52 protein-coding genes and 2 pseudogenes (1 of these 54 running past the window's edge) are annotated in these 56,723 nt (G+C 61.7%); 27 read left to right on the top strand and 27 right to left on the bottom strand.

Annotated elements, in window-relative coordinates; all coding sequences use genetic code 11:
* From DCM79_RS00265 to DCM79_RS31800, 5 genes are all read left to right on the top strand, one after another.
* Nucleotides 1–96: the end of an oligosaccharide flippase family protein gene (locus tag DCM79_RS00265; protein WP_257177987.1), read on the top strand. It extends 1,251 nt beyond the left edge of the window; 96 of the gene's 1,347 nt are visible here — the last part of the coding sequence; its start codon lies off the left edge, out of view; it ends in the stop codon at nt 94–96.
* Nucleotides 97–364: 268 nt separating this feature from the next.
* Nucleotides 365–1,303: a glycosyltransferase gene (locus tag DCM79_RS00260; RefSeq protein ID WP_257177986.1), complete on the top strand. Its 939-nt coding sequence runs from the start codon at nt 365–367 to the stop codon at nt 1,301–1,303.
* A gap of 3 nt (nt 1,304–1,306) precedes the next feature.
* Complete coding sequence (locus DCM79_RS00255) at nt 1,307–3,265, top strand: acyltransferase family protein (RefSeq protein ID WP_257177985.1); 1,959 nt, start codon at nt 1,307–1,309, stop codon at nt 3,263–3,265.
* A gap of 158 nt (nt 3,266–3,423) precedes the next feature.
* The gene (tnpB, locus tag DCM79_RS31805) at nt 3,424–3,603 is read left to right on the top strand and encodes an IS66 family insertion sequence element accessory protein TnpB (RefSeq protein ID WP_373568094.1); all 180 of its coding nucleotides are present in this window, start codon (nt 3,424–3,426) and stop codon (nt 3,601–3,603) included.
* Entirely contained in the window at nt 3,584–3,682 is a 99-nt protein-coding gene (locus tag DCM79_RS31800; RefSeq protein ID WP_373568093.1) for a hypothetical protein, read from the top strand. Before tnpB ends, DCM79_RS31800 begins: the two co-directional genes overlap by 20 nt.
* Before the next feature lie 590 nt (nt 3,683–4,272).
* On the opposite strand, the pseudogene DCM79_RS00245 reads toward DCM79_RS31800, so the two are convergent.
* From DCM79_RS00245 to DCM79_RS00225, 5 genes and pseudogenes are all read right to left on the bottom strand, one after another.
* A pseudogene (locus tag DCM79_RS00245) lies at nt 4,273–5,213 on the bottom strand (GDP-L-fucose synthase family protein).
* Nucleotides 5,194–5,440, bottom strand: a pseudogene (locus DCM79_RS00240) (GDP-mannose 4,6-dehydratase); the annotation flags it as partial. The pseudogenes DCM79_RS00240 and DCM79_RS00245, both read right to left, overlap by 20 nt.
* 13 nt (nt 5,441–5,453) lie before the next feature.
* Nucleotides 5,454–6,074 carry a hypothetical protein gene (locus DCM79_RS00235; RefSeq protein ID WP_257177984.1) on the bottom strand — a complete coding sequence of 207 codons (621 nt, stop codon included), beginning with the start codon at nt 6,072–6,074 and terminating at the stop codon, nt 5,454–5,456.
* Nucleotides 6,071–7,252 (bottom strand): ERF family protein, encoded by a 1,182-nt coding sequence (locus tag DCM79_RS00230; protein ID WP_257177983.1) that lies wholly within the window; start codon nt 7,250–7,252, stop codon nt 6,071–6,073. The genes DCM79_RS00235 and DCM79_RS00230 overlap by 4 nt, the downstream gene beginning before the upstream one ends.
* Nucleotides 7,236–8,072: a YqaJ viral recombinase family protein gene (locus DCM79_RS00225; RefSeq protein ID WP_373568141.1), complete on the bottom strand. Its 837-nt coding sequence runs from the start codon at nt 8,070–8,072 to the stop codon at nt 7,236–7,238. The genes DCM79_RS00230 and DCM79_RS00225 overlap by 17 nt, the downstream gene beginning before the upstream one ends.
* Nucleotides 8,073–8,800: 728 nt before the next feature.
* On the opposite strand from DCM79_RS00225, the gene DCM79_RS00220 reads away from it, so the two are divergent.
* Nucleotides 8,801–9,211, top strand: a complete 411-nt coding sequence (locus DCM79_RS00220) for a hypothetical protein (protein ID WP_257177981.1) — start codon at nt 8,801–8,803, stop codon at nt 9,209–9,211.
* Here DCM79_RS00220 and DCM79_RS00215 read toward each other — a convergent pair.
* From DCM79_RS00215 to DCM79_RS00200, 4 genes are all read right to left on the bottom strand, one after another.
* Nucleotides 9,185–9,502 (bottom strand): hypothetical protein, encoded by a 318-nt coding sequence (locus DCM79_RS00215; RefSeq protein ID WP_257177980.1) that lies wholly within the window; start codon nt 9,500–9,502, stop codon nt 9,185–9,187. The two genes, DCM79_RS00220 and DCM79_RS00215, sit on opposite strands and share 27 nt — an antisense overlap.
* 1,040 nt (nt 9,503–10,542) lie before the next feature.
* Complete coding sequence (locus DCM79_RS00210) at nt 10,543–11,379, bottom strand: IS5 family transposase (protein ID WP_257177979.1); 837 nt, start codon at nt 11,377–11,379, stop codon at nt 10,543–10,545.
* Between the two features lie 83 nt (nt 11,380–11,462).
* Complete coding sequence (locus tag DCM79_RS00205) at nt 11,463–12,152, bottom strand: hypothetical protein (protein ID WP_257177978.1); 690 nt, start codon at nt 12,150–12,152, stop codon at nt 11,463–11,465.
* 172 nt (nt 12,153–12,324) lie between these two features.
* Complete coding sequence (locus DCM79_RS00200) at nt 12,325–12,570, bottom strand: helix-turn-helix domain-containing protein (RefSeq protein WP_257177977.1); 246 nt, start codon at nt 12,568–12,570, stop codon at nt 12,325–12,327.
* A gap of 182 nt (nt 12,571–12,752) precedes the next feature.
* On the opposite strand from DCM79_RS00200, the gene DCM79_RS00195 reads away from it, so the two are divergent.
* From DCM79_RS00195 to DCM79_RS00145, 11 genes are all read left to right on the top strand, one after another.
* Nucleotides 12,753–13,268: a hypothetical protein gene (locus DCM79_RS00195; RefSeq protein WP_257177976.1), complete on the top strand. Its 516-nt coding sequence runs from the start codon at nt 12,753–12,755 to the stop codon at nt 13,266–13,268.
* A 412-nt stretch (nt 13,269–13,680) separates the two neighbouring features.
* On the top strand, nt 13,681–14,331 hold the full coding sequence (locus DCM79_RS00190) for a hypothetical protein (RefSeq protein ID WP_257177975.1): 651 nt from the start codon (nt 13,681–13,683) through the stop codon (nt 14,329–14,331).
* 7 nt (nt 14,332–14,338) lie between these two features.
* On the top strand, nt 14,339–14,854 hold the full coding sequence (locus DCM79_RS00185; protein WP_257177974.1) for a hypothetical protein: 516 nt from the start codon (nt 14,339–14,341) through the stop codon (nt 14,852–14,854).
* A gap of 104 nt (nt 14,855–14,958) precedes the next feature.
* Entirely contained in the window at nt 14,959–16,269 is a 1,311-nt protein-coding gene (locus tag DCM79_RS00180) for a DNA methyltransferase (protein ID WP_257177973.1), read from the top strand.
* Nucleotides 16,270–16,495: 226 nt separating this feature from the next.
* Entirely contained in the window at nt 16,496–16,792 is a 297-nt protein-coding gene (locus tag DCM79_RS00175) for a hypothetical protein (protein ID WP_257177972.1), read from the top strand.
* Nucleotides 16,782–17,354: a type II toxin-antitoxin system VapC family toxin gene (locus DCM79_RS00170; protein ID WP_257177971.1), complete on the top strand. Its 573-nt coding sequence runs from the start codon at nt 16,782–16,784 to the stop codon at nt 17,352–17,354. Before DCM79_RS00175 ends, DCM79_RS00170 begins: the two co-directional genes overlap by 11 nt.
* A 194-nt stretch (nt 17,355–17,548) precedes the next feature.
* A complete protein-coding gene (locus DCM79_RS00165) occupies nt 17,549–17,803 on the top strand; it encodes a type II toxin-antitoxin system VapB family antitoxin (RefSeq protein WP_257177970.1) in 255 nt (84 codons plus the stop codon).
* Nucleotides 17,804–18,102: 299 nt separating this feature from the next.
* Complete coding sequence (locus DCM79_RS00160; protein ID WP_257177969.1) at nt 18,103–18,522, top strand: DUF5681 domain-containing protein; 420 nt, start codon at nt 18,103–18,105, stop codon at nt 18,520–18,522.
* Nucleotides 18,523–18,903: 381 nt separating this feature from the next.
* A complete protein-coding gene (locus tag DCM79_RS00155) occupies nt 18,904–19,158 on the top strand; it encodes a plasmid stabilization protein (RefSeq protein ID WP_257177968.1) in 255 nt (84 codons plus the stop codon).
* Nucleotides 19,155–19,577 carry a type II toxin-antitoxin system VapC family toxin gene (locus DCM79_RS00150; protein ID WP_257177967.1) on the top strand — a complete coding sequence of 141 codons (423 nt, stop codon included), beginning with the start codon at nt 19,155–19,157 and terminating at the stop codon, nt 19,575–19,577. The genes DCM79_RS00155 and DCM79_RS00150 overlap by 4 nt, the downstream gene beginning before the upstream one ends.
* Before the next feature lie 179 nt (nt 19,578–19,756).
* The gene (locus DCM79_RS00145; RefSeq protein WP_257177966.1) at nt 19,757–19,912 is read left to right on the top strand and encodes a hypothetical protein; all 156 of its coding nucleotides are present in this window, start codon (nt 19,757–19,759) and stop codon (nt 19,910–19,912) included.
* 320 nt (nt 19,913–20,232) lie between these two features.
* On the opposite strand, the gene DCM79_RS00140 is transcribed toward DCM79_RS00145, so the two are convergent.
* On the bottom strand, nt 20,233–20,496 hold the full coding sequence (locus DCM79_RS00140; RefSeq protein WP_257177965.1) for a hypothetical protein: 264 nt from the start codon (nt 20,494–20,496) through the stop codon (nt 20,233–20,235).
* A 584-nt stretch (nt 20,497–21,080) separates the two neighbouring features.
* On the opposite strand from DCM79_RS00140, the gene DCM79_RS00135 reads away from it, so the two are divergent.
* Nucleotides 21,081–21,359, top strand: coding sequence for a hypothetical protein (locus DCM79_RS00135; protein WP_257177964.1), 279 nt, complete (start codon nt 21,081–21,083; stop codon nt 21,357–21,359).
* 41 nt (nt 21,360–21,400) lie between these two features.
* Here DCM79_RS00135 and DCM79_RS00130 read toward each other — a convergent pair whose 3' ends face one another.
* A complete protein-coding gene (locus DCM79_RS00130) occupies nt 21,401–22,138 on the bottom strand; it encodes a metallophosphoesterase family protein (protein ID WP_257180913.1) in 738 nt (245 codons plus the stop codon).
* Between the two features lie 114 nt (nt 22,139–22,252).
* A complete protein-coding gene (locus tag DCM79_RS00125) occupies nt 22,253–22,504 on the bottom strand; it encodes a hypothetical protein (protein WP_257177963.1) in 252 nt (83 codons plus the stop codon).
* A 214-nt stretch (nt 22,505–22,718) separates the two neighbouring features.
* On the opposite strand from DCM79_RS00125, the gene DCM79_RS00120 reads away from it, so the two are divergent.
* Nucleotides 22,719–24,149, top strand: coding sequence for an undecaprenyl-phosphate glucose phosphotransferase (locus tag DCM79_RS00120; RefSeq protein ID WP_306556685.1), 1,431 nt, complete (start codon nt 22,719–22,721; stop codon nt 24,147–24,149).
* Between the two features lie 55 nt (nt 24,150–24,204).
* On the opposite strand, the gene DCM79_RS00115 is transcribed toward DCM79_RS00120, so the two are convergent.
* The 3 genes from DCM79_RS00115 to DCM79_RS00105 form a co-directional block, all read right to left on the bottom strand.
* On the bottom strand, nt 24,205–24,495 hold the full coding sequence (locus DCM79_RS00115) for a hypothetical protein (RefSeq protein ID WP_257177961.1): 291 nt from the start codon (nt 24,493–24,495) through the stop codon (nt 24,205–24,207).
* A 391-nt stretch (nt 24,496–24,886) separates the two neighbouring features.
* The gene (locus tag DCM79_RS00110) at nt 24,887–27,118 is read right to left on the bottom strand and encodes a Wzz/FepE/Etk N-terminal domain-containing protein (RefSeq protein WP_257177960.1); all 2,232 of its coding nucleotides are present in this window, start codon (nt 27,116–27,118) and stop codon (nt 24,887–24,889) included.
* Between the two features lie 32 nt (nt 27,119–27,150).
* Nucleotides 27,151–27,717, bottom strand: a complete 567-nt coding sequence (locus DCM79_RS00105; protein ID WP_257177959.1) for a hypothetical protein — start codon at nt 27,715–27,717, stop codon at nt 27,151–27,153.
* A 593-nt stretch (nt 27,718–28,310) separates the two neighbouring features.
* Here DCM79_RS00105 and DCM79_RS00100 point away from each other — a divergent pair.
* From DCM79_RS00100 to DCM79_RS00085, 4 genes are read left to right on the top strand one after another with little or no spacing between them, the layout of a single operon-like run.
* The gene (locus DCM79_RS00100; protein ID WP_257177958.1) at nt 28,311–29,522 is read left to right on the top strand and encodes an acyltransferase; all 1,212 of its coding nucleotides are present in this window, start codon (nt 28,311–28,313) and stop codon (nt 29,520–29,522) included.
* Nucleotides 29,523–29,529: 7 nt separating this feature from the next.
* Complete coding sequence (locus DCM79_RS00095) at nt 29,530–30,867, top strand: hypothetical protein (protein WP_257177957.1); 1,338 nt, start codon at nt 29,530–29,532, stop codon at nt 30,865–30,867.
* Between the two features lie 9 nt (nt 30,868–30,876).
* Nucleotides 30,877–31,983, top strand: coding sequence for an acyltransferase (locus tag DCM79_RS00090; RefSeq protein ID WP_257177956.1), 1,107 nt, complete (start codon nt 30,877–30,879; stop codon nt 31,981–31,983).
* Entirely contained in the window at nt 31,980–33,071 is a 1,092-nt protein-coding gene (locus DCM79_RS00085) for an acyltransferase (RefSeq protein WP_257177955.1), read from the top strand. The genes DCM79_RS00090 and DCM79_RS00085 overlap by 4 nt, the downstream gene beginning before the upstream one ends.
* Before the next feature lie 20 nt (nt 33,072–33,091).
* Here the strand turns inward: DCM79_RS00085 and DCM79_RS00080 are convergent, their stop codons facing one another.
* Nucleotides 33,092–34,237, bottom strand: a complete 1,146-nt coding sequence (locus DCM79_RS00080; protein WP_257177954.1) for a glycosyltransferase family 4 protein — start codon at nt 34,235–34,237, stop codon at nt 33,092–33,094.
* A 241-nt stretch (nt 34,238–34,478) separates the two neighbouring features.
* Between DCM79_RS00080 and DCM79_RS00075 the strand changes: the two genes are divergently transcribed.
* On the top strand, nt 34,479–35,936 hold the full coding sequence (locus DCM79_RS00075; protein ID WP_257177953.1) for a lipopolysaccharide biosynthesis protein: 1,458 nt from the start codon (nt 34,479–34,481) through the stop codon (nt 35,934–35,936).
* A 19-nt stretch (nt 35,937–35,955) separates the two neighbouring features.
* The gene (locus tag DCM79_RS00070; protein ID WP_257177952.1) at nt 35,956–37,317 is read left to right on the top strand and encodes a polysaccharide pyruvyl transferase family protein; all 1,362 of its coding nucleotides are present in this window, start codon (nt 35,956–35,958) and stop codon (nt 37,315–37,317) included.
* 26 nt (nt 37,318–37,343) lie between these two features.
* On the opposite strand, the gene DCM79_RS00065 is transcribed toward DCM79_RS00070, so the two are convergent.
* From DCM79_RS00065 to DCM79_RS00035, 7 genes are all read right to left on the bottom strand, one after another.
* A complete protein-coding gene (locus DCM79_RS00065) occupies nt 37,344–38,471 on the bottom strand; it encodes an acyltransferase (protein WP_257177951.1) in 1,128 nt (375 codons plus the stop codon).
* A 474-nt stretch (nt 38,472–38,945) separates the two neighbouring features.
* Entirely contained in the window at nt 38,946–42,854 is a 3,909-nt protein-coding gene (locus DCM79_RS00060) for an RHS repeat protein (protein WP_257177950.1), read from the bottom strand.
* Between the two features lie 474 nt (nt 42,855–43,328).
* Nucleotides 43,329–44,720: a hypothetical protein gene (locus DCM79_RS00055; protein WP_257177949.1), complete on the bottom strand. Its 1,392-nt coding sequence runs from the start codon at nt 44,718–44,720 to the stop codon at nt 43,329–43,331.
* 10 nt (nt 44,721–44,730) lie between these two features.
* A complete protein-coding gene (locus DCM79_RS00050; protein WP_257177948.1) occupies nt 44,731–46,005 on the bottom strand; it encodes a glycosyltransferase family 4 protein in 1,275 nt (424 codons plus the stop codon).
* A gap of 29 nt (nt 46,006–46,034) precedes the next feature.
* A complete protein-coding gene (locus DCM79_RS00045) occupies nt 46,035–47,372 on the bottom strand; it encodes a hypothetical protein (RefSeq protein WP_257177947.1) in 1,338 nt (445 codons plus the stop codon).
* Nucleotides 47,372–48,550 carry a glycosyltransferase gene (locus DCM79_RS00040; RefSeq protein WP_257177946.1) on the bottom strand — a complete coding sequence of 393 codons (1,179 nt, stop codon included), beginning with the start codon at nt 48,548–48,550 and terminating at the stop codon, nt 47,372–47,374. Before DCM79_RS00040 ends, DCM79_RS00045 begins: the two co-directional genes overlap by 1 nt.
* 222 nt (nt 48,551–48,772) lie before the next feature.
* Nucleotides 48,773–49,876 (bottom strand): glycosyltransferase family 1 protein, encoded by a 1,104-nt coding sequence (locus DCM79_RS00035; RefSeq protein WP_257180912.1) that lies wholly within the window; start codon nt 49,874–49,876, stop codon nt 48,773–48,775.
* A gap of 164 nt (nt 49,877–50,040) precedes the next feature.
* Between DCM79_RS00035 and DCM79_RS00030 the strand changes: the two genes are divergently transcribed.
* Nucleotides 50,041–50,916 carry an aldose 1-epimerase family protein gene (locus tag DCM79_RS00030; RefSeq protein WP_257177945.1) on the top strand — a complete coding sequence of 292 codons (876 nt, stop codon included), beginning with the start codon at nt 50,041–50,043 and terminating at the stop codon, nt 50,914–50,916.
* Between the two features lie 6 nt (nt 50,917–50,922).
* Here the strand turns inward: DCM79_RS00030 and DCM79_RS00025 are convergent, their stop codons facing one another.
* Nucleotides 50,923–51,771, bottom strand: a complete 849-nt coding sequence (locus DCM79_RS00025; RefSeq protein ID WP_257177944.1) for an MBL fold metallo-hydrolase — start codon at nt 51,769–51,771, stop codon at nt 50,923–50,925.
* 308 nt (nt 51,772–52,079) lie between these two features.
* Nucleotides 52,080–53,240 carry an acyltransferase gene (locus tag DCM79_RS00020; RefSeq protein ID WP_257177943.1) on the bottom strand — a complete coding sequence of 387 codons (1,161 nt, stop codon included), beginning with the start codon at nt 53,238–53,240 and terminating at the stop codon, nt 52,080–52,082.
* Nucleotides 53,241–53,731: 491 nt separating this feature from the next.
* On the opposite strand from DCM79_RS00020, the gene DCM79_RS00015 reads away from it, so the two are divergent.
* On the top strand, nt 53,732–54,463 hold the full coding sequence (locus tag DCM79_RS00015; RefSeq protein ID WP_257177942.1) for a response regulator transcription factor: 732 nt from the start codon (nt 53,732–53,734) through the stop codon (nt 54,461–54,463).
* A gap of 10 nt (nt 54,464–54,473) precedes the next feature.
* Here the strand turns inward: DCM79_RS00015 and DCM79_RS00010 are convergent, their stop codons facing one another.
* Together DCM79_RS00010 and DCM79_RS00005 are read right to left on the bottom strand one after the other, a co-directional pair.
* On the bottom strand, nt 54,474–55,232 hold the full coding sequence (locus DCM79_RS00010) for a transglycosylase SLT domain-containing protein (protein WP_257177941.1): 759 nt from the start codon (nt 55,230–55,232) through the stop codon (nt 54,474–54,476).
* A gap of 51 nt (nt 55,233–55,283) precedes the next feature.
* Nucleotides 55,284–56,417 (bottom strand): S9 family peptidase, encoded by a 1,134-nt coding sequence (locus DCM79_RS00005; RefSeq protein WP_257177940.1) that lies wholly within the window; start codon nt 56,415–56,417, stop codon nt 55,284–55,286.
* Nucleotides 56,418–56,723 lie beyond the last annotated feature (306 nt).

Below are 56,723 nucleotides of genomic sequence, written 5' to 3'. Positions count from 1 at the left end.
TTGTTGATTGCCTTACTCATTGGCTGGGTTTTGCTGCGCACCGAAATTGGATTGCAAGGTCCGCTGAATGCAGCCTTGCTGTGGCAAAGGTCCTAAGTTGGAGTAAGGGATGCGTGTTCTAGTTGTTCAGTACGCCGGTGACTATCTGGCCGCACACGAAATGGCCCAGTCTTCCGATGCGGAAACATATTATGGTCACCGCTACGTTTTGGAGCAGCTGAGTAGCATCAACAACCTTTACGGGGAAACTGCAATCTTGTGTTGCAGCTCACCCAGGATCTATGACGCTAAGCTTCCTTCGGGTCTTCGTCTAATCGGCGCTGGGTTGAATAGGAATCCTAAGAGTGATGGGGCGATTCGAATAATGGCCGAATTCGATCCCACTCATCTGATCGTGCTCGGCCCATTAACGCGCTTTATTAAGTGGGGGCTCAAAACCAACCGTGCTTTGCTTTGCGTCTGTGCAGACTCTTTTGATATCAATCCCCTTCGAAGGCTTATTAGGTACGGCAGAATTGCATCCGTTCTCAATGATACCAGAGTCAGCTTGGTCGCTAATCACGGTATACCGTCATGCCTTTCTCTTGCGCGAATCGGTGTGGATCGACGGAAGATTATTCCTTGGGATTGGCCACATACGCGGCAGCCTCGTGATCTGGAGCCAAAGCAATCTGTAGGCGAATTACCTCTCACACTGTTTTTCGCCGGTCTTGTTACGAAGCGCAAGGGGGTCGGCGAGCTGATCCGCGCTGTAGCTGAGTTGCGCAGAAGAGGGATTCAAGCTTCGGCGAAGATAGCGGGAGCGGGCGAGATTGAGCGATATCGGAAGCTTGCCCACAGCCTGAGGGTTGGCGATGATATTCATTTCCTTGGCCTGGTCTCCAATCATCAAGTGCTCGACCAAATGCGGCAAGCTGCAATCGTGGTCGTTCCTAGCCAGCACGAATATCCGGAAGGGTTGCCGCTGACGATCTATGAAGCCTTTTGCGCCAGGACACCTATCGTTGCCTCTGATCATCCAATGTTTGTGAGCAGATTGTCACATCGAAAGAATGCGATGATATTTCGAGCTGGTCACTTCAAGGAGCTGGCTGACCGGGTCGAGGAGTTGCTCGACGACAATGAGTTATACAGTTCAATATCAAATGAAGCGCAAACCGCTTGGGAAGCGCTGCAACTGCCCGTAAAGTGGGGGGGGCTCCTGCATCGTTGGCTGTCTGATACGGAAGAGGATCGACTTTGGCTTCGATCACATCTCCTCGATAGTCCGCTATATCAATTGCGATCGACTGAAAAAGAGTGACGGATGTTCCGAAAACTGGAAGCTGGCCCAAGGAGCCTAGATGGAGGTGCTCTATACAGCAATGAGAGATGGCGATCTGACATCGATGGGTTGCGCGCATTGGCCGTCCTGCCAGTCGTCATATTTCATATTGGTCAATCTTTTCTAAGGGGTGGCTTTGTTGGGGTCGATGTATTCTTTGTCATCTCTGGTTACCTCATAAGTGGGAATATCCTTTCGCGAATGGAAAAAGGAAACTTCCGCGTCGCGAGTTTCTATGAGCACCGAGTACGTCGACTTTTTCCGGCTTACGCGGTCGTATTGGGTGTCGTGCTGCTGCTTTCTTGCTTGATGGATTTTCCGCCGGTGGCGCGAGAAACCAGCCGGGTAATCTTGTCCGCTCTTGCTTCTGTAACGAACTTCTATTTTTGGGCTACGACAGATTACTTTGCTCTGCCCGCTGAGCAAATTTCGTTGCTTCACACTTGGTCGCTTTCGGTAGAGGAGCAGTTCTATATAGCATTTCCAGCCCTGATCATCCTCATCGGACGCACGAAGGGACGGTGGCTCAGCGCCATCGTGATGGCCACATTTGCTGTTTCGCTGTCGATCAGTGCTGTAGGCGTTTTGGTCAAGCCGGCTGCAACGTTCTATCTGTTGCCAACGCGGGCTTGGGAGCTTTTGCTCGGAACGTTGCTCGCATTGCGCGTCGTACCTTCGTTTGACGATAGGCGATTGGCCTCTGCCGCGGCTATCGTTGGCATTTTCATGATCGTTAGCTCTGCGTTCTTCTTTACGCCTCTTACCCCGTTTCCCGGACTAACAGCTTTGCTCCCGTGTCTTGGAGCAGCCTTGGTCATCCATTCGGGAGAGAGTCACGCGACCGCAGTTTCCAGGTGCCTTTCCTTTGCGCCCGTTAGATTCGTGGGGCTAATTTCATACTCGCTCTATCTTTGGCATTGGCCGATTTTGGTCTTTCATCGGCAAGACTTGCTACCGAGTTTTGGTTCTAAGCTTACGGACAGAATGGTGGTCTTCGGACTCGCCCTGTGTTGTGGCGCACTATCGTGGCTATTGGTCGAGCTTCCGACGAGAAATCAGAGGCTAGTGCCCAAGAGGCTCCTGCTCGGGAGCACTATTTGCATTGCATGCGTCCTTGCGGCGGGTGCAACCGTCGTCTTAGTGACTGACGGGCTGCCTCAACGGTTTTCGCCTGCAGCGGCAGCAATGTCGGAATGGTTGGACTACGATCCAAAATCTCAATTTCGAGAGGGAAGATGCTTTTTAAGCGCAACGGACTCCTTGAGCGCTTTTGATGCCGTTGGCTGCCTCCAAAACAAACTAGATAAGCCAACGGACTTACTGCTTGGTGATAGCCACGCAGCGCACTTGGCTTATGGATTCCGCCGGGTCTTTGGAGAGGCAAGCGTCGTGCAGCTAACTGGTGTGCAATGCCCGCCACTAATTGTTCCCCAGCCTGTTATGAGTCGCGCTTGTGCTGATCTCATTCAATTGGCACGAAAGACAGTCAAGGAGGACGGCTCCATTAAGCGTGTTTGGCTATCGGCAGCTTGGAATCGGAGTAGCGTTGGGAAAACAAATGGATGGAATGAGAGTTGGCTGCTTGATCTGAAGCGGACGGTGGCTGCATTCGAGACTTCCGGAGTTGAAGTGATCATACTGGGGCCGAGCCCAGAGTACAGCGCGCCACTTCCCAAACTGTTGGCGGAGGGCCTTGAAAAGGGTGACTCGCTGTGGGCACAAAGAGCCTTAGCTATCTCGCCGTTTGAGCTGGATTCGCTCATGGCCGAGTATGCACGATCTAACGGGTTGCGATATTTGTCGCTGATAGGAGAAATGTGCCATGAGCGTCAATGTATCGAGTATGCGCAGCCTGGAACGCCGATCTATTTCGATAGTAGTCACCTTCTCGCGGAGGGCGCGTTACTCATCGCAAGCAAGTTGGCCAAGCACGTGGATTGAAGCCTGCTAGTTTTGCGGAGAAAGATCGGACCTCGTTTCCGAGAGGTGCGGGTCGACCTTATAAGGATTGCGGCCGGGGCTCGGATGTGGATCACGGGTGCGGTGGACGCGGCGACGCGGAGCGCAGTCGTGGCGCCGTTGACTGATGGACGGCCACGATGATCCCGTTGCCGGCCGGCGCGCGGGTATGGCTCGCGACCGGGCATACCGACATGCGGAAGCGCTTTTCGTCGCTGGCGTTGCAGGTTCAGGAGATCTTGCATCGCGACCCGCTTAGCGGGCCACCTGTTTTGCTTCCGCGGTCGCCGGGGCAATTTTTTGAAGGTCATCTGGCATGACGGCCACGGCGCCTGTCTGTTTACGAAGCGCCCGGAACGAGGCGTTTCATCTGGCCGAGCCCGACGAAGGGTGTGGTGACGATCTCGTCGGCGCAGCTCGGTTATCTCTTGTCCGGAATTGACTGGCGGCACCTACAAGAGACGTGGCGGCCAACGTCGGTCGGATGAGGCTTTGAGCTTGCGGATCGTGATGCCATCATCGTCGTGCCACATCTAAATCGCTCCCCACCTATCTTGCCGCCGCGCATGCGATGATCCTCGCGGAGCGCGCCGTGCGTCTTCAAGCGGGGAAGGGATCCCGGCGAGTGCACCAAAGCTGAAGCTTCCGACGCGAAGGCGGCCGAGGCACTGATCAGGTATCTCAAGCTTGAGATCGAGTTTCCTATCCACTTTATCCTACGCGTTGGCGATTCGCCTGCGCTTGCAAGGTTAGTCTAGCGATCGCACAACTTTGCACTCTGGTGCTGACTATTTTCTGTTTAGGGATGTGCGTGTGGGTCGTACCGTCGTACCTCATCGATCCATACGTCGATCGGCCAATTCGACAACGACTTCAGAAGTTTCTGATCAGAGAGAGTGGTGGAGAGCTGGCCATCGTCGGCAGAAAGGAAACTCCGCTGACTGGCACTTGAGCACGCTCTAGGAAATTCAAACGGCGATGCAGCGCCATTACACAGCCGCCAGATAGCTTTCGTAAACTAACTTCAAGCCGGCGTTGAGCGAGGTGGAGGCGTGCCAGCCGAGTTTTATCAGCCTGCTCACGTCGAGGAGCTTGCGCGGAGTGCCATCGGGACCTGCAGAGTCGAAACATATTCTGCCGCTGTAACCGGCGACCTCCGCCACCAAGCGCGCAAGTTCAGCGATGGTGATATCCTCGCCGGTGCCAATGTTGATCAACTCCGAATCTGAATAGGTCTTCATGACGTGCACGCAAGCATCAGCCATGTCATCGACATGGAGGAACTCGCGCCGCGGTGTGCCGGTACCCCAAACTACGACGCCTCTGGCGCCGAAAGCCTTTGCTTCGTGGAAGCGGCGGATCATCGCGGCGACAACGTAGCTCAATTCCGGATGATAATTATCGCCTGGTCCGTATAGATTGGTTGGCATCACGCTGATGAAGTCGCTGCCGTACTGACTGCGAAAGGCTTCTACCATTTCAATGCCGGCAATTTTCGCGATCGCATAAGGCTCGTTGGTCGGCTCCAGCGGGCCTGTCAGTACGAATTCCTCACGCAGAGGCTGGAGTGCTAGTTCGGAGAGATGCAGCAAGAGCCCCAAAAACATCAGCTTCTCGGAGCCATTTTGATGGGCAGCGTGGATCACATGCCGGCGATCGCGATGTCATCGTATATGAACTCGGCGCGGCGCGGGTTGTTGGCGACGATGCCGCCGACCTTAGCCGCAGCCAGGAATACTACCTGCGGCCGCAGGCGCGTAAATCAGTCGAACACGGCCGCTTGGTTGCGTAGATCCACGGCGCGCCGGTCCACGGTGAGGAGCTTGACGTCCTCTCGTGCTAGCCGGCGCACAAGCGCGCTGCCGACCATGCCGCGATGGCCGGCGACGTAGACGCTCTGGCCCTTCAGCTCAAACTGTGCGTTTTCCATGGGCAGCATCCTGCTTCGCCTCGGCCAGATCGCTAGCCATCATCTCCTCGACGAGCTGGACGAACTTCCGCTTTGGCGTCCAGCCGAGAATTTGGCGCGCCTTGCTGGCATCCCCGAATTGGATCTACCTCGCTCGGACAAAAATGAGTCGGATCAATCTTCACGAGCGTCTTGCCGGTTCTCTCGTCGACACCGATCTCCTCCAACCCCTCTCCCCGCCAGATAATGATCAAGGGCCTCTTAAGAACTTCTTGCGGAGCTCGACCCCCCTTGGGGCCCATTTTGCTGAACAGAACTGGCGAGATCTGTTGTTTGCAATCGTCGAATGTTTCTTATCTCCTTTAACAACATCACTCGACGAAGTTGTGCTCCGTTCAAGAGTGATTCAAACAGCGCAAGGATCTCACGAGCCTGAACATAAGTTTCCATGCTGATAGCGTGCTGATCGAAGCCGTACGATCTGAGGCGGGCTTCGATATCGTGCGCCGCACAAGCATCCAGTCGCCAGTCCAGGGCATTACCGATGGTGTAGATTTCGGCTATATCCTGGAATTCAGGAGCAATGCCGGCCAAATCGACGCGGCGAAGGGTCATCTCGACGGCCTTTTGCCGGTAGGTGCTTAGGAGCCTATGTCGCAGAATCCGGTAGCGTTGCATCTCCCAAGAGAGTTCCGCAATGTCGATAGCGAGCAGCCACTCGACCGCCGATTGAGGGTCGAGGTCGTGGAAGATGACTGTTTGAAGAGCCTGATAGTGATCGATGTTCTCGCCGGGAAGAAGTTGCGGCGGATGAAATAATGCCTCAAATTGGGTTGGCAAGACGCTGGCCGATCGCGGTTGAAGGTTGAGAGGACCATTCATTGACCTGATGCCTCTGGTACTGATCGCGACGACGGTACAGCCACTGTTTCAACGTTCATCAGATGGACGGGGCTCGCATCCCAAAGCTCCTTCGCGATCGGGAGTGGCGAAATTTGCAGATTGGTCCACCAAGCTTTTTCGTTGCCGTGCCGATGCAGGGATTGGTGGTGCGATCGGCAAAGCGGCACCGTGAACTCGTCACTCACCTTGCGGGCTAACGTTCTTGGTTGAGCAAACTTGAGGTGATGCGCATCGGCGGGGGTCTTCTGGCAGACCAGACAGCCTTGGGCGCGAATGAAGGCGAGGTGATCCTTGCTTCGTTTTCGCGGTGGCTCTTTCGGGAAGGCGAGGCCGACTTGCTGTCCAGAAGCGGTATGCGCAGCGGCGTGCGCCTCGTCAGATATCCCCGAAGCCTGCTCCTCAGGTAAAGATGGTCCGAGCGCCGACGTAGGCCGCTGGTCTGTTAAATCGAACTCAAGAGGAGCTAACTCCTCGCGTCTCTTTAGATAGGCAGCTTCGAGCACGCGAGCGTCGCCCTCCAGCAGGGTGTTCTTGAGAGGGAAGTTGCTCCTTGCCCAAGTGAGAAGATCGTCGCTACCCTCCAGTAAAGCCAGGTCCGCGAGGAGGCGGTCCAAGAGCTCGGCGGAGCGTTCGGCGGGCAACAACGGGGGGCGGTTCAAAGACCCGCCTGGCGGCCTTCTTTTCGGTCCTGACGCGGCCTGCGGCTCGGGGGCGGCGGGAGGCCCTGTCATGAGGTCCGGTGCGTCCAAATCATCCTCTCCGGCGATCCCGACGAGGGCAAATAGGGCATACCGGCGGGCATAGGTCAGCGCCGCGCCCATCCGGCGCGGCGCTTCGACCTCCTTGGAGGCGCAGACCGGTAAGTCCGAGGAGATCCATTCCCCGGAGGCGTGGGCGAGCAGAGTGGTGAGGTGGATCTGACCGGTGACCTGTTCGATCCGGGTGGTCTGGACAGTGGCGATCTCCTGCTGGCTCAGCGTCTTGCGGACGATGTCTAGGCCCGAGGCGAGGGAAGCGTACCGGAAGCTTCGATCATCCTCCCGCGGGAAGGGCGACCGGATCACGGCGGTCAGGGTCTTCTCGGGGTTCGTGAGTTCAGCCTGGGCCCGGGCGAGGGCGGCGGCGATGGTCCCGATGCGCTCACTGGACTGATGCATGGGATCCCTCCGCCGCCTGCGCCTCGAAGCTGATCGCGCCGGACTTGGAGCGCTTGGCCTTGATGCCATGGCCTACCGCCTCCTTGGCGTCCTCCGGCATCAACTTTTTTAGGTCCGCCTTGGCCGTTTCGTGCTCGCCATGCGCAGCTCGGGTTCGAAGATAGGTGGCCGCCAGCTCCGCCCATTGGTTGGACGTGGACATGTCGACAACCCTGACCGCTTCCAGTCGGGGGCGTGGCGTCTCGATGTTGAACAGGGCGGGCGGCTCGCCGCTTTGGACGCAGCGCCAGAACTTCTTCTCGGCGGTGAGTAGCAGATGCTGATAGAGCGGGTCAGCGTGGATCTTGATCTCGACCCATTTGCCGCCACCGGTAATAATCGAGAGAACGGCTGAGCGGGATGCGGTGACCCACATATTGTGCTGCAGCTGGGCCATGTGCTTCTCAGCCGCGGCTTCCTCGGTGAAGGCCCAAGGCAGCATGAATTTGGCTTCGAAGACGGCGCCGGTCTGCTCGACGGTCCCGTCCAGCGTTGCCGCCATCCATTTGTGGACGGGATGGCGAACGCGCTTCTGGATGTCCTTGACCGTGTGCCCGCTTGCGCGTTGATACCAGGCGCGGTTCAAGACCTCGGTCACGGTGCCGAGCTGGACAATGAGGTTGTCTGAGAGATTCTGCGGCTCCGCCTCGCCTCGCTTTTCGCGCCAGAGGCGCATGAGGCTCTCTTGGTCATCGCCCATGATGATGCGGGCGTCCGAGCCGCCGATGAAATGGCGACGGTCGTTCGGATTGAATCTGATGATATGATGCTGTGGCTCGATTTGGCCGTCACTCTGAACGCTACGCACTGGTATCTCCTACTCCAAGAACAGCGGCGCTCTCCGCCGCACTGCCTGAAGCCCCGCGTCCGCGAGGCGAGATACCGGCGCTGCCATCGCGCCCGGCCGACTCAGTAACGCTCCAATCGCAGGGGAATGCCAGTCCTTTCTGCAGCAATCTTGTTGCTCTTGTTGCCGGACTTTCAGCGTCCGGCCGCCCGGCATGCTTCGCTCTCACAAAGTGACAAATCGAAGCCAATCGTACGAGCCTGCGGGATGAGCAGTTGTGGGTCCGTTCACTTGTGCCCTTGGACTTGGAGCTCGGCTGAAATCGGTCGCGACGGTGATCGTGAGTGCTGGCGCCTGCGCAATGGGCAATCCAGGTTCGGTATCTCGTGGCTTGAATTGGAGGCCCGCCTGAGCTTCAATGAATAAGTTTGAAGCTCAATTTGATCTTGTAATTTCCTATTTGTCCCGGATCCTGAATGCGGGTCTATTTGATTGTCCTTGGCAGCTGGCTGCTGCTCAACTTGCTCTTTGTCGTGATCCTGGTCCCGCCGCGTAAGTCGGCGGCCATGAAGCCGTTAGTCAGGATGCTTAGAGCTATCAAGAACCTCTTTAGAAGGACCACGAAGTAGCAACACCTGATCCTGGCGTTATGGTCTCCGGGCCGGGCGGGCGGAGGCAGTTGCTTCCTGTGCCGGATGGAGGAAGCGTGCGGTCAGAAAAATATGAGCGAAGCGCGTATGGCCCCGGAGCGGAAGATCGAAGCGAACCGTCAGAACGCCAAGCGAAGCACTGGGCCAAAAACCGAACGTGGAAAAGCAAAGTCGAGCCGCAATGCTCGTCAACACGGGTTATCGAGTCCCGGTATGGAGGAGGTGAGCGTATCCAGCTCACATGGCGACTCCGCGACCGCGAGGAGAAGCAAGCAGCAACAGAACTGGCTCGAAGTGGATGATCTTGTCCAAGCGAATCGAAGGTTGGGTCGCATTCGGCAAGCCCGCTACGAATTGCTGGTCGCCCTGCTAGAATGCCCGACCCCGAAGCTGGCCAAACGTCTCGCCGGGCTGGAGCGCTATGAGAGGCCAGCCCGGGCCGCGCAGCGGCGCTTCCTAAAGCGCTGGCTGAAGCAGGGCTGACCCAGAGCCCGCCACATAGGTTGCGCTTACGGAGTTTTGGGTTTGCGGAAGTGGTCTTCTCAACTTTTTCACGTCGTGCGTCATTCGAGCTAGCAAGGTCGCGGCATCATGAAGCCGTCCGGCTTCGTACATCAACCGCTCGATATCCATGGACACTCGGATCGCTTCAGCAACGCCACCTGCCTCTGCACATGCCTGTGCCACCCTGGTAATCTGCTCGGCCGCCTTCAGCTTGGCATGGATTTCCGCGAGGCAAGCCTTGATGGCTGGTTCGATGATTTCCGCTTCCATGAATTGTCGGACTCCGCTGACAGACTCGAATGGTCGAATGCACGCTCCGCTCGGTGCCGAAGTCCAGCTCTTTCAGAGCAATCTTGTAGCTAAAAGCGATCTCATGAGAGTGGTGCTGGAAAATCGAGATGGTCGCGACATCTTTCAACAACGCAGCCGCGAGGAGACGCGCCGATCCCGTATCAGTTCTGTAGCACTGAGCAAGCTTTGAATAAGGGGTCGAAATGGGTCCCTTGCCCGGTACGTTGCATTCAATGAGCTGGCCGAACGGCTTCTGCCACCAAAGAGAAGCGCTGTCGTCATCTCAGCCACAGCTCACGCCAACGGGGAGTAAATGCGCCTCTTGCTGGGTTTTAGGGCTACTTTGCAACGGTGCTTCGGCGTGATGATGTTCGATGTTGCGCCGGATTCGGGCATTGAGTCGCAGCGGTGTTTGGCCCTCTTCTCCAGCTTGCTCAGGCAGACTGGCTTTCGGACAGCTGTGCCCGAGGAAGGACAATTGCTTAAGGTTGGTCTGCGCTTGCGTAGGTGTTTGGAGCAACGGGCTCTCCTCGCCTGACGAAGTATTTTGGTGATCTCTCGGTCCAATCTGGTCGTTGAGCTTGCGAGGTAGTAAATGAGAACTCTGGTGTTCCTGTCATACATGCGCCGCGCAAGCTCGGGATACTCCACTTCCAGCAACGGTCCGTATTCTCCGGCGTGCCAGAAATGCTCAAAGATCACCCGAGGACCGCGCAACACCTTCGATCGATCAAAATCTTTATGCGGAGCGATGCCGACCCACGTAAGCTTGCCAGCGATGCGCGCACGGTGAGGTTCTGGTCCGATGCCACCTATGCCGATGACCGCATCGTACTGTCGCCCTCGCACAGCCCCCATGCAGTTACGGTTTCCGAACACGCCGGTTTCGCGGTCGGGATCGCCCGAGTGCGTCCGCTTGTAGATCAATATCCGCATCATCGTTCCCCATCGCGTCCTGATGATTTGGTCCAAGTTGAGTAGGCGAGATCCTTGGCGATTGACACTTCTCAGAGCCTGACTCAAAATACATGTCTTGGGCTAGCTAGGCGGCGAGTTAGGAGCCTCAGATGGGCGACGAGCAGCCAAGCGAGCTCGGTGGCGGCAGACCCTTCGAAGTCTTTGGAGAGGCGCCTGCATCTGCCGAGCCATGCAAAGGTGCGCTCGACAACCCAGCGCCTGGGCAGGAGCTGGAAGCCTTTAACCCCGTGCGGTCGCTCGACGATCTCGATCGTCCACGGCCCGCAGTCTAAGAGTGCGTTGACGAGCTGTTTGCCGCGATAAATCCGGTCAGCAAAGACATGCTTGAGCCTTGGGAAGCGACCTCGCAAGTCCTTCAACAGGGGAACGGCGCCGTGGACATCCTGAATGTTGGCAGGATGAACATATGCAGCCAGCATGTGGCCGTCGGTGTCAGTCACGATATGGCGCTTGCGCCCGTGGAGGCGCTTGCCGGCGTCGAACCCGCGTGGTCCGCCAGCCTCCGTCGTCGAGGCAGTCTGGCTATCGATGACGGCAGCTGTCGGTGTGGGCTTTCGTCCGGATTCCCGGCGCTCCTTCCGAACCAAAGCATCGACGATCTGCTGCCATCTACCCGTGTCGCGCCAAGCGTAAAAATAGCCCTGTACCGTCGAGTAAGGCGGGAACTCCTTCGGCAAGGCGCGCCATTGGCAGCCGCTCGACAGGACATAGAAAATCGCCTGTACGATCTCGCGCAGATCGACCTTCCGCGGCCGGCCCAATCGCCGTCGCAGCGGCATCTTCCGGGCGATCAGCGCCCACTCCGCATCGGTCAGATCGCTTGCGTAACGCAGGCCACTGCGCTGATACTTGATACGAGCGGCTTTGGTCCACGGCATGGTGTCCTCCCTCGAATCTTTGCAAATCCGAAGGAATCACAAGCCCGCTAAAGCCGCTCACCTTTTTCGGTCAGGCTCTCAGGTTACGCCGGCGAGTGCGACTCGGCGCCACCGGTAGGAAGGCGTCTACATCTCATCTTCGATGAGGCGGGCGCTTTGTCCGCAGACCAATCGTGGATCCAGCGTCGAACACTGGCCAACTTGATACCCTGTGCAACAGCGAGTCTGGTTGCAGCTTTCTCGCCCTGGCGGAGATAGATGTCGAAGCAGCGCTCTTTGACCGAGCCGACGCGCGGTCTGCGGAGCTGGACGGTGTCCTGGTTGTCCAGAATGTCCCACCGGCCCTCGAAGGGAATGAGTGCCTTCAGGCTCATAAACGCTGCCGTGTCCCAGTTTCGGGGCGTCGACATTTGGCCAGCCATCGCCGAGTTCCGCGCGATGAAGTAGCGGACGGGCTGCTGCGCGTCTTCGTTGCCAAGCAGTACATAGATAGTGATTTGCGACAGCATGTCGCCTTCGAACTGTGATTGCCGCACGTACCAAGGTTGGCTCCGAACGGTCTTCACCTGCACCTTAGCGAGGGCTGTGTCGCGGTGGCGACCCACAAGCAGATCGTAGCCCGCCGTGTTGCGGTCCGCGAGCTGAGCATCATAACCTCGACGAAGCAACTCGCCCATGACGAAGTATTCGCCCGCGTTTCCTGTGGGAATGCCGGACTTTCTTTTCCGGGTTTTTGGCGTCGAATTTTGGGGTGAAGTTTCTACAATGCTCATGGGATTGGCCTCCACTCGAGCCAGAGTAAGAAAGCGTGTTAGAAATCAGCTAAAGATCTTTATTACAAATCTAGGCGAATTGAGTCCGAGTGATTGGCAGAGCCTTTGGGTCTGATGCCACTGGGCGTCCATCCGCCCCGCCCGAAGACCCAAGCACGCGCCAGCGGAACGATTACCGTTTCCCCTCGCGCACGAACCGCCGGAGCAGCCTCAGCGGATCAGCCCCGAGTGCCTCGGCAATAGCGATGAACTCGATCACGTCAAGGCGCCGCTCGCCGCCTTCGTACTTGGCAACGAAGGATTGAGGTTTGCGGAGCTTCTTGGCGAGTGCCTGCTGGCGAATGCCTGCCTTCTGACGGGTTGAGACAAGAAGGGCCATGAGGCGGGCATATTCGGCGGATTTGAGGGACTTTTCCATGGCCGCCGGGCGTGTTTCGAATCGGCGGCAGCCAATCTGATCCCGGATCGGGATTATCCCAAAACAGGATTGAATTAACCCTCGCGTGCTAAGCTGGCTGGTGTGGCGCTCGGTTGTGCTGGACTTGTGCGGCCAGCGGAGCGCAATGGCGGGGTATGACCAACCCCAAAAGGAGACTTACAATGCTCGCTGAACTGCATCAGGACCCGCTTACGTCCCACTCCCGCGCCTCGAATATTCGGGAGCAGGCGCTGCTCCATCTTCTGCTCGGACAGCTCATGGCCGCACGCTGGCAGCACGGTCGCCACGACATCGAGGTGCTGACGAGCGAGGTGGACCGGGGCGGCTACGACATCGTGCTCGAAGCCAATGGCATCCTCCGGCACGTCCAGCTGAAGTCGACCTTTGCCGGCTCCAGCGTCCGGCACGTCACGGTCAGCACTCGGTTGCTGGAAAAGCCCAGTGGCTGCGTCATTTGGCTCGAAGTCGACCAGCGCACGCTGGCAATCGTGCGCTACTTCTGGTTCGGCGGCGAACCGGGAGCGCGGCTGCCGGACTTGGGCTCGAAGATCAGTCGGCACACGCGCGCGGGCAGCAGCGGGCAGAAGCTCGAGCGCCCCATGCACCGAGACCTAGGCAAGGCCTGCTTCGAGCAGGTCGGCAGCGCCGATGAGTTGATCGCCAGGTTGTTCGGTTAGGGCGACGCCAGAGAGAACAGCGGCCAGCGATCTCAGGTTCGTGGGCGCGGCCGCTCGTTCTCTCAATGCGCTCGGGTCTTGAGACAAGGCTAGAGCGCCTCAGACCATGGGGGCGAGCAAAAAGGCGATAGCCTCTCCAACGCCCAGGGAAGGCCGTAGAAGAGATTTGTCTCCGGCCGCACTCCGACAGGTCCGGAATCCTTTAAATTCTGCTTTTGAGGCGCCCCCGTCGGTTGTTCGGGCGAATAATTCCAAGTGAAAACAATGGTTTAATTTATCGTCGCGACGGCCGCCACGGCGTTGTTTACCGATTGGTACGCGTAACAAGGGCCCTTATTCCCGCTTACCAAGAGGCCTCGGTGGCACAAGTCATGCTATAGTTGGGCTGATACATCATTGCGGAGCCGATTCGATGCACCAGCTTCCCAAAAAGGTACAGCCGCCACCTTCCCAGTTTGAAAAGCCCGCCAAGGAGCGTTTGATCGAAAGGGCCGATGAGCTGTTTCGGTTGCTTGGGATCAGAGTCTCCCCAAGCTTGATCGCTCACGAAGCCCATACGAACATGGACACCTTTGTCAAATATTTCGGCGACGGTGATCCGCTCGTGGGTCGTTTCGTCAAGACGCTGATTGCGGAGTGCGAGAACTATTGGCGCGGTCTGGCCTCGGAGCATCCGAACAATTCTGACGCGCAGCTGCGGGAGTGGCTTGCCTTCGAAGGAGACCAGCTTGGTTATATGATGGAGCCCCGGGTGTTGCTCTCGCGCACGGCGGCGGAACTGTTCGAGCCTCGCAGGCAGCAGCATCCGCTGCTGCGGGAGATCGAGGACTATTGGCAGGCGGAGAGGCGGCGGGTGGTTGGACTGTGTCGGGCCGCGGGCCTGCGCGATCCTCTTGAGCTCGCAGACAAGCTACTCTTACTGGTGCACGGCGCACGCAACGAACGGGGTGCTTACGGGCGCTTAACTCCGAGTCGCGTGCTGCAGAAGACTGGAATAGAGCTTCTGGCCGCGCACGGCGCCTCTGCCAGGCCCGCGGCAGATCACGCTCCTGACCTGGATTAGACTGGGCATGACCAAGACCGATGACGCCGCCGTGGTGGTCTTTACTTCCGAGACACGGCAGGAGATTCTGGCGCGCGCGGGGTCGCGCGGCTGGGTTCTCAGTCCCAAGAGCGTTGAAAACTGCCCTTACCTTGTTTGCTGTAGGCGGCAGGACTGGGACAACAAGGCCGAAGGCATCGCCCCTCGGACCGCATTCCTGGTCGGCCGGATTTCATCACTCACCCCGCTCGAGGCGTCCGAGAACTCGCGAGGGCAGGCTCGGTTTCACATCGGAATCTCGGAGTTCGCCGACGTTGCCGTTGATGAGGTCTGGCGCAAGGAGCTGCGCAACCCGGTCGCCTATGCCGGCCTGAAGCAACTCGGGATCCAGCTCAAGCGCCTGAAGTTTCAGCCAGTGTCAGACACGCGGTCGACTGTCTCTGCTGAGGCGCGAGGCGGGATGACCATTGCCGAGGCGAAGAGAGCGTTGGCCGCCACCTTCGGCGTGCGGCCTGAAGATGTCGAGATCACGATCAAGGGGTGATCGGATTAACCAAGGGCGCGATGGTAAGCCGATTATTCCAAATGTATATTTGAAGTATGGCGCTATAATTTGTATAGTTCGGGACTATCCATCGGAGAGGTCTCATGAGTGATTTCCGCGTTGACCATTTGCCCATCGCCGAGCTGAAGCCGAACCCGGTCAACGCCAGGCGGCATTCCCGCAAGCAGCTGCATCAGATAGCGGCCTCGATCCGCGAGTTCGGCTTCAACAGCATCGTGGTGGTCGATGAGGACGCCATGATCCTGGTCGGTCATGGCCGGGTCGAGGGCGCGCGGATGGCCGGACTGGAGCGGGTGCCGGTGCTGCGGGTCGGCCATTTGACGGCCGCGCAGAAGATCGCCTTCTCGCTAGCCGACAACAAGATCGCACTGAACTCGGACTGGGACATGGACCAGCTGCGCGAGCTCTGGCGCGAGTTGATGGGTGTGGAGATCAATTTCGATGTGGAGGTAACCGGCTTTGAGACCGCCGAGATCGACCTGTTGGTCGACGGTGATGCCAAGCGCGACAAGCCTGACAAGAGCGACCTCGTTCCGGCCATGGGGGCCGAGCCGGTGTCGCGGCTCGGTGATCTCTGGGTGCTGGGGGAGCATCGCCTGCTCTGTGGGGATGCTTGCGATGCCGGCTCTTTCGCCGATGTGATGGATGGCGAACAGGCGCGCCTGGTGTTCACCGACCCTCCTTACAATGTGCCCATCGATGGACATGTCAGCGGGCTCGGCGCGGTCAAGCACCGCGAGTTCAAAATGGCCTCCGGCGAGATGAGTTCACTGGAGTTCGCGGGCTTCTTAAGGGTGGTGTTCGGCAATATGGTACAGGTGAGCGTGGATGGCGCGATCCACTTTGTGTGCATGGATTGGCGGCACATGGACGAGGTGCTGAAGGCGGCGGGCGGGGTCTATTCCGAGCTGAAGAATCTGTGCGTCTGGAACAAGAGCAACGGCGGTATGGGCTCGTTCTATCGTTCCAAGCATGAGCTGGTCTTCGTCTACAAGGTGGGGCAGGGGCCGCACGTGAACACGGTCGAGCTCGGGAAGCACGGCCGCTATCGCACCAACGTCTGGGACTATGCCGGCGCCAACAGCTTTCGGTCGGGACGCGACGCCGAGCTTGAGATGCACCCGACGGTCAAGCCCACCGCGCTTGTGATCGACGCCATCAAGGACTGCTCGCGTCGCGGCGACATCGTGCTCGACCCGTTCTCCGGATCCGGCACGACCATCATGGCCGCGCAGAAGTCCCGGAGGCGCGCGCGTGCCATCGAATTGGATCCGCTCTATGTCGACGTCGCCATTCGCCGCTGGCAGTCCTACACCGGACAGCCCGCAACCATGGCAATCACGGGCCAGACCTTTGCCGAGGTCGAGCAGCGCCGTACCGACCCTTTGCAGTAGGACGGACCGAGGAAATCGCGACTTCTCGGGTCGAGCGGTCAAGGCTTTGGCGGACTTTGGAAGCGACGTGGATGTAACATTGCGCGCCGGGGCGGGTCGAGCCCGGTTGATGCTATAGCCGTGAGCCCGTGGGGGGCGGTGGGCGGGCCGCCGAGCGCAACGCCTCGTTTCCGGCCTTGCGATCGTGTTGAACAATTGCTATATTTTGTTCAACGTTGGAGGCGCCATGGTAGTGCGGACCCACACCTCGACAGAGACTGAGGAGCAGATTGCCCTCAATCGCAATCGGCTCGTGCTTGAGCAGGCGCGCGCCGTCGGGCTGCTCGGTGAGGCCAAGGACACGCGCTTGTCCGGCCGCGTGCCGGCAGGCCTGATCGAAGCGGCAAAGAAGCGAGCTCACGTATCTTCCGACACCGAACTTCTAGAGCTCGCCCTATCGCGTTTGGCGCTCGAAGACGATTTCGGCGCGCGTCTTATCCGGCGCAAGGGAAGCATCCCGGCAGATATCGATCTTGCCATTTGATCTCCAGGGAACGTTGCGAAGGCTGAAGCCGCACAAGCGTTTGAAGCGGATAACGCGACGGCCAGATTCCGACCTTGCCTGGGCGTCCGGCGAACCGCTCATCGGCGGCGCGCTCATGCTCGATACCAGCGTCTATCTCGACGTCTTGCAGGCACGCACCCCGGCCGCTGTCGATGAATTGCTGACATATCGTGTGTGCCACCACTCGGCCGTCTGCCTTGCTGAACTCACGCATGTGTTCGGGCGGCTCGATCCGGCTCACCCTGCAACGGGTGGGGTTCTGCAAACGATACGGGGTGTGATTGAAGACATTCCGCCGCATCGGTTGCAAGCTCCTGACATTGCGATGTGGGGCGAAGCGGGAATGCTTGCGGGCGAGCTCGCTCGCCTCAGCGGAGCGCCGAAGGGTGCTGGTCATGAGCGGAAATACCTCAACGATGCGCTCATCCACCTTCAGGCGCGGAGCATCGGTGCCAGCGTATTGACAGGGAATGTCGGCGACTTCGACTTCCTGAACCAACTTGTTCCGAGCGTTCCAATTGTTCTGTATCGGCAGACGTAACCATGCCCCTATCGCCCCATATGCTCGCGGTCCGCAGGCCCTCTGGACAACAAGGTATCAGAAGCATGTGGGTTCTCGGCAGAGAGGCATGGAATGGATAGAGAGGCCGCTATGGCTTTGCTGGCTGCTAAGCGCCGCGCCGAGGCCGGCGGCAGCCACCATCATTGCGCCTGTATGGCGGCGGGAGGTTCGAAATGAGCTTACATATTAAGAGACCGGAAGCGCGCGAATTGGCGGCCGAGCTGGCGCGGCTGACCGGGGAGTCGCTCACCGTTGCGGTCGTTATTGCTGTTCGCGAGCGGCTAGATCGGGTCCGCCGCGAGCAAGGAGAAAGTCTTGCGGACCGTCTGCTGACGATCGGCCAGGACTGCGCAACGCGCTTGAAGGGGCCGCACGGCTCTGCCGATCACGGCGATCTGCTCTACGACGAGCGCGGACTGCCGCGATGATGATCGATGCCTCTGGGTCCATTGCATCCTGCATGATGAGGCGAGCACGCTCGCTAATTCAGCGCCGCCTTTGCTTGCTCGAAAGCACGAATTGCGATAGAAACATCTCGCCTCGTACGAGAGCCGGGTTGAGTCCTTTTGGGACTTTGCGTGATGCATAAACCCGGCATGTAGTGCGTAGATGATGGCGTGACGCCTGATGGGTCCGAATCTCTGCTTGCAGGGATTTGGTTGAACCCGGAGGCCACGCCACTTTCATTTGGGTGACCTCCTTGAATCCATTTTCGAGGAGTAGAGTTATGAACCGCAATTCAAAGGGACAGTTTCCAAAGGGCACGTCTGGCAATCCGCGGGGACGCCCGCGGAAGCAGCCGCACCCCATCTGCGACGATCAGGTTCGCCGCGACTTCTTCGAAGCCGACGAGACATTGGTCCCAATTGTTATAGGCAATAAGCGCGAGATGGTTCCTGCGCGTGTCGCAATAGACAAGCAGCTGATCTTTAAGGCGGTGTCAGGCGATCCGCGTGCCATGGCCCAGTACTATAAGCGCAAGGATCGGTTCGTCTTCGAATACGTCAATCAGCAGCTCGAGAACCTGCGTGTCATTGTCGAGAGCGAAGACCGCTTACGCCAGTTTCCGGAAGACGTAACAGATGAATTTAAGAAGGCGCTGAGGTTGCTAAAGCAGAGCATAGATAAGCATTATTACCCCCTCTAGCCGGACCTGACGCTTCAGTCACTTTTTAGGCTGACAACAAGAGGAGTGCACCGTTGCACTCCTCTTTTGAGTAGAAGGACCACCTTTTGCTATCGAATTCGTATCATCTCAGATGTTCGGGGCAACGAAGCTCGCCGAACAAGCTTGAGGGTGAAGCCAAAAGGGGCATTGCAGCGAGAAATCGAAGCCGCCGAACCGTATAAAGGCGAGGCCAGACCTGAGCCGGGAGAACGCAAGCCCGACGACCTATACTTTCCCACCGCCCGATTCCTTGGCTGGAGGTTCTTGCGTCGCGCTTGCTGCAACATCATCCTCCTTGAACAAATGATATCAAGTAGAGTATTTTGATATCAACGCAATCAATTTTAGGAAGGCGCCATCATGGCGGCCGTCACCATTCGAAACCTCTCCGAGGAGGCACACCGCGCCCTGAAAGTCCGCGCTGCGCAGCATAATCGCAGCGCCGAGGCGGAAATGCGCGCCATTCTGGAGGCCGCCGTGCGTCCCGAGGGCCGGCTTCGCCTCGGCACCGCCCTTTCGGAGATGAGCCGGAAGATCGGTCTCACCAATGCCGATGTCGAGGCACTTGAACATGGCCGCGACGCGCGTGCCGCCGAGCCGATGCGGTTTGAATGATTCTCCTCAACACCAACGTGGTCTCCGAGGCAATGAAGCCCGAACCTCATCCATCGGTCCGCGACTGGCTCGACGCCCAGGCAGCAGAGACCGTGTTTCTCTCCAGCGTCAGCATCGCCGAGCTGCTATTCGGCATCGGCGCGCTGCCGCGCGGTAAGCGCAAGGACAGGCTGGCAGCAGCACTCGATGGCGCATTGGAGCTATTCTCGGCCCGCATCCTCCCGTTCGATACCGCCGCGGCACGGCGCTATGCCGATCTCGCCGTCAGGGCGCGCGCAGCCGGACGAGGATTCCCCACGCCCGACGGCTACATCGCCGCCATCGCCGCCGCCCATGGGTACGCCGTGGCAACGCGCGATACGAGTGCGTTCAGTGCTGCCGGTCTGACAATCATCGATCCCTGGAAGGTGGTCCGCTGAGAGGACGTATCGATCGAGCGCAGCAACCGGAATGGCAGAAGCCAGCGGTTTCACCGAAGCCTTGTTCGCGCGCGATAGTCTTAGAACCTCCGTCTGCGTCCCGTAGAAACGACATGAGGTGCTCGACAGGAGGCGAGCCCGCTCGTGCCGGAGACGGAAGCGCGCATACGAGCACCGCGATGGCGCGCATCATTGGCTGTCAGCTTGGACGACAATCCTTGAGCGGCAGTTCCTTTCTTTTCGGTCTGAGCTCGTCATCGTCAGAATCCGCTAATACTTTCTTCCACAAGCTGCTGTTTCGGTTCGGGCAGATCGTCGTGCTCATCGCAACCTGATGAGGCCCTGCTAGAGCCCTGTAACAGCCCTGATCGCGCCCTGTTCTTTGTCCTGTTTCACTGCGCGGCCGCGCATGGCCTCGCCATGTAAGTCGCTCAAAAGGCGTCGCTTCTGCCGCCCATCGGCAGTACAGGGCTGCTATCCGGTTTTGTTATCAGGCCTATCAGGGGCGTGGCCGGGATCGAGATTCGTAAGCCGCCTCGCTACTCGGCCGATCGGTAGCGTCTCGGTTCAAAGAAAAACCGCCGCTACCGTTGGCCGGCGCGACGGTTGATGGTTTTGGGATGGGTCGGAATCGGGGTCAGTCAGCGCCCCGCACTCACCGCACGTACCAATATCCCCACCAGCGGTGGGACACCGGCCGCGCCTGCGCCTTCAGGGCGGCGACTTCCTCGACCGGGCGAAGCTGGGGACCATAGATCGCGGGCGGGTAGACGTCATCCCACAGCACGACGCCGCCCTGCACGGCGGCGGCCCGGTGTGACGGCGCCAGCGCGAGTTCGGCGGCCGGTGCAACCGAGACGGTCACGGCGAGGCCAAGAGCGGCCAGGGCAATCGATGGAATAAAGGCGCGGACGTTCATTGGATTGAATCCCTCGTAAATGCGATGCGAAATAATGCGACGGGTTCCGGACGGTTGCAAGGGCGCGGGCCGGCCGGTCGGCCGAAATTTCCGGTTCGCGGCAAGCCGCGGCAGCCCTGCCCGACGGCAAGTGTGTTGGAGAGGCCGGCCCTGCGAGGACGTCTCTCTATATAGAGTGCATCTCATGGAGTGATCTTGGTCGTTGCGATCGATGCGCGCGAGAGAAGCGCCGCGTGCACGCCGGAGGTCAGGCATGAACAATCTTTCGGCGGCCGGCGAGCGGCAGGAATCATGATGTCGACACAGTGCTCGCTCTTGATAAGTCCTCGGACTATCCAGGGCGACTCCCATGACTTCTGCATTCGTCTCCACTTTCATCTTCAGTGCCGGACTCATCTCGGGATACGCGTTGCGTGCTTGGCGCGTCCAGCGAAGTCCTGCGAGATCATCCCGTGGCGCCGCGCGCCGAACAGACGGTGCAACTCCCACTTCAACGTTCGGCCACGCCCGGCGAGCCTTTTAGGGCCGCGTCCGATGCGCCGGCAGGACGCGGGATCTCACTGATACGAATGGGGCATGGCGAGATGAGCGAGCCGAAGAGGGACGCGCCCCGGCGCTACATCGTGGATGGCGCGGGACAACGCGTGCTCGTCGGCCTGACGATCTCGGAGACGGCCGAGTTCGAAGCCCTCGATAATCCAAGCGCCCGCCTTGGCGCCGACTTCCTTGTCGAAGCGCGTCGTGTCCGTCAGGCCGGGCATGGCGAGCGTTGGCTGGAGCTCTACGTCAAGCACGAGCGGGCCTGGAACGATTGGATGGCCAGAACGCGCGCGCGGCTGGAGAAGCCCGGCCTGCTCAACTAGTCGCAGCGCGCTTCACCTGTAGCGGGCAAGTCCCCGTCACCTCACACCGCGAGCATGCGGCTGCCCTGGATACTCATCAGGGTCAGGTTGCCGGTCGCATAGGCGCCGGTGTCGATGTTGACCCGGTTCGCCAGGAATTCGGCGCTGCGGACCGGCGTGTGACCATGCACGATATATTTGCCGAACTGCTGCTCGCTGCGCAGGAATTCTTCGCGGATCCAGAGCAGATCGCGCTCGGCCTGCTCGGCCAATGGAACGCCCGGGCGAACGCCGGCGTGGACGAAGAAGAAGTCCCCGCAGCTGAAGCTCAGCCGCAGATTGTCGAGGAACTCCAGATGCTCGGTGGGCATTGCCCGGATCAGATCGCGCATGATCGATGCGGGCTCGTCGCGCTTCAGGTCCGGCGGGGGGAGCCCGTAGGACATCAACGTCTGGGCGCCGCCCACGGCAATCCAATCCTCGAACAGGGAAGGATCCTCAAACACGCTGACCAGGAACGCCTCGTGGTTTCCCTTGAGGAAGACCGCGTTTCCACGACGGCTCCGTTCGACCAGGACATCGAGCGTGGCGCGCGTATCCGGGCCGCGATCGATGTAATCGCCCATGAAGACCTCGACCGCATAGCGCGGCCGGCTGCGGGCGACGTCGGCGTCGATCACGCGCAACATGGGCTGAAGCAGATGCGCGCATCCGTGAATATCCGAGATCGCATAGATTCGGACTCCCTCCGGCAATTGCGGTTTGGGAACGGGCGGACGTGGTCGGGCGAGAGATATCATGGCGCTCAATCGATCGGGTGGTCGAAAAACTTCCCCAAGTCGCCGGCACCCAGGAGCTTCCATCCAACGAACAGCGTGCATTCGGCGAGGGAGCGTCCCTGTTCTCCGGCTCGATCACGCCAAAAGAAGGGCGCGGCAGTTTTTGCCGACCGCCGATGCGGGCAACGCGAATGATCGCTCGGCCGGAATTGCATGCCTGAATCGAAATTCCAGGCGCACGCCCAGATAGAAGTCCGTCAAAATTCTCGCGGGCTGCCCGGCGCAGCCTTCATCGAGCAATTGCGTCGCCTGAAAGATGGGCGGCGAGACGCACGCGCAACGATCAGCTACCGCGCCGGATGTGGAACTTGATTCAAAATAGGGCAACGCGTTCGCTCCTATGTCATCAGTGTGACGACATTTTCAGCGCAACGAATTTCGCCGCGCATTTCAACGCGCCACACAATGCTTGCGCCGCAAAAGTTTTGCGTGCAGCGCCACAATGTCGCTGCGATCAACCAACACTTTCCGTGCGGGGAAGTGACGAGTCTTCAGCATCACGATGAGCGTCAGGCACTCTCTACGATAAGCAGAGGTTCGAATGGCTGTTGCAACTTATGGTTCTGAAAACGCTCACACGCTGTCGTCGACGCGCGGTGGATCTCTTCAGAGGCCATTTCAGATCGTCGTCATGGCGGCTGACTTTCTGCTGATCTTGTTGAGCTATGCCGCCGGGGCTTCGTTGTACGGCGCAGCCGTCGCGTCGCCCAATGACGGCGCTTCGGTGGGAGCAGGGTTGTTTGTCGGCGTGGTGTTCGTCGCGGTCGCCTATTTCCGGGACGTCTATGCCACCCACCGTCTGCTCAACGTCGTCTGGCAGCTTCGGAAGGCGGTGATGATCTGGCTGATGTCGCTGACGATCCTTGCCGTTGCGGCCTTCCTGCTGAAATCGACGGACAATCTGTCGCGCGGCACCGTCATCGTGTTTGCTGTGATCGGCGGGCTCGGCCTGATCAGCCTCCGCTTCGTCTGGCAGGCGGTGTTCGGCACCAGCTTTGCGCGAAGCCGGCTGGTCGACCGCAAGGTGATCCTGCTCAGCCTCAAGCCGCTCGACTTCACGTCGAGCCGCTTCAAGGACCTGCGGAGGAATGGCTTCGACGTGATGCGCCATTTCGTGCTCGGAGCCGATCGGGACGACGGCCACTGGGAGCGCCAGATCCGTGACGTGATCCGTCAGTCGCGTTCGGCCGACGTCGACGAATATCTGCTGGCGATCGACTGGAACGAATTGCCGATGCTTCGCAAGCTGGGGCCGTATTTGCGCGCGGTCCCACAGCCCATACGCCTGCTGCCGGACGACCCGGTCGCTGATCTCGTGACCCGTCCCTTCCTGCCCGTCAGTGGAACCGTCGCGGTCGAAATCCAGCGGCCGCCTCTCACCATTCTGGAGCGGCTGCAGAAGCGCTGCCTCGACATCGGCGTGGCCGTGTTCGCGCTGGTGATGCTGACCCCGTTGCTGCTGACCGTTGCCGTGCTGATCAAGCTGGACTCCCCCGGGAACGTCATATTCCGGCAGTCGCGCCGCGGCTTCAACGGCAGGCCGTTCGAGATCTGGAAGTTCCGAACCATGACCGTTTGCGAGAACGGCGAGACCATCGCCCAGGCGACCAAGCGGGATGCCCGGGTCACCAAGATCGGGCGCTTCCTGCGCATGACGAGCATCGACGAACTGCCGCAGCTCTGGAACGTGCTGCGCGGGGATATGTCATTGGTCGGGCCGCGACCGCATGCGCTGGCCCACGACAATTATTACGACGAGCTGATCAGCAAGTACGTCTACCGGCACCACATGAAGCCGGGATTGACGGGCTGGGCCCAGGTGAACGGGTTCAGAGGGGAGACGCCGACGATCGATCTGATGGAAAAGCGGGTCGAGTACGACGTCTGGTACGTCAGCAACTGGAGCATCTGGCTCGACCTGAAGATCATGGCCCGCACGGCGTCCGCGGTGATGTTCCAGGAAGCCTACTGACGGCTCAAATGGCCCAATGATCTACCCGATGATCTGAAGCGGCAGGCGCCGGAACTCAGGTTCCGTCTCGCGTCGACCTGCCGAAGAGCCGCATAATCGCATCCCGCAAGGCGAGCAGCGGCGGCACCAGCACGAAGAAAGCCCCCATCGCAACGGAGACGATGACATGGCGGATCGAGAACGGTTCGTCCTGCTCGATCTCCCGCCGGCTCGGATCGATTGGCGCGGGTGAGAGCGTCGGCGCCGCCATCGGCTGCCGACGCGCTTTGCGTGGAGGAACCACGATCAACACGAACAGGATGTTGAGCAGCACCCAAATAGTCAAAATCGTGAGGACGATCAGCATTCCGAGCCCGCCGGAAAGGAACTACAAATATGAGCCGAGATTAGCCCCAGGGAGCCCGGAAAGAAAGGTGCCCAAAGTTTCGGCATTTGAGGCGTCGAAGACCGAATTGTCGCGTCTTATCGATGAACGTTGGCCAATTGACGCACTGTCCTAGCCGTCGCGGTCTTCGTCAATCCTTGCTTTTGGCTAGAGCAATAACTGCAAGTTGTGGATTCCGGACGAATACGGGGCCGGGGCAGGTCCGGGTCGGCTTGGCGCAAGCTCCGGTCTCGCAGGCGAAGGCGCGCGCGATCGCCTTCATCCAACAATTCCGCAAAGCACGAAAAAGGCCCGCTGCCAAATGGCAACGGGCCCGCGGTGGTTCCAGGTCGGCTGGGCGCGGCGCCTCTGCCTAGGTATGCTCGACGTAGTAGCTGTTGTGGTGCTTTCCCTTGTACGCCTCGATGCGCTTGAGCATCTTCGGGTTGGCGCGGTTGAGCACGGCACCGAGCAGTTTCTTCTGGAGGACTTCCGATCCGGAGACCGACTCCTGTAGGGCGCTTCGTGTCGTCTGCCCCCATTCGATCACGTAGACCATGGCGTCGATCAGGAGGCTGACGGCCTTCGAGTCCGCAACCGGCATCACCGGGGCAAGGTCGATCACGATGTACTCGTAGTGCTCTCTCAGCACCTTGAGCAGCTCGGCCATCGCCTTCGATCCAATGACGTCGGCCGAATTGACCATGCGGGACGCGACGACGGAGGGCAGGAAATCCAGGCCCGTCTCCTTGCTTCGCTGCACATGGTAGCCGAGGCTCGCCGGATCGCTGAGAGCCTCCACCAGTCCGCTCTGGGCGTTGGGGGCAAGCTCTCGGGTCAGCGAGCGCGTGTGCAGATCGCCGTCGATCAGGACGGTGCGATGTCCGGTGAGGGCAATCAACTGGGCGAAGTTGGCCGCCACAGTCGTTTTTCCTTCCTTAGGCAGGGAAGACACGATGCCGATCACCTTGATCTCGCGGGTCAGTCGCGCAACGTCGATCGACACCTTGATGTTGCGCAACGTCTCGGCAAACCGCGAGAACGGATGATCGACGACGTAGCGGGACAGATCGGCCGAACTTGTCTTGGCCGACGTCGAAAGCAACGCGCCGGTCGCCGTCGGCGGACGAATGTCGGGCAGGACCCCGAGGCACTTGACGCCGAGCTCGTCCTCGACCTCGGCGGGGGTTCGCAAGACGTCGCTGAGCAGTTCGCGCCCGAATGCGACACCGAAGCCGAGGCAGAGGCCGCCGACCAGGCCTCCCACCAGCGCCAGCATCGTGCGCGGCGAGCTCTTGCGTTCGGGCTTGGTGGCGGTACTGATCAGGCGGGCCTCGCTGAGCGGAAAGCTCTGATTCTGCGTCGCGCTTTGCAGCTTCTCGAGGAAATTGTTGTAGAGGTTGCGGTAGGTGTCCGCGGCGCTCTCGAGGTCGCGCAGCTTGACCGCGGCCTGGCCGGTATCGCCAGCCTGGGCGACGAGCTCCTTGACGTTTTTCTCGAGCGAGGCTTCGCGGCTCTTTGCGATCTCATAGTCGCTGCGATAGGCGTCCCCGATCCGACGCAGCTCGTCGGCGATGTTCTTGCGCAGCTCCTCCATCTTGTTGGCCAGATTGACCGCCGCAAGATGTTGCTTGCCATAGCGTCTCGACCAGTCGGCGTACTGGGCCTGGAGATCCAGATATTGCGCGCGCAGGCGGGTGATGACGGAGTTGTTGAGAGCGTCGGTCACCGTCGATTGTGCGACGTCCTGGTCTGAAATCGCGGTGATCCGGTCGAGCCGGGCCTTGGCTTCGGCCGTCGACGCCCGCGCCTGAACCAGCTGGGTATTGAGGTCCGACAATTGCTGCTCGGACATCAGGCCGCGGCTGGTTCCGACGATATTGTTTTCGGCCTTGAAGGTCTGCACGGCACGGTCGCTGGCGGTTGCCTGCTCGCTCAGCTCGATGCTGCGCTGCTGAAGCCATTCGGTTGCCCGCTTGGTGGACTGATATTTGGCTTCCAGCGCGCCAACGAGGTAGGCATTGGCGATGGCGTTGACGATCTTGGCGGCCTTGTCGGGGCTCCGCGAGCGATAATTCAACGACAAGACATACGTGGTCAGGACGCGCTCGGTTCTCAGGCTCTTTTGAACCGTCTCGACCACGGCATGTTCGAGCCGCTCCTGGGATGGCGGCTCGCGGGAGCCGAACGGCGACATGACCTTGCCGAGGACGATGGACAGCAGGCCCGGACTGGAGCCATTGAACTCCGGATCCTCCGTCAGCTTCAGGCGACGGACGACCGAGAGGATCAGGTCGTCCGAATTGATGACCTCGACCTGGCTGTCGACGTAGCCGGTGTCGATGAGCGCGCTGCTGGCGTTGCTGTCCTTGTCCAGCACCTGTGCCTGACGCGTGTCCATCATGATCCGGGCATTCGCCGTGTACATCGGTTGCGCCAGCGCCAGATAGACTATCACCAGGGCCAGCGAAGCTCCGGTGCAGGCCGCGATGACCGGCCATTGCCGGCGCAGGACGTCCGTGACACGCTCGAAGCTGAGGACCGCTCCGCCGAATTCGATGCCGAATCGGTGTCCCGACTGGAAATGTTCTCTGGGTTGGTACATTGGTTTGCTTCGCTGCCTCTGACGGTCGCTGATCAGTTCGGAAGGGGGACGGGTTTGAAGGGATTGGCCAGCTTGGTCTTCCATTCGCCGTCGAGCAGCGCCCCGCCCCGGGGCGGTGGCGTCGAACTCTTGGCTTGCGACTGAATCTGGATGCCAGAGGCGTCGTCTCCCGCGGCGGAATAACCTGCTTGCACGTTGAGATCACCGATCCGCTGCACGAAATCCCTGATCTTGCGTGCAGCCTCCGGCTTCGTCGACGTGCACCTCCCTTCGGCAATGCGCAGTGCGGCACCGATGGAGGAGCGGTCGGCCGAGGCCGATGAAGAGATCAGCGTCTGCACCGACGGCAACACCGACGGATTCGTGGCGAGATAGGTCGCGAGCTGAAATCTCAGCTTCTCCTTGTCATTGCGCAGCCGCTCCAGAAGCGAGGACGGTGACTTGACGAAGGTGTCGAGTTCCAGTTGCGAGGCACGGCCCGAAAATTCGACGCACTGAGCGCGGCAAGCATCGACGCTCGAGACAATCAGCGCAGAACCTATCAAGACGGTCGATAGCCATCGCGGTTGTGCATGACGACGTGTTAGTCCGCGGCCCATCCGTGTTCCTTGCTTGTGTTGCAATGAGAGAACAGGCGAAACCTGTCAGATAACTGTGTCATCTTTTTGTGCGGCGCAAAAGCTGACGCACGATCGTCGATGACGAACAGATGCTCTGCGACTTTGCACCGGTTGCAAAGACACGGATTACAATGCCTGCGAGATCGGCATGTCGCGCTCACGAATGTTGCAACTTGAAAACATATCGGGCACTCGCTGACCCGCGTGTCGCAGAACCGACACAAGTCGCGCCGCGTTTCATTTGTTCCCGGTGCGGAGAAAAATTTTCGCAGCGATAACTCACGCCAGAAATTCCATTCGTGCGCCAGGCTTCCATCGCAACACCGCCGAATTTCGCGCACACTTTGTACGCAAATGCTCGCAATGATCCCGGCCGAATTGATTTGCGCGCCGATGCGCGGCGGTCTCAAACAAAAAGTGGCGTGAACTTGGCGCTCGCATGTCCGGATGAACTGCGAGCGTTGAAATTATCGTCGACCGTCATGCGCCGAATGCGAGTCCGCGATCGCAGAGATTGAACGCGCGCGAGTCCTGATACACAGTACTGCGGTGCAATAGCTGGGAATGTTGATGTGACGGAGTTGGTTCATCGTGAGAAGGCGCATGTCCTGCCGCTCGACAGCATCCGGGGCATCGCCGCGACGTCGGTGGTGATTCACCATTTGCTGCTGATGCCGACGTTCCTCGCGGCGTTCCCGCACAATGCGTGGATCAACTGCTCGTTCTTCCGAAGCTCCTGGCTGCTGGTCGATCTCTTCTTCGTTCTCAGCGGCATCGTCATGGCGCTCAGCTACGTCGAGAGCGAGTTCGGACGCTTCTCGCTGCGCGAGTTCATGGTGCGGCGCCTGGCGAGGGTCTATCCGCTGCACATCGTCATGCTGATGGCGAATCTGTTGTTTCGCCTCCTGCGTATCAGCCTGGTCATGGCGGGCGTCATCGTGGCCGCGCCCGCGGCCTTCGAAGTGAACAATGCCTATTCCTTCGGTCTCAACGTCCTGCTGCTGCATTCGATGGGCTTGATCGACTATCTCAGCTGGAACGCGCCCAGCTGGAGCATCAGCGTCGAATTCTACACCTATCTGGTGTTCGGCCTGGTCGTCCTCTTTGCCCAGCGCCTGCGTTCTCTGTTGTTGTTCTACGTCCTCTGCGGCGCGCTGGCGGTCGGAAGCCTGGTCTTCATCATCTTCGTGCTCGACAAGAGGAGCCTCGGGCTCCAGACCGACTTCGGCATCCTGCGCTGCTTCGTCAGCTTCTTTCTGGGCGTGCTTACGGTCAGGATCGTCGATCGCCTGCCGGCCAGGCCGGGCCCCGCGGTCCAGGGCGCGCTGCAATTCGCCGCCATGACGGCCAGCGTCGTGCTGGTGTCCCTGGCGGAGACCAGTCCTGCATCGACCTTCCTCGCGCCCGTGACGTTCGCGGTGTTCCTCGGCAGCCTGCTGGCCTTTCCGGATGCGCTGCTGGTGCCGCGGATGCTGGTGGCCAAGCCGCTGGTCTGGCTCGGGAAACGTTCCTACTCGATCTATATGGTGCACGCGCTCGTGGTGCTGCTCGCCGAATATTTCGTGCGGGCCGTGGGGGCAGGGCGGATCGCCGCGCTGGATTCGGTCTGGGCAGGCCTGCCGGCGACGTTGAATCTCGTGGTCTCGCTGGCCGCGGTTCTGGCGGTGTCGCACTTCACTTATCTCTACATCGAGAGTCCCGGCGGCAAGTTGATGCGGAATGCGCTCGGAAGCCGTCGGGATTTCGCGGGGGCTCCCGCGCGCTCGGCGCGGCTGACGAACTGAGCCGCACATGACGATGCTCGCGCTGCAGCAGCCCAGAATGACGCTGATCAGCCTCAACATCGAGGCGATCGCGCTCGGCGCCTATCTGGTCCGCGACGCTTTTGGCGGCGTGATCCGCTATTACACCAGCATCTATCACATGAACGCGCTCTGGTACGTGCCCGACGCCATTGCGATTCTGTGCCTGATCCAGTTCTTCGTGCATTGCATCTTGCGCAATCGCAGTACCCTGGCCCTCCTGGTGTTGGTGCAGATCATGCTGTCGCTCGTGCTCGGCTATTTCATGCTGGGTACGGTCAACGCAGCCGTCTCGTCGTTCAAGATGATGCTGCCGGTGTTCGTCGGATTCTGCTTCTGCGACTCGAGCCTCGGCTCATACAAGAAGCTCCTGTCGGTCATCGCCGTGACCTTCTACCTGTCGGTGATCGGCGTTTTCCTGACCAAATTCTACCTGATGCCCTGGGTGGGCTACAAATACGAGTCTTTCGGCGCAGTGCGCGAGGCCGGCCGATTGTGGTGGGCCTATGGCGGCGACGACCAGCGCCTCATGGGCTTTGCGGCCGACAACACCATGGCGGCCTTTTTCATCCTGGTGTCGTTCGCGATCACGTCGATTCGCATGAGCACCACCTGGTGTCTCCTGCTCGGTTCCATCGCGATCTATGCCACAAAGCTGACCACCAGCAAGACGACCATGATCGTCCTCGTGCTCTACTTGATCCTGCTGGTGGTGGTGCGGATGCTGCCGGAGAGATCGCGCTTTCCCGCGATCCGGACCATCGCGCTGTGGTCGTATGCTTCGATCTTCGTGCCGTTCTTCATGATCGTGTTCGCTTCGGGGACCGCGGCGGTGCCGCATTCGACCCTCTTCAGCATCCTCGATCGCATCAACAACAGCTGGCAGAAGCCGTTCATCTACCTGACCCAGCTCATGCCGGTCGGCCTGGTGACCGGTTGCGGCGCGGGCTGCTTCAACTATCCGCAGCAGCTGTTCTCGCCGCTCGCGGCTTATTGGGTGCCCGTCGATAATTTCTACATCGGGACCTACCTGATGTTCGGCCTGCCCTTTGTCGCGTTCATGGTGATGGTGTTCCGGGCAACGTTTGGAGCGACAGACGTGTACAAGTTGACGCTGATCTTCATCGTCAACCTGTTCACGATCACGGTGCTGAACTACGGCCCGGCATCCGGTCTCCTGATCATCGCATTGAGTTTCAGCGAGGTATTTTCGCGGCGCGCGGCCTCCGCACGGGCGGGCGACACCGTGCCAATCGTCATGAAGCCGCCGCTGCCGCCATTGGAAGGCTTCCGCCCGGACATGCCGGCGGCGAGCGGAAGCAGGTGAGAACGAACGATGCATAAACGGCTCGCATTCATCGACACGCTGCGCGGCATTGCCGTGTTGGCGGTCCTGGTCCAGCACGTGTTCGAGGTGATCGTCGAAAAGCATCCGACGGGCGCCTATTACTGGCCCATCCACGACGTGTTTGGCTACTACATGAACTTCGGCCGGTTCGGCGTGGTGCTGTTCTTTTTCGTCAGCGGCTTCGTCATTCCGTTCAGCTTTCCCGACAGCGCCACGCCGGTGCGGGATTTCTCGATCAGCCGCTTCTTCCGGCTCTATCCTGCCTATTGGACCTCGCTCGTCATCGGGCTGGTGACGATGTATCTGCTGGACTCCAAGGTCTATCCGCTCGGGCAGGTCGCCACGAACGTGACGATGCTGCAGACCTTCGTGAATGTCCCGAACCTCTGGGTGTTCTATTGGACCCTGGCGATCGAGCTGCTGTTCTACGTCGGATGCACCATTCTGTTCGCGATGGGACTGCTGAATCAGCGCTTCACGGCGGTGGCGATCGTGGTTGGGGCCGCGCTGGTCGGAACCACCGCTGCGCTCTTCGTCGAGAGCAGGATGGTCTCCTCGGTGATGGAGGTCGGGTTGAACCTGTCGGCGATGTTCCTGGGCAAGATCATTCGCGACACCGTCATCGGCGGGAAGCTGCGATGGAGCCACGTGGCCGTCTGCACGCTGCTGTATGCGATCTTCGCCGTCACCCTGTCCGACCGGCGGTTCGGCGGCGTGTATCACGAGAATTTCTTCTACAGCTATTCGATCGGAGCGGCCTATGTCTGCGCGGCGCTGGTCTTCATCGGATTTGCCGTGTTCGGCGAGCGAATGGCGTGGCGTCCGATGGCCTTTGTCGGCGTGATCAGCTACTCGGTCTACCTGATGTCGCCGTTCGTGATCGTCTTCGTCCACCGCCTCGTCTGGTTCGGCGACGGGCCGCTCGGATGGTCGCTGTTCCTGCTGCTGACCCTGGCGCTGTCGCTTGCCGTCAGCTGGATGACGTTCTCGTTCGTCGAGAAGCCCAGTATTGCCTATGGACTTCGGTTCCGCTCGGCGCGCCGAAAGAGGGTGGTCATCGAGCCTGCGCTCAGCACCCAAGGGGCCGCAGAGTGACGAGGATTCCGCACCAGGCGGGCCCGGCCTATGACGGATCGTTCGTCCCGTCGGTCCAGGGACTGCGCGGCATTGCGGCGCTGAGCGTGCTGATGGATCATTTCTACGACATGCCGAAGGGCGGCATGTACGACATCCCGAATCCCGGATTCCTGCCGCCGCTCTGGGCCTGGCTGCAATCGGTGATCAATGTCGGCGGGCACGGTGTCGAGCTGTTCTTCATGATCAGCGGCTTTCTGATCCCGGCGAGCCTGGTCCGGCATGGGTCGCTGCCGCGGTTCTTCTTCGATCGCGTCCTGCGCATCATGCCGGTGTTCGTCGTCCTGCATCTCGCACTGTTCGCGATAGGTCCGATCGTCGCCTACAAGTTCTTCCGTGGCATCGATCTGCCGAGCTATCTCGCCATCTTCACCGCCAACCTGTTCTTCGTGCAGGATGCGCTCGGCCTGCCCATTGCCCAGCAGAATGCCTGGACGCTGACCTACGAATGGGCATTCTACATCTGGTTCGCGCTGACATTCTCCATGTGGCGCAGCGGCGGCAGGCTGCTGACGGCGCCCCTGATCCTGCTCGGCATCGCTTGTCTGCTGCGTTGGCCGATCACGGCCTTCTTCTGCATCGGCATGCTGTTCAGCGCCACCGGCTTTCGTATCTCGATTCCGGGGCGTCTCGGCTTGATCGCGGGGCTTGCTTGCGGAGCAGCGATGTTTGCGAGCCTGGTGCTGTTTCACCCGTTCGTGGGGCTGCTGCCCGGCTTCCTGCTGTTCGGCATGGCGCTTGCCCCGGAGTCGGGCCTCGGCAAGGCCCTGAGCGCGCCGGCCCTGCAATATGTCGGCAAGATCAGCTACAGCCTTTATCTCGTGCATCCCTTCGTGCTGTTCCCCTTGCAGGTGATCGGCCTGAAGCTGGTTGCCGTCGGCGTCGATCGCTGGCTGCTGTGGGCTGCCTTCATCGCGCTCGGGCTGGTGTTGTCGTTGGTCGCGAGCGTGATCAGCTATGAGCTGATCGAGGTGAGGCTGAGGCGCCAGCTGGACGGGGCGATCCGCGGCATGTTCTTTCGGCCGCTGAAGGTCGGGCAATCGGCTTGAGCACCGCGTGCCCGCCGCGGTCAGCTCACGGTACGGCCGGCGAGCCTGTGATAGGATCCCAGCAATTGCTCGGCGATGTGGTCCCAGTTCAAGATGCCGGCGGCGGTCTGGCGTGCGCCATCGGTCAGTGTCGCGGCAAGAGGCTTCGAGGTCAGCACGCGCTCGAGAGCATCGGCCAATGCGGCGGCGTCGCCCGGCGGGACCAGCAGCCCGTTGACGCCGTCGGTGACGACGTCGGGGATGCCGCCGGTGGCGCTGGCAACGACGGGACGGGAATTGCCGTAAGCCGATGCAAGCACCCCGCTCTGCGTTGCATCCTTGTAGGGCAGGGCAACCACCGTGGCGGATTGAAACAGCCGCCCGGTATCCCCTGGCGAAATATAGGCGTTGATCGTCTTGACGGTCGGCATCGCCGCCATCCGCGCGCCGAGCCGCGTCATCTCCGGGCCGCGGCCAGCGACGATCGCCTCGTGGGCTACGCCGCGCCGGGTCAACATGTCGATCGCGTCGATGAAGACGTCGAGGCCCTTGTATGCCCACATCCGCCCAAAAAACAGGATGCGCGCGGATTCGGGTGCGGCGATCGCGCCTCCTGCGGGCGGAACCATGAGCACGCCGTGCATGCTGGAAACCGTGTCGCCCTTGAAGTCAGGTGACGCGCGGCGAAAATCCGCGATGCAGCTTTCCCCATGCGTCGTGACAACAGATGCGGCCGCGCGCATGCGTTCACGCCAGGCATCCTCGCGTGGCGAGGTGCCCGAGCCGCCTTCCGAATGCGGAATTGCATCGTGAACGGTCAACACCAAGGGAATGCCGAGCGGACGAAGGAATTGGATCAGCTTGGACGTGTAGATCTCCGGAACTTCGTGACAATGAATCACGTCCGGACGAAATGAAATTATGTCGAGGAACGAGGCCGGGATGCCGATCGCGCCGCCGCGGCGCAGGCTCAGGTCGCGAACCCGGGTCTCGAAGGGAGCCGCCACGGCGATATCTGCCAGTTCCCATTGCTGGTTGGCATCCTTGCGGTTGAGCACGAGGCGAACGTCGCAATGGTGAGCCAATCCGGAGGCGAGCCGATAGGAATATTCCGCAAAGTGCGGTGCGTAGATGGCCACCCGCAAACGCTTGGAGTGACGGAGAGAACGCGGAGCGGGCGAATTCATCAAGGCATCCATTTTGCATCACATCGCAAAGGTCGATTGAAGTGTAGTCCACGATTTGAACTCACTTCCACTCTAAATCGGAATCGTGAAGGCACTCATCTGGTTGCCATCACTCCGTCGTAATGTCCGGAGCAATCACTGCTCCGCAGTGATCGAAGACGGTGACGTCGCGGCAGCATTCATGCCACGTCATCTAGCCTGCGATTGTGGTTGGATCTGTCGGAATTGGGTCGAATTGTTGATGAACGTCACGCAACGCAAGCAACATCAGGTCGTGGTGGCGTTGTTCTGGTCACTCGCCCAGAATTGGGGCGGCCGCGCGTTGTCGTTCGTGCTGTTCCTGGTGCTGGCGCGGTTGCTCAACCCGGCCGATTTCGGCCTGGCCGCGCTGGTCGCCTTCATCCTGCTGCTCCTGAGCTCCATCGCGGAATTCGGCTTCGGTGACGCGTTGATCCAGCGGCGGACGCTCACGCCCGCCGACGTGACGCTGCCCTTCTTCTGCTCCTTCGCCGCTTCGACGCTTCTGGCGGTTCTGATTGTCCTCCTTGCGTCGGATATCGAGCATTGGCTCGGCGTGCAGGGGCTCGCGCCGCTGCTGACGGCCGCCAGTCTCTCGCTTCCGATCGGGACCGCGACCCTGTTCCAGGAGGCGCTTTACAAGCGCCAGATGGATTTTCGCGTGCTAGCGGTCAGGACCATGGTGGCAACCGCCGTCTCCGGCGTCGTGGGGATCGCCTGCGCCTATGCCGGGTTTGGCGCTCTCAGCCTCGTGATCCAGGTGGTCGTTCAGAGCGCGATCAGCGGCTTGTGGCTCTGGAGCCAGCCGCGCTGGCTGCCGATGCGCGGCCACGACATGAAGAGTTTCCGCGAGCTCTCCGGCTACAGCATCCACGTCGTGCTGAACAGGCTGCTGGACTTCGCCATCGTGCGCACCATCGACATGATCATCCTGACGCTCTACGGCGTTGCGGCGCTTGGGATCTATACGGTCGGTGCGCGGGTCTACATCATCCTGATGCAGCTGCTCACCCAGGCGGTCATGGACGTCGCGCTCAGCGCATTGTCCAGGATCGCGCACGAGCGGGACCGCATCGCGGCTGCCTACTTGCGCAGCGTCAGCCTCGGTGCGCTGGTCGGGTCTCCGGTCTTTGTGCTCCTCGCGGCGATCGCGCCGGAGTTCTCCCTGCTGCTGTTCGGCGCGAAATGGGGCGGCAGCGAAGCGGTGATGCGGCCGTTGATGCTGATCGGCGCGGTCCAGACCGTGCAGTTCGTCAACAGTGCCTATTTCGGCGCGCTGGGCAAACCGAACTACGTCTTTCTGCTCAATATCCTGAAGTTCTGTACGGTCGTGCCGGCGATGTTCCTGCTGCCGTCGCGCGACATTGGCCAACTGGCCACGATCTTCGCGTTCTCGCAGCTCGTGGTGACCCCCGTGACATTCGCGCTGGCGCTCCGGCTGCTGGGCTTGAGCTGGGGCCAGTTTCTGCGTCCCATTGCGGGCTGCCTGTGTGCGATCGTTCTGGCTTACGGCGCGGTCGTGCTGTGCCGGGAGGCGACGCCGGGCATGAACCCCTATTTGCGGATCGGACTGCTGTCGTCCTGTTTTGGGGTGACCTACCTGACGGGCCTTCTGCTGCTCTGGCGCAAGCAGGTCCTGTCCCTGATCGATTTCGTCGTGAAGCGCGGTGCGACCGCTTGATGCAGACGAGGAGGAAGTCGTGAAGCAATTGATCCCCGTGCCCGTACGCAGGCAGCTGCGAGGCTGGCTCAACAGCGCGAAGAATACGCCGCTGGCCCTCGATCTGCTCGAGCTGCGCAGGTGGCAGATCGCGCGGAAGGACGTCGGCGTCAACGGCGCGCCGCGCAACAATCCGCGCCGGCTCGTCGTGCTCCCCTCCGATCCCTGGAGCGTCCATCAGTCGCGCGGCGACGAGGCCATGATCGAAGCGGCCACCGGAGAGGTGAAGCGGGCCTATCCCGATCTCGAGGTCTACATCGTGACCGCGACCGCAGCGGCCAGCGCGGACGTGCGCGCGATGGGCTTCAAGCCGCTCGAGCTGTGGAGACAGCCGTTCTCCTACGAGACGGTGGCGCAGGAGCTGTCGCTCACTAGGCCGGATTTCGGGCTGATCCTGGGGGCCGACGTGCTGGACGGCTACTATTCGCCGGTGGATGCCGCGCGCATGCTGCTCGTTGCCGATCTGATGGCGGCGTTCGGCGCCAAGGTCAGCGTGCTCGGCTTCAGCTTCAACTCCCGCCCGGCGAAAGCATTGCGCGAAGTGTTCCGACTGCTGGATCCCGGCGTGGTCCTGAACCTGCGCGATGCGATATCGCTTCGGCGGTTCGACGATTTCGCCAGGAAGCGCGCCCATCTGGTCACCGATGCGGCGTTCATGCTGACGCCGCGGGCGGATACGGCCGCGGTGAAGCAGATCGCGGCCAGAATAGCGCGGCAGCGCGAGCAGGGCCGCAAGGTCTTCGTCTTCAACATCCATCCGATGTTGTTCAAGAAGCCGGAGCCGGCCAAGCTGCGGCAAATGATCGAGCTGGCGGCGGACGCCATGCAGCTTCTGTCTCGCGAGCACGATGCAAGCTGGGTGCTGCTGGCACACGACTATCGCCCCGAGATCGCCGACGACAATTGTCTGCGGCCGCTGGCCGACCGCCTCAAGCCCGTGCTCGGCGATCGCGTGCACCACGTCGATCAGGCGCTGTCGGCGGGCGAGATCAAGGCCGTGGTGGGTCTGGTCGACGGCGTGATCACCGGCCGCATGCATCTGGCGATTGCGGCGCTGGGGCAGGGCACGCCGGTCGCGGCGATCACCTACCAGGACAAGTTCCAGGGCCTGTTCGCGCACTTTGGCGTCAGCGAACAGCTCTTGTTGTCGCCGTCGCAGTTCCTCGTCGGCGATAGCTTCGAGACGTTCCTGCTGAACTTCCTCGGCGCGCACGAAGCGGTCGGCCAGCAGGTCCGTCAGGCCCTGCCTGACGTCATGGAATTGTCCCGCGCCAATATCGCGCCGTTGCTGGGTGAAAGCGCGATGCGGATCGTGCCGGCGGCCGACGGTAAGGTCGCCTGAACGCGTTCACGTCATCGGCAGGGCAGTCAGTTGACTGCCCGCTCGGTGTTGTCGAACCGCATCGAGGTCTCGGCGGCCACCGTCTGGACCTTGCGCGAGGAGGGAACGCCGGTGTCGGCCCAGCGATTGATGAGCCGCCGTGCGGGATTCTCGAAATAGGCGTAGGTGCGGTCCGCGATGACGGTCAGGACCACACAGCATGCCAGGGCGTAAAGGCCGAACTGATCGGGGCGCAGTCCGAGCCAGGCCCACAATGGCTTGAACACGGCAATGAGAACGGCGTCGTGCAGCATGTAGATCGCATATGAGGTGTTGCCGAGCCGGCCGAGCAGGTGGGCGCCCGGAAACTGCTTGAAGGCGCTTTCGCCGACCGCCGTCAGCAGGATGGCGCAGGAGAACAGCAGGATGGCGAGGTCGGGCTTGGCGAAGACGTTGAGGACGAGCACGGAGAGGCCGAACACGCCGATCCCGGCGAACAACACCGGCTTGCGGCGGTAGGGGCCTGACATCCGGAACAGAATGGCGAGCAGGATGCCGTTCAGGAAGCTCGGCAGCGCGCGCAGCATGCCGTAGTCGAAATTGGCGCCATACATCTGCGACCGCTCCTGCCAGATCGGCAGATGGCCATGGGCGAGGACCAGATAGAGCGCCGCCACGATTGCAGCGAGGACCATTGGTTGGACCTTGCGCGCAAACAGCATCAAGAGCGGAAAGATCAGGTAGCAGAAGAACTCCGCGCTGATCGACCAGGACGGCGAGTTGAAGCTGAGGTGATCGGTGACGCCCCAGGCCTGGATCAGCAGGATGTTGTACAGGAAGTCCAGCGGGGTCGAGCGGGCGGTGCGCTCCAGCCCAACGCCGATCAGCACCACGAAGATGAGCAGGCTCAACAGGTGCAGCGGATAGATCCGCGCAATACGCCGGATCATGAAGCGGGAATAGGCTGCCACGCCACGTGCGTCGGACGGGTAGGAGTAGGAAATCACGAAGCCGGACAGGATGAAGAACATGTCGACGAACAGGCCAAAGGACCCGTTCCAGGCCGGCGAGATGCCCGTGTCAATCAGCTTCAGGTGGAAGATGAAGACCCCGAGCGCGGCGACGAAGCGGTAGAAGTCGAGAACGACGAAACGTCTTGCTTCACTGGCTTCCATCGGGCCTCGGAGTCCTTGCGCGGGTCATCGCCGTGTCTAGCGGCGAATTGTGACGCAAGTTCGCTGAGCGCGTTCGCCGATGCGGCGCAATCGCGGCAGCCCGTCAGAATTCATAGCAGGGCTATCGCGGTTGCCTTATTGGCAGGGCCGCGCTTGCTTCGCCTCTCCCGCTTGCGGGAGAGGCCGACGCGCTCGCAGAGCGCGGCGGGTGAGGGTTCTCGCAGCGCAGGGACATACTCGGCAGATTCCCGACAGCCCCAACGCGGAGACACCCTCTCCCCAACCCTCCCCCGCAAGCGGGGGAGGGAGCCCACTGCGGGTGCCGCCGCATTATACACAATATATGAGATTGCCCTGGACTTCATGGGAGCCATCCAATTCCCGGCTTCTGCTCAGCGAGGAGGCAATCGCCCAACAAATGAACGGGGCCGGGATCCTGCACGGTCCCGGCCCCCGAAGCATGCTGGCGCGTGCTCAGACGAACACGAAGTCGTGGCTCGTCAGGCTGGAGACATAGACGTTCTTCAGCAGGATCGAGTCGGTGGCGGAGAACGTGATGAGCGCGTTCGTACCGGACTGCGTCATCTGCAGGTGGCTGTAGTCTTCGGCCAGGAGCTTCGAGATCTGGATCACGTCGTGGGTCGTGCCGTCGCCGGCCTGGAAGTTGAGGATCTGGTCCTGGCCGTGGTCGTAGGCAATGGTGGTCGAGCTCGGTGCGGCCGAGAACACGTCGTTGCCGGCTCCTCCCTGGATCGTGACGCCGCCGGCGACCGCCGTGACGTTGTGGGTGCCGTCGGCCTTGGTCTGATCGAAGAACTGCAGCGCGCTCGCGCTGTTGTAGTTCTCGTGCTGCGTGGTGCCGGCCTGGCCGTTGAAGTTGAATAGGAAGACGTCCTTGGAACCATCGGCGTTGTTGGCGATCTCCTGGGTCTTGTTGCCGGCGCTGTTGTAGATGTCGGTCAGCTTGCTGCCGTCGTCGTGGATTACCTGGGTATAGTCCAGCGTGCCGTCGGCGTGGGTCCGGGTGAGCTCGACCAGCTTGCCCGAGGCATCGAGGTGCTGATGCTGGGTGGTGTAGGACTGCCCGGTGACGTTGTAGTTCCAGTTGTCCTGGCTGCCGTCGGCATTCTTGATATAGGCCGCCGTCTTCACGCCGGCGGTGTAGACGGTCGTGGAGCTGTAACCGTCGCTCTTGGTCGTCACCTCGTTGGTGATGACGCCCTTGGCGTCGTACCACTCCGAGGTCTTGGTGCCGTCGGCACTCTGCTCCAGCGTGAAGGCCAGGCTGTTGTCGGCGTGAGTGCGCACGATGTTGGTGAGGAAGCCGGTCGAATCGTAGCTGTCGTGCTCGTTCGTGTAGGTCTGGCCGACGATGTTGAACTGGTAGACGTCCTTGGAGCCGTCGGCGTGGTAGTCGGTCTGCAGCTTCTTGACGCCGGCCGCATCGTAGCTGGTGACGACGCTGCTGCCGTCGTCGTTGACGACCTGGGTGTAGTCGAGCGAGCCGTCGGCGTGCCAGCGGGTCACCTCCGTCGTCTTGCCGGTGGGGTCGAGATGCTGGTGCTGCGTGGTGTAGCTCTGGCCGGTAATGTTGTAGCTGTAATTGTCGTGGCTCATGTCGGCATTGGTGATGTAAGCCGCGGTCTTCACGCCGTTGGTGTACACCGTGTTCGAGCTGTAGCCGCTCGGCTTCTCGAGCACCTCGCTGGTGAGAACGCCCTTTGCGTCGTACCACTCGGTGGTCTTGGTCCCGTCCGTGCTCTGCACCAGCTTGAACGCCATGCTGCCGTCGGCATGCTTGCGGATCAGCGTGGTGAGGAAGCCGGTCGCATCGTAGACGTCGTGCTCGGTCGTATAGTTCTGGCCGGTGATGTTGAACAGGAAGACGTCCTTGCTGCCGTCGGCGTGCAGGTTGGCTTCCTTGATCCGCGTTCCCGCGGCATCGTAGTTGGTGATGACGCTGCTGCCGTCGGCGTTGATGACCTGCGTGAAATCGAGCGTGCCGTCGGCGTGCTCGCGGGTCACGGCCGTGATGTTGCCTGACGGATCGACGTGCTGGATCTGCGTGGTGTAGCTCTTGCCGGTGATGCCGAATGCGTAATTGTCCTGGCTGCCGTCGGCATATTTGATATAGGTGTTGGTCTTGACGCCGTTGCTGTAGGTCGTCGTTGACATGGTGCCGTTCGCCGTCTGCACGACCTCGCTGGTGAGAACGCCGGCGGCATTGTACCAATCGGTCGTCTTGGTGCCGTCAGTGGTCTGGACCAGCTTGAAGGCGAGACTGCCGTCGCCGTGCAGGCGCGTCAGGCTGGTGATGAACCCGTTCGCGTCGTAGTCGTAGTGCTCGGTCGTGTAGTTCTGGCCCGCGATGTTGTAGGTCCAGACATCCTTGCTGCGGTCGGCATGATAGGTGGTCTCCCCCAGCTTGACGCCGGTGGCGCTGTAGGTGGTGATCACGCTGCTGCCGTCGCTGTTGTAGACCTGGGTCGAATCCAGCGAACCGTCCGCGTGGCTGCGGATCACCGAGGTGACCTTCCCCGAGGCGTCGAGGTGCTGCACCTGGGTGGTGAAGCTCTTGCCCGTGATGTTGTAGGTATAGTTGTCTTGCGAACGGTCCGCGTTCTTGACATAGGCGGCGGTCTTCACGCCGGCGGTGTAGAGCGTGGTGGAGTAATAGCCGTCGGACTTCTGGACGATTTCGCTCAGAAGCGTTCCGGCCGTGTTGTAGGTGTCGGTGGTCCTGATTCCGTCGGTGCCGACGTGGACGAACTTCGTCATCACGCCGCCCGTGTAGCTGATCAGATCCTTGGAACCGTCGGAGTAGGCCACGGTGGTCGAGGTCGGCTGCCCGCTCGAGTTCAGGCCGGTATCCGACTTCGACAGCAGCGTTCCGCTCGCATCATAGGTCTTCGTGCTGCTCCAGGTCGAGGCGGTGTTCGTCACCGCGAACGAGTAGCCGCCCTGGATCTTGGACAGCGCGCTGCCGTAATGGGCGATGATGTAGTCCATGGTCGCCTTCGAGGCGACGGGCAGGACGTGCGAGTCGGTCAGCGTGATGGTCTGCAGCGCCGTGGAGTCGCTCAGGTCGGACAGCTCAGGCACGATTTCGGCCGCCGTGCCGCTGACGCTGGTCCTTGTGTCGGGCGGAGTCGAAGTGGCCGGGGGCGCGTCGATCTCGATGATCAGCGGGTGGTCGCTGACCGGAATCGTGATCGAGCTGACGTCGGTGTAGCTGGCAATCGCCGTGGTTCCCGTCAGGGTGTCGTACACTTTCACCGAATGATGCACGCCGCCGAGGTTCACGGTGACCGTCTGGGCCGTATTGGTCAGCTCGGTATCGGTGGAATCGTTCCAGAGCTTCGGCTCCGCCCACACGACGAGTTCGTAGGCGCCGTTGCTCTTGCCGAGCACCATGCTGTTGCCGGTGGCCGGCATGTTGCTCAGGGTGTAGTTCAACGGATCGGTCGGCTGCAGGCCGCCCTTGCCGTCGTCGGCCAGGATGGACGTCAGGTTGTGAATCGCCGTGGCGGCGAGCTTCGGCGTCCCGTCGGAATTGAACAGTCCGAAGTTGGCCTCGGGATTGGTGTTGCCGGCGGACGAGTCGCGATCGAACAGCTCGTAGAGATAGGTCGCGCTCACCCCGGCCTTGTAGGCATCGACCAGGGTGTTCAGGATCGATTTGGCCTGCACCGTTTCGTTGACGCCGAGATATTGGGTGTTGGCCTGCGTGGTGTAGCCGGTCTCGGTGATGACGACGGGCTTGCCCGGCGCCGCGGTCATGACGGCGCTCAGCGTCGCCGAAATTGAGCTGCTGGTCGTCAGGCTGGTGCTGACATAGGCATGGGCGTTGGCGTAGTCGACCGAGCCCGACATGTCGCCGAGCTGGCTGTAGCCCTGCGGATCGTTGTAGGCCAATGACAGATTGAAGACGGGGATGCTGCCGAGCGTGGCATTGGCATTGACGGCCTGATAGAGCGCGCTCTGGAACTGGGCTGCGGCGGTGAGGCTCGAGCTGCCGTTGTAGCTGAAGGGCTGGTGATTGGCTTCGTTGAGCCCTTCGATGGCGCTGATGCTGCCCGCATAGGTCGTCGCGAACTTCTCCAGCGAGGCGATGTATTTCTGCAGTCCGGCCGTGTCGGTCTGGGGCAGGGCGGACGACACGAGGAAGTCGAACTTGTAGCCGGCTGCGGCCAGTCCCTCGACCACGGGTTGCGCAGCCGGGCTGGTTCCCATCGCGTCGCGGAGATGGGTGACGCCGAGATACTCGAGGTTGTCGACCATCATCGCGAGATTGTTGTAGCCGGTCCATCCGAAGCCGGCGTGCGTGTTGACGCCAATGGAGTTGATGAAGCCGCTGGCGGACAGGATGGTTTGATCGGACATTGCACACTCGAGTTTCAGCGCGAGCGAGAATGCTCGCAGGGATTTGCGTTCAAGCTTCTCTGTGGAGTGTGAATTTCAGATAAAAATCGAAGCTGCAAATCGCGAGCGAAACGAGGTTCCTTGTGCAGGAACAGACTTGCCCGTTGGCAGCAGAATGTTTGAGCGATGCCGGATCGACGTGGCGCGAGAAAGGCGCTTTCAAGATTTTCTCGATTTGCGCTGCTGAATGTATGCGCAGGCGACGCAGAAAGATTTTGCAATTTTTGTTGGGAGCGGGCTCACGCGACTCGCTTGTCGCCGTTCTCGGTACGTCGTTCGCACGCGAAGATCGCAGATGCCGCTTCCGTGGGCGGTTAAGGCATGCAATATACCCGCAAGGGTTGTGTATGCTCAGAGATGGTGCAGACGCTCCTTGTTGGCGACGCCGGTTCCTTGCCGGAACCCGGCGTGCACGACAGACGGTCGGTGCGCAAATCAGCCGCGGCGGGCCAGCATCAGGAAGTCGCCGCGCCATCCGATCACCGCCGTCGCAATCGCGGCGATCAAGATCTTGCCGGCGAGCCACGTCGTGGGCTCCGTCGGCAGTGAGCCGAGCGATCCGATCAGGAGTGCGGCCACCAAGGCCTGCATCACCAGCGGCCAGCGCGGGAACGCCTCGAACCGCAGGGTCGGGCCGAGTGCGACCAGGATCGTCGCGAACGTGGCGACCGCAGCCCAGCCGACGGCCCCTCGCGGCGACAGGCCGGCCGACACCGCGACCAGGGAGACGGCCACCACGACGGCGAGCTGGCCGGCCGCGACGAGCACGAGCCTGGTCGCCAGCTTCTCGAGGTGGGGGACGACCGCGGCCGTCGCCTGCAAATGGGTGTGCAGGAAATAGAAGGCGGCGACCATTGGCGCCGTCTCCAGAAATCCAGCCAGGCTCGCCTGGGGCACCAGGATACGTGCTGCGTCCGGAATGAATCCGATCAGTCCGCCGAGCAGCACGAGGGTCGTGCAGATCATGAATTCGAACATCCGGCGCGCCGACTGCACCGATCTTGCGCTGCCTCCGTGTTCGAAGTCGTTGACGACCTCCGGATAGCTCACGGTGTGGATCGCCGCATTGAGGACCCAGAACGGGCGCTGCAGGAGGTCGAGCGCCATCGAAAATCCGGCGCCGGCTCCCGTCGCGCCGAGCCGGCCGAGGATGACGACGCGGAGCAGCACCGGCACCGACAGATGGATGACGGATGCGCCCGCCGCGAGCATCCCGTAGCGGGAGAAGTCCTTCCAGTCCGCCAGCATCCTCTGCAACGGCACCCGCTCCATCGGCGTGCGATATGCGGCCAGGCCGGCGAGGAGGCCCAGAACGTGCCCCGACGCGATGCCGAGCAGCGCCGCTTCGGCCGTCCCCGAGAACACGCCTGCCGCGACAGCACCGGCCAGAAGCCCGGTGGCACGCAGCGCAAGCAGGAAAGAGGCGATGCCGAGCCGGTCGGACAGGCGGACCGACAGGAAATAGAGGTCCGTCAGGCCCTGCAGGACGGAGATGCCCAGACCCAACGCCACGATCCCTGTCGGGAGCACACTGGCCAGAGATGCGCAGCCGCCGACCACGACCAGCGCCGCCGCGCTCGACAGGCCGGCTGCAAGCAGCGACCACCTCAGCCGGGCCGCCTCGTTCTCCTTGGCTGCCGCCAGAAAGCGCAGTCCCGCCAGCTGCAGCCACTCGAACATCAGGACGCAGAGCAATTGGCTCGAGGCCAGCGCGAGGGAAAAGTTGGTGTAGTCGGCGGCGGGCAACAGATGGCTGATCGCGAAGATCAGGATGATCGCCGCGGCGCTCTGATAGACGTAGCCCGCCATCGCCAAGAGACGTGTCATCGCAGGCGTGTCATCGCGGAATGAGGCGCTCCTTGCCGACGGCCCGTCCCTGCGGCGCTTCATTCGTCGCAGCGCGCATGCGCGACATCCGCTGTTCGCGCAATTGTTCATACAGGTTCTTGTATGAAGACAGCACGTCGGCAAAAATCCACTTGTTGGTATCCGCGATCAGGCGTCGGCTGATCTCGTCGATCTTGTGCGGATCGTCGGCGACTGCGAGCATGCTCCTGGCCAGGGATTGCGGATCGGCCTCGGTCAGCCAGCCCGTCACGCCGTGCTCGATGACCTCGGGCATGCCGCCGAAGCGGGTTCCGAGCAGCGGCCTGCCGGCCGCCTTGGCATCTGCAACGACCAGTGGACCGGGGTCGTGCCAGATCGAGGGCGCGACCACCACGTCGACCTGCCTGTAGAAATCGTCCGGCGCCACGAAGCCCATGAACTCGATGCGCGCATGCGGCGCGATGGCCTTCAGGCGGCGCTGCTCCTCCTCGCTAACCCGGCCGGCGATCATCATCCGGATGCGGTCGGGGGGCAGCATGGCGAGGGCATGCATCAGGTTGTCAATGCCCTTCTCTTCGGTGAGCCGGCCGATGAATCCGAACGTCACCTCGGTGGTGCAGACCGGACGGGGATAGGGTTCACGCGGCGGCTCGGTCGAGGCGTTGCGGATCACGGTGCGGATCGGCGTGTCCGCGAACATGCCCATGTCGGTATGAATCGACAGGACGCGTTCGCTGACGCCGACCACGGCGCTGAGCCAGTGCGTGGCACGCTTGCGATGAAAGGTCAGAACAGCGCAGCTCGTGCAGGTGTGCTCGCAGGACCGTCCATTGTCGAAGCGGGAGCAGCGCGGGCAGGTCAGATAATAGTCGTGAAGCGTGTGAAGCACGGGAACGCCGAGCTGGGCGGCAACCCGCCATATCGCGGTGGTGAGGCCCGACAGATTGTTGGAGTGCAGCACGTCCGGCTTGAAGGCCCGGATGCGTTCCGCGATCATGGGGGCCTGCATCTGCCAGTCGTCGACCGCGTGCCAGATGCTGCGCAGCGCGACGTTCTTCTGCTCCGTGAAGGGCAGATACACGTTCCGCACCGGCGCGGAATAGACGTTGATGCCGTCGCAGGTTTCCGGGGCCTGCTCGGGCCTGGACGAGGCCCGGATCACTTCCACCTCGTCGCCGCGTTGCGCCAGGCCTTCGGCGAAACGACGAGCAAAGATCTCCGCGCCGCCCACGATCTTGGGTGCCTGAGGCGTCGGATAAAGCGTGGACGTCAAAAGAACTTTCATCGCGTCAACCTCATGTCTGTAAATAGGCTCTACCGCGCCGGCCTGATCTCCAGGGCAGGAACGGCACTGTCATTGGCTGCAATCAGAACCGGAGTGCTCGAGACGGGAATCCAGACCCCGGATGCAGGCCTTGCCGCCTGGTCGCACGGCATCGCAAAGCTCGCCCCTTGCGGATCCCCCTTGAGCCGGATTTCGTAACGTCGGTCCGGAGTCTCGGACCAGACCGCAATTCTGCCGCCCGCGGTCGTTGATGCATTGATCGACACGACGCCGCTGGCGAGCTCGCGACGTTCGGCACTCAGGCTGGAGCGGATGAAGGCCCAGGCGCCCTGCACCGCGCAGGCCACGGGCTTCGGCGAATTGTCGAAACGATAGAGCCCAAAATTGTGCTCCAGGTCCGATGGATTCTGTCCGCTGTCCTTGAGCTCGTAGAGCCACATGCCCTTGAGCCAGCGCGCCGCGGTCGATGCCCACAGGATCAGCTGCGCACTATTGTCGGCCTGGGCCTGCTCGCTGACGCCGCATTTATTGCTCGCCGTGGTCCAGCCGGTCTCGGTGACATAGATCGGGAAGTCGGGGTTTCCGCTGGCCTGGCCGACCAGGCGGTGAAACGCCGTCAGTCGCTCGATGATCTCGGCCGAGGTGCGCTTGCTCGGGCCCATGCAGAAATTGTAGAGATGGATCGAAGCGCCGTCGGCATATTGAAGGATGCCGGATCGCAGCATCTTCTCCGTCCAGGTCCAGCCAAGGTCGTCGCCGAGCGCACCGACCAGGAACGGCGCATTCGGCGCAACGCGCTTGACCGCCGGCCGCGCGACTTGCGCGAGTGCCAGATAGTTCTCCGGCGAGAACGCGGCATCCTTCTTCGCCGCCAGGTTCCATTCGTTCCAGAGCTCGAAGAGCGGCTGCTGCGGCAAGACCGATTGCGCCGCCGCCGCGGCATAATCGGCGAACCGCTGCCGCGCCTCGTCGGTGGTGGGCGGCGAGGAATTCGGAACCAGGTGATGACCGAACGCAAGGATCAGAAGGGGCCGCGCGACGCCGGACCTGACTTGCGATTCCAGCCTGCCGAGCCTGGGCGTGAACCCCATCCGGCGTCCCCCCGTCTCGAAATCGGACCAGGGAAAATCATCGCGGAAGGCGTTGAGGCCGAGCTGCTTGATCTGGGCGACGTTCTCCGAAGGCACATATCCGCGAGCGCTCACCGGGCCGCCCAGGCCCTGATGCGTGCCGACGCCCAGCAGGAATCGGGCATCGAGCGGCTGCGCCTGCTGAGCGCAGACGGAGACCGGCAGAAAAATGGATGCGATGAGGCTCGCGAGGCGGAGACTGTCGCGAACCAAGGTGCGTGGGAATAGCGGAGCCATCAGAAATTCTTGGAGAGATCCGACTGCAGTCCCGCCTTCGCCTCGACCGGTGTCTGGTCGTTCTGCAGCAGCTCGAGATAGACCTGCTGCAACTGCCCATGCGTCTTCTGAACGTCATACAGCTGCTTGAAGCGGTCGTAGCCGCGCTGTCCCAACACCCTGAGATCGAAATCGAGGGCCCGCCGAAAACCGTCCACGAGCGGCTGAACGCCGACGGGCTCGCAAAGCACGCCGGTGACGCCGTCGACCACGATCTCGGGCAAGGCTCCGCTGCGGAACGCCAGGATGGGTTTTGCCGCGCGCATCGCCTCCAGGGCAACGAGGCCGAAGGCTTCCCATCGTGACGGGATCACGACGAGATCGGCGGCCTCGAGCTGGGTCTCGATGGTCGGGCGGTCGAGCCAGCCCAACAGGGTGACGTTGGACGGGACGCTCGGACCTTCGTATTTGTTGACGACGGAGGCGCCGATCATGCGGATATCGAGCACGTCTTCGAGCGTGCGCGCCGCCTCGATCAGGAGATCAAAGCCCTTCTGACGGTCGAGCCGTCCGATGAAGAGAACCTTGACCTTCTTGGAAGTCCAGTCCGCGGCGAGAGGCTGCGGCGAGCGCGTCTTCGAGATGCCGTTATGGACGATGGTGAGCCGGTCGGCAGGAATTCCGGCGCGGACGGCTTCGTTGAACTCGTCGCCGGAGATGCAGATGATCCGGTCCGACGTTCGTGCCAGAAGGTTCTCCGCCGCCTTCGTCACCACGTGACTGAGGCGGCCGGTCTCGCGCGAAAACGCCCAGCCGTGCGGGCAATAGACGACGCGCGGTCCGTCCGAGCGGGCTGCAAGCGCGGGACGGAGCACCAGGCCCGCGAACGAGGAATGCAGGTGCACCACGTCCGGCTTGAAGGCGTCCAGCGCCTGCATGCTCGCGCGCAGCATCTGGAATAGTCCGGCGACGCTGCGGCCGGATCGCTCGAACGTCGTAATCTGGTTGTCATCGATCCCGGGGAGATCGCGGCGATGATCCGAGGGCACGATGTAGTGCACGTTCTCCGCGCCGAAGCTTGCCTGTTGCTGCGGATGCAACTCGTTCAGATAGCTCGCAATCCCGCCGCGAATCGTCTCGGCGACGTGCAGCACTTTCATCGGTTGCCTTGCATAGGGCTGCGTCGGAGAGCCGGACATCGTGTATCCCTGTTCTGTGTTCGCGAGTGCGAAACACAGTTCCTCGAATACGTAGCGATAATGGGGCAGCGATGTGGTGATGTTGCGCCATGCGCATTGCGCGCGCGTTTGTCACGGCAACGCAAACATTGTGTGGAACAACGCGAAGGCGCCCGCGTTGCAGCAAGTTGCAAACTGTTTGTGCGAAAACCGACGCGCGTAATAGGTGAAATGCATCGAACTTCACGCAGCGCTGGCAACGCTTTCCGGTGGTGCGAGATGCTCGAGCAAAGACTTGGCCGATTTTTGCCACGAATAGAATGCGACGCGTTCCTGCTGCCGTCGTCGTTCCTGCTCCGAGATGGCGCCGGTTGCCAATCTTTCGAGCATGAGTTGCTTCAATGCTTCGGCATCATTGGCGTCAAAATACGCAGCGGCGTCGCCGCACGTTTCCACGACCGCATCAGCCCTCGAGGCGATGACGGGGCAACCGAAGATCATGGCTTCGAGCGGCGGCACGCCGAAACCCTCATAGAGCGAGGGAAACACGAATGCCGCTGCATGCGCATAGAGCGCTGCAATCTCGCTGTCCGTCAGTCGTCCGGCCAGCAGCAGGCCGGAAACCCCCTGGCCCGAATTGTCCTGAAAGACCTTGCTGTTATCTCCGCCGACGATGACCAGCGGAACGTCGGCCCGATCGAGCAGCTGAACGGCGCGGATCGCCACGGAAAGATTCTTGTTCTTGGTCTTCGATCCCACGAAAAGGAAGAATTTCTGCGGCTGAACGCCCAGCCTGGCAAGAATGCCGGGGTCGGGCTTCGTCGCCGCGAAGTGTTCGGCGCTGTTGGGAAACACCGGAATGCGCGATGCCGATAGATTCAGCACGTCGGCAAGCTCGCGGCGGGAGAAGCCCGAGACCGTTGCGATGGCTGCGTGGCGCGCGAGCAGCCGGCCCATCGTGCGATGGGCGGTCAGATAGCGCCAGTTGAAGAAGTCCGGCCTGCGAAAGACCTGAGCGTCGTGGATCACGACAATGTGGTCGCGATGGAAGACGGGGCCGGAATTGGCCAGGCTGATTAGGCGGCCTCCTGCCGCGGCGCGCGCCAGGTCGATCTGGTCCCAGGCATGACCGCGCAAGCGGCCGACGGTGCGGATCTTGATTCGGTCGAGATCGAGGCTCTCGCTGGCGTCCGCCGGCGTGAGCAATTGCCAATCAGCGTTCCGCAGCGAGGCAGCAGTGTGCTCCGACGCCAGCAGCGCGTCGATCGCCTTGACCATTTCAGCGGCATAGCGCTGAACGCCCGTGATCTTTTGCGACAGAAAGCGCCCGTTGATGAAGAACTTCAATTGGCTACCATGGGTTTCATCGGCTTTCGGGTGGTGGACGAGCCCCACAGGAGCAATCGTTAGGTACGGAAATATGACGCTGCTCTCAGCCCGCCGCCAAAACGCTCCGACGGCACCAGCGGAGCCGCCTTGCTGCGTGTGGGGGCGCGGTGTAGATGTCGGCCATGAGTGACGATACCCACACTCTCCGCAGCGGCGGACTTGCCAGCACCATCATGGCGCACGGTGCCGAGCTGTGCTCGTTGACGGACGGCACCACCGAATTCGTCTGGCAGGCGGGACCGGAATGGCTGCGCCATGCGCCATTGCTGTTTCCGATCGTCGGGCGCCTCGCCAAGGACGAATTGCGGCATCGGGGCAAGACATACCGGATGACCCAGCACGGCTTTGCGCGCGACAACCGCTTTGCATGGACGGAGCGCGGCGAGCAAAGCTGCACGCTGGTGCTCGAGGACAACGAGGCGACGCGTGCGCTCTATCCGTTCGCGTTCCGACTGACCGCAACCTATACGCTCGACAGCGCGGGCCTCGATCTGACGCTCGTGATCGCCAACACCGGCAAGGAGACCTTGCCGGCTTCGATCGGCGGACATCCCGCGTTCAACTGGCCGCTCCAGGGCGGACTTGCCAAGGAGAGCTATTCGCTGACCTTTGCGAGCGTGGAATCGTCTCCCGTCCGCCGCCTCGATGGCGGATTGCTGCGCCCGGCAACGGAGCCGAGCCCGGTCAAAGGCGCGGTGCTCCCCTTGTCCGAATCCCTGTTCACCGACGACGCCGTCATTTTCGACCGGATCGAGAGCAACGCGGTCCGCTATGCCGCGCCCACCGGCCCCTGGCTCAAGATGTCATGGCGCGGCTTTCGCGAGCTCGGCGTCTGGTCGAAACCATCCGGCGCGCCATTCCTCTGCATCGAGCCCTGGCGCGGCTATGCCAGTCCAGCCGGATTCGACGGCGAGTTCAGCGACAAGCCCGGCCTGATGCACATCGCAGCAGGCGCCGAAGAGCAATTGTCGTTCCGGATCGAGATCGGATCGAGCTGAGGGCGCTCAGACTTCGATCCGCGTGAGATCCTCGCCGAGCACGACGGGGCCCGCATAGTCCCGCCTGACATCGTCGAGCAGCGCGTTCAGCATGACGTCGTTGGTGCGCGGCCGGTGATGGGTCAGCGCGAGCTTCTTGACGCCGGCCTTGGCCGCGACCTTGCCGACGGTATCGCCGCAGGCGATCGTGAATTTCGCAAGGCGGCGAAGGTGCTCGTTGTTGATCTCCGGCGTTGCGAGGAAGCAGCACTGGACGAGCAGATCGGCCCCCTGTGCCAGCCGCTCCAGCCCGGGGCAGGGGACGGTGTCGCCGGAAATTGCAATGACCTTGCCCTCCGCTTCGAAGCGGTAGCCGAGACACATCCAGCGCGCCAGGAAGGCCGGCTGCATGTCGAGACCATCGCCGTGCGAGACCAGCTCGGCGCTGATCTTCCAGCGTCCGGCGTCGAGAACGGGACCCGGTACGATGTCCGTCGCGACGACGGGTTTCCAGCCGCCAAGGGTCGGCTCGCCCTGATCCCGCCAGGCGATGTCCTTGTCGTAGACCTGCGTGACCAGCGTGTTGACGAGCCGCTCGGTATCCGGCGGTCCGTAGACGCGCAAGGCGCCCTTGCGTCCGTGCATCCATGAATTCAGCATCACATCGTAGAGGTCGCCGATGTGGTCGAAGTGATGGTGCGTGAGAAAGACCGTGTTGACCGCGCCGAGTGGAATGCCGGCCTTGCTGAGCTGCAGCACGACGCCGCGGCCAGCATCGAACAGGATATTCTCCTCACCGAGCCTGATCAGCGTGGTCGTCGCCATGCGGCGCGGGTCCGGCCGCGGGCCGCCGGTGCCGAGCAGTATGACCTCCATGGTGCCCACTCCAGCGTGAAGATGCTTCACAGTAGATACGAAGGCGGCCATGAAGCAAGCCGCACCGGAGTGGCAGAGCAATCGCATATGGGAGCGATCTCGCCTGTGGCCATCCTTCGAGACGCCCGCCTTCGGCGGGCCCTCAGGATGAGGACCGGGTGCGCGGCACCAGTTTCAACGAGCACAATGATAATTAGCCTCATCCTGAGGAGACCGCGAAGCGGTCGTCTCGAAGGACGAGGCGTGCCCACAGATCCCTCAAAGCGCCATAAGCGATAGACCTGGGGCGGGTGAGGTAGGGGCCTCGTTCAGCTCATGCCGGCCGCAGTCGCGGCGATGATTGGGCGGAGGCTCGCGCGGCCCGATCCCGCCATTGTCAGGCGATGCGCCAGGTCCTGTGCGCGCCGTTCGACCAGATGCCATGTCGCGCGTGCCACGAGATAGCTCAGCGCGGCGGTGACGACATAGGCGATGAGCTGCGAGATCAGCCCGTCCGCGAGCGGCCAGATCTGACGCAGGCCGTAGATCACCGCGAAGTGCGACAGGTACATCGAATAGGAGTTGCGGCCGAGCGCTTCGAGCGGCTGGAAGCGGACGGCAAGCTTGATGCAACCTGTCACCAGCGCGCCGAGCACGAGATTGATCATGAGATAGTTGAACTCATGCGAGCCGGTGGCGCGGTCGGCGACGAAGGACAGCGCGATGAAGACGGCGAAGATCGCGGCGTCGGATCTGGTGAAGCCGTCGCGCAGCGAGAAGAACAGCGCGCATCCGATCAGGAACACCGGAAGCTGGTTCAGGAAGCTGAGATGCAGCGTGGTCCAGACGAACCCCTCGTGGCCGGGACCGTAATAGGCCGCGAACAGCGCGAAGGCCCACGGCTTGAACAGGCAGACATTGACGAGATGCAGCACGATCGCCAGCGCGAGATAAAGACGACGGCGCGACCCGAACGCGGTGATCAGAAGCGGGAAGACCAGATAGAAGGTCATCTCCGCCGCGATCGACCAGTCGCCGGGTACCACGCTGTTGACGCTGTCCGGCCAGAAGCCGTGCAGGAACGTCGCGGTCAGGATCACTTGAACCGGTCCGATGCCGCCGGGCGCGTTGTCGCCCGGTCCAGTGCCGTTGATGGCGAGGTAGATCGGGATCGCGAGCCAGAACAAAGGCGCGATGCGAAGGAAGCGCCGGATGTAGAACTTGCGGGTCGGATTGGTCTCGCCGCTGCGCTGCGTCCACATCAGGCACATCGTCATGGCGCTGACGAAGTAGAACACGTTGACGCCGGTCCAGCCGCACATGAAGGCGAAATCGACGGCGCGGATGTTCGACGGAAATGCCTGCGAGACGTGGATCGCCATCACGCCGGCGATGGCGAGGCCGCGTATTAGATCGAGCGTGTGCGAACGGGCGAATGGCCGGGTGCCGAGTTCGGTTCGGCCGGCAGCCAATCGGGTCTGCTCCTGCATCACGCCTGCTCCGTGGTTCTCATTGTGCAGGCCGGACCATAGAGGGGCAGGCTGGCTTTCCGAAGCCGAAGGCCTTCTTTACGTTAACCGGCGGTCGGGCCCCCGAGACGAAGGCGGGATCGATTGCTACCGGCGAGGCAGCAGCGATCCTGCGCATTGATGCCCCGGATGAGAAGTGTGGGCCAATTCATACTTAATGCATCAAGACCATGACCAATATTGTTTGCGCGCCATAACGCGCCTAATATTGCGGCGGCTAGTTTCGGGGGCTCGAACAGGTTGTGAATGTCCGTTCACATGACAGCGCGTTGCGCGGCGGCTTGAATCTCCAAGGCGGGCCGCAGGCCATTCAAGGCGGGCCGCAGGCCATTCAAGGCGGGCCGCAGGCCATTCAAGGCGGGCCGCAGGCCATCCAAGCCGGGCCGCAGGCCATCCAAGCCGGGCCACAGGTCATCAAAGCCGGACCGCAGGCAGACAGGACACCCAAGACCGTGGTTGATTCCGCAATTCGGGAATTGCGCCCCGCCGGCCGCGAGCGGCTGATCGTCGTCGAGGATGATCCGGTGACGCGGACCATGCTGGTCGGCTATTTCAGCGACAACAATTTCGACGTGGTCGGGGCCGGCTCCTGCGCGGAATGCCGCCAGGCGCTGCGCGGGCGCACCGATCTCATCTTCCTCGACGTGCAGCTGCCCGACGGCGACGGCTTCGAGCTCGCCAAGGAGATCCAGGCGACCAGCAACGCTGGCATCATCTTCGTGACGCGCCGCGACACCGACGTCGATCGCATCCTCGGCCTGGAGATCGCCGGTGACCATTACGTCACCAAGCCGATCAATCTGCGCGATCTGCTCGCGCGCGCCCGCAGTGTGCTGCGGCGGCGCTCGCTCGACCGCAAGGCGGCGCGCAACCACAATTCGATCGCCTTCGGCGACTGGATCATCGACCTGACCCGGCGCGAATTGCTCGGCAGCGACGGCAAGCCGGTGTCGCTGACCCGCGCGGAGTTCGACCTGCTCGCGGCGCTGGTTGGCGCCGACGGACGGCCGCTCAGCCGCGACTATCTGATCGAGGTCGTCAGCAACCGCCAGGCCGAGGTCGATATCCGCACGGTCGACGCGCTGGTGGCGCGGCTGCGCCGCAAGCTGGTCGGCAGCGGCACGCCCGTGATCACGACCGTCACCGGCGTCGGCTACAAGCTCGCGCTCAGCGAGCGGCTGTAGGGCATCGTCTTCAACGCGCTGCGACGCGCTTCCACTTTGCCTCGATGCGAGCCTTGATCTTGCTGACCTTGGCCTCGTGGGCCGCCCAATAGGCGCGGCTGGCAGCCGCGGTGCCTTGACGATAGCGGGCATAGACGGCTCTGGGCTGCACCGGCACATTCGGGCGGCTCGCCGGCTTTGCCGGAGCTGCAGCCGCAGCCGCGACAGGGGGCGCCGGATCCGGAACAGCCACCGCTTCGGCACCGGCCAAGGTTGAATTCATGGCGGCAAGGCGGTTGCGGGCCCGGTTGCAATAGACCTGCGACCGCGGCGTCATCGCTTCCTCGCCATGGCCTGCCCGGTATTTCATGAGGGCGCGGCAGATATCCCCGCCGGCCAGACGCCAAGCCTGGCTGAGATAAAGCACCCCGTAATGGATGTTGATGTCGGGTTCGGCAAGTTCTGCCTCGCTGCCCCGGAAGCCCAGCATGGCGGCCGTGTCGGGCCGTACCTGCATCAGGCCGATTTCGCCGGCGCTGCCGATCACGGCCGAATTGTAGCCGCTCTCGACGAAGACGACCGCTTCGGCAATGTCGGCCGGCAAATTGGTGCGCGCGGTTTCTCTCTCGATGATCTTCCGGATCAGGGCCCGGGATGACGGCGTCTCGCCTGCGCCGAGCTCCGTGTTGCCGTCTGCGGCGTGCGCGCAGAGCGGGGCCGACAGCAGCAGGACGGCCGCCACGGTTCGCCACGCCGCGCAAAGATGTAAGCCTGCCCGATCCCACCGCATCGCTCCGTCATAGAGCGCCGGAGTTAACAAACCGGCTCCCGCGCGCGGCGGCTAGCGGGCGCGGGCGCTCTGATCGGTGGAGGTTTGCGACGGGCCGGCCAGGCGGTCGTCGACCGCATAGAGCGTGCAGGTCGGTGACCATTTCAGGCAGGCGGCCAGCGAGTCGCGCTGGGCCTCGCCGGCCGTGCTGCGTCCCGCGCGCCAGCCGTAGCCGCCGTTCGGCGACACCGCGAAAGCCTTGTGCGGCAGCATGTTGGCAAGATAGCGCGCGAACTCGGCCCGCGCGGCCTCGTCGAGCTGGCGCGGTGGCGGCAGGGAATCGGGCGGGCTCAGGATGTCGCGACTGAGGAGGCCGCGCTCGCGCAGGAAGGCGTCGACATAGGGCGTCCATTGCGGACGGCCCGCCACCGAATAGAGATAGTGGCCTTCGTCGCCGTAGGACGGCGCCGCGATGAATGTCGCGTTGCCGCCGCCGGCGCGAAATCCGTCATGGAGACGGCGCGCGAGCTCGGGGCCGAAGTAGGAATCGTTCGCCGCATAGACCCAGAGCGTCGGCACGCGCGAGGTCTTGCCGAAACCCGTGAAGGCCTGCACCAGCCCGCTCGGATTGCAGACGTCGTCGTCGTCGCGCGAGCCGCGGCCGCCGGCGAAGTTGATCGCGGCAACGAGACCGGGCGGGGCCTGCGCGGTGAGCGCGATCGTTGCCAGCCCGCCGGCGGAATGGCCGGCCGCGATCATCCCCGACGTCGTCACGTCGGCCCGGCGCGCCATCGCATCGATCGCGGCACGCAGATCGGCAACCGCGACCACGGCTGCGGGCAAATAAGCGGCCTTCGCGCAGCCGCCGACGCTGTCGATGCGTCCGCCGGGCGAGGTGCCGTAGCCGCGCCGCATCACGACCAGCGCGGCAAAGCCGCGCCGGGCATATTCCAGCGCGATGCCGTAATATCTGTGGGCCGACATCGTCGCGCGGTCCTCGAAGCTGCGCGGCGAGCCGTGGCTGAGCAGCGCCAGCGGATAGCGCTTCGCTCCTGCCGGGCGGACCAGGAAGGCCTCGAGCCCCTGCGGCCCCGCCTGCGCCATGGGAATGCGCAGGTCCTCGATGTAGAATTCGGCGGCGCGCACCGGTGCCACCACCGCGACGAGGCCGGCGATCAGCAGAAGCAGCTTGCGCGTAAGAGCCATAGGACGATTCGACCGGCCTCGATGGCGGCAAACATAACATGATCTCCTTACGCGACCGTGAGCCCGCAGTCAGCCACGGTGATCCCCGGGGGATGAGGGCAGGGCAATCGCGTGGCAGCGATCTCGCCCGTGGCCATCCTTCGAGACGTCCGCCGTTGGCGGGCCCTCAGGATGAGGCTGCGGGTGCACGTGCGTGTAGCGTGTAGCCCGGATGGAGCGGAGCGCAATCCGGGGCCGCTCCCCCGGCATGCTCCGCTTCCCCGGATTACGCTTTCGCTCCATCCGGGCTACGGGACCGTGCCCTGT

The sequence above is a fragment of the Bradyrhizobium sp. WBOS07 genome (assembly GCF_024585165.1).
Classification (GTDB): Bacteria; Pseudomonadota; Alphaproteobacteria; order Rhizobiales; family Xanthobacteraceae; genus Bradyrhizobium; species Bradyrhizobium japonicum_B.
Note: the sequence above shows the minus strand (reverse complement) of the source record. Positions and strands in the feature narration are given on the sequence as shown.

What these genes read in the sequence shown, in the direction of transcription:
- DCM79_RS00260 (WP_257177986.1), top strand. Translation starts at nt 365, where the DNA reads ATGGCCGAATTCGATCCCACTCATCTGATCGTGCTCGGCCCATTAACG.
- DCM79_RS00255 (WP_257177985.1), top strand. Translation starts at nt 1,307, where the DNA reads ATGTTCCGAAAACTGGAAGCTGGCCCAAGGAGCCTAGATGGAGGTGCT.
- tnpB (WP_373568094.1), top strand. Translation starts at nt 3,424, where the DNA reads ATGATCCCGTTGCCGGCCGGCGCGCGGGTATGGCTCGCGACCGGGCAT.
- DCM79_RS00235 (WP_257177984.1), bottom strand. Translation starts at nt 6,074, where the DNA reads ATGAATGGTCCTCTCAACCTTCAACCGCGATCGGCCAGCGTCTTGCCA.
- DCM79_RS00230 (WP_257177983.1), bottom strand. Translation starts at nt 7,252, where the DNA reads ATGCATCAGTCCAGTGAGCGCATCGGGACCATCGCCGCCGCCCTCGCC.
- DCM79_RS00220 (WP_257177981.1), top strand. Translation starts at nt 8,801, where the DNA reads ATGAGCGAAGCGCGTATGGCCCCGGAGCGGAAGATCGAAGCGAACCGT.
- DCM79_RS00215 (WP_257177980.1), bottom strand. Translation starts at nt 9,502, where the DNA reads ATGGAAGCGGAAATCATCGAACCAGCCATCAAGGCTTGCCTCGCGGAA.
- DCM79_RS00210 (WP_257177979.1), bottom strand. Translation starts at nt 11,379, where the DNA reads ATGCCGTGGACCAAAGCCGCTCGTATCAAGTATCAGCGCAGTGGCCTG.
- DCM79_RS00205 (WP_257177978.1), bottom strand. Translation starts at nt 12,152, where the DNA reads ATGAGCATTGTAGAAACTTCACCCCAAAATTCGACGCCAAAAACCCGG.
- DCM79_RS00200 (WP_257177977.1), bottom strand. Translation starts at nt 12,570, where the DNA reads ATGGAAAAGTCCCTCAAATCCGCCGAATATGCCCGCCTCATGGCCCTT.
- DCM79_RS00195 (WP_257177976.1), top strand. Translation starts at nt 12,753, where the DNA reads ATGCTCGCTGAACTGCATCAGGACCCGCTTACGTCCCACTCCCGCGCC.
- DCM79_RS00190 (WP_257177975.1), top strand. Translation starts at nt 13,681, where the DNA reads ATGCACCAGCTTCCCAAAAAGGTACAGCCGCCACCTTCCCAGTTTGAA.
- DCM79_RS00185 (WP_257177974.1), top strand. Translation starts at nt 14,339, where the DNA reads ATGACCAAGACCGATGACGCCGCCGTGGTGGTCTTTACTTCCGAGACA.
- DCM79_RS00180 (WP_257177973.1), top strand. Translation starts at nt 14,959, where the DNA reads ATGAGTGATTTCCGCGTTGACCATTTGCCCATCGCCGAGCTGAAGCCG.
- DCM79_RS00175 (WP_257177972.1), top strand. Translation starts at nt 16,496, where the DNA reads ATGGTAGTGCGGACCCACACCTCGACAGAGACTGAGGAGCAGATTGCC.
- DCM79_RS00165 (WP_257177970.1), top strand. Translation starts at nt 17,549, where the DNA reads ATGAGCTTACATATTAAGAGACCGGAAGCGCGCGAATTGGCGGCCGAG.
- DCM79_RS00160 (WP_257177969.1), top strand. Translation starts at nt 18,103, where the DNA reads ATGAACCGCAATTCAAAGGGACAGTTTCCAAAGGGCACGTCTGGCAAT.
- DCM79_RS00155 (WP_257177968.1), top strand. Translation starts at nt 18,904, where the DNA reads ATGGCGGCCGTCACCATTCGAAACCTCTCCGAGGAGGCACACCGCGCC.
- DCM79_RS00150 (WP_257177967.1), top strand. Translation starts at nt 19,155, where the DNA reads ATGATTCTCCTCAACACCAACGTGGTCTCCGAGGCAATGAAGCCCGAA.
- DCM79_RS00145 (WP_257177966.1), top strand. Translation starts at nt 19,757, where the DNA reads ATGGCGCGCATCATTGGCTGTCAGCTTGGACGACAATCCTTGAGCGGC.
- DCM79_RS00140 (WP_257177965.1), bottom strand. Translation starts at nt 20,496, where the DNA reads ATGAACGTCCGCGCCTTTATTCCATCGATTGCCCTGGCCGCTCTTGGC.
- DCM79_RS00135 (WP_257177964.1), top strand. Translation starts at nt 21,081, where the DNA reads ATGAGCGAGCCGAAGAGGGACGCGCCCCGGCGCTACATCGTGGATGGC.
- DCM79_RS00130 (WP_257180913.1), bottom strand. Translation starts at nt 22,138, where the DNA reads ATGATATCTCTCGCCCGACCACGTCCGCCCGTTCCCAAACCGCAATTG.
- DCM79_RS00120 (WP_306556685.1), top strand. Translation starts at nt 22,719, where the DNA reads ATGGCTGTTGCAACTTATGGTTCTGAAAACGCTCACACGCTGTCGTCG.
- DCM79_RS00115 (WP_257177961.1), bottom strand. Translation starts at nt 24,495, where the DNA reads ATGCTGATCGTCCTCACGATTTTGACTATTTGGGTGCTGCTCAACATC.
- DCM79_RS00110 (WP_257177960.1), bottom strand. Translation starts at nt 27,118, where the DNA reads ATGTACCAACCCAGAGAACATTTCCAGTCGGGACACCGATTCGGCATC.
- DCM79_RS00105 (WP_257177959.1), bottom strand. Translation starts at nt 27,717, where the DNA reads ATGGGCCGCGGACTAACACGTCGTCATGCACAACCGCGATGGCTATCG.
- DCM79_RS00095 (WP_257177957.1), top strand. Translation starts at nt 29,530, where the DNA reads ATGACGATGCTCGCGCTGCAGCAGCCCAGAATGACGCTGATCAGCCTC.
- DCM79_RS00090 (WP_257177956.1), top strand. Translation starts at nt 30,877, where the DNA reads ATGCATAAACGGCTCGCATTCATCGACACGCTGCGCGGCATTGCCGTG.
- DCM79_RS00080 (WP_257177954.1), bottom strand. Translation starts at nt 34,237, where the DNA reads ATGAATTCGCCCGCTCCGCGTTCTCTCCGTCACTCCAAGCGTTTGCGG.
- DCM79_RS00075 (WP_257177953.1), top strand. Translation starts at nt 34,479, where the DNA reads ATGAACGTCACGCAACGCAAGCAACATCAGGTCGTGGTGGCGTTGTTC.
- DCM79_RS00065 (WP_257177951.1), bottom strand. Translation starts at nt 38,471, where the DNA reads ATGGAAGCCAGTGAAGCAAGACGTTTCGTCGTTCTCGACTTCTACCGC.
- DCM79_RS00060 (WP_257177950.1), bottom strand. Translation starts at nt 42,854, where the DNA reads ATGTCCGATCAAACCATCCTGTCCGCCAGCGGCTTCATCAACTCCATT.
- DCM79_RS00055 (WP_257177949.1), bottom strand. Translation starts at nt 44,720, where the DNA reads ATGACACGTCTCTTGGCGATGGCGGGCTACGTCTATCAGAGCGCCGCG.
- DCM79_RS00050 (WP_257177948.1), bottom strand. Translation starts at nt 46,005, where the DNA reads ATGAAAGTTCTTTTGACGTCCACGCTTTATCCGACGCCTCAGGCACCC.
- DCM79_RS00045 (WP_257177947.1), bottom strand. Translation starts at nt 47,372, where the DNA reads ATGGCTCCGCTATTCCCACGCACCTTGGTTCGCGACAGTCTCCGCCTC.
- DCM79_RS00040 (WP_257177946.1), bottom strand. Translation starts at nt 48,550, where the DNA reads ATGTCCGGCTCTCCGACGCAGCCCTATGCAAGGCAACCGATGAAAGTG.
- DCM79_RS00030 (WP_257177945.1), top strand. Translation starts at nt 50,041, where the DNA reads ATGAGTGACGATACCCACACTCTCCGCAGCGGCGGACTTGCCAGCACC.
- DCM79_RS00025 (WP_257177944.1), bottom strand. Translation starts at nt 51,771, where the DNA reads ATGGAGGTCATACTGCTCGGCACCGGCGGCCCGCGGCCGGACCCGCGC.
- DCM79_RS00020 (WP_257177943.1), bottom strand. Translation starts at nt 53,240, where the DNA reads ATGCAGGAGCAGACCCGATTGGCTGCCGGCCGAACCGAACTCGGCACC.
- DCM79_RS00010 (WP_257177941.1), bottom strand. Translation starts at nt 55,232, where the DNA reads ATGCGGTGGGATCGGGCAGGCTTACATCTTTGCGCGGCGTGGCGAACC.
- DCM79_RS00005 (WP_257177940.1), bottom strand. Translation starts at nt 56,417, where the DNA reads ATGGCTCTTACGCGCAAGCTGCTTCTGCTGATCGCCGGCCTCGTCGCG.